The 53,686-nt window shown below is 46.6% G+C and carries 50 protein-coding genes and 1 riboswitch; of the genes, 29 read left to right on the top strand and 21 right to left on the bottom strand.

Annotated elements, in window-relative coordinates:
• Positions 1–387: 387 nt before the first annotated feature.
• Both RB160_RS15000 and RB160_RS14995 read right to left on the bottom strand, forming a co-directional pair.
• Positions 388–735, bottom strand: coding sequence for an ArsR/SmtB family transcription factor (locus RB160_RS15000; RefSeq protein WP_316571233.1), 348 nt, complete (start codon positions 733–735; stop codon positions 388–390).
• A gap of 26 nt (positions 736–761) precedes the next feature.
• Complete coding sequence (locus RB160_RS14995; protein ID WP_316571232.1) at positions 762–2,519, bottom strand: SulP family inorganic anion transporter; 1,758 nt, start codon at positions 2,517–2,519, stop codon at positions 762–764.
• Between the two features lie 156 nt (positions 2,520–2,675).
• On the opposite strand from RB160_RS14995, the gene RB160_RS14990 reads away from it, so the two are divergent.
• From RB160_RS14990 to RB160_RS14960, 7 genes are all read left to right on the top strand, one after another.
• Positions 2,676–3,356 carry a copper homeostasis protein CutC gene (locus RB160_RS14990; RefSeq protein WP_316571231.1) on the top strand — a complete coding sequence of 227 codons (681 nt, stop codon included), beginning with the start codon at positions 2,676–2,678 and terminating at the stop codon, positions 3,354–3,356.
• 117 nt (positions 3,357–3,473) lie between these two features.
• Positions 3,474–3,848 (top strand): ArsR/SmtB family transcription factor, encoded by a 375-nt coding sequence (locus tag RB160_RS14985; RefSeq protein WP_316571230.1) that lies wholly within the window; start codon positions 3,474–3,476, stop codon positions 3,846–3,848.
• Positions 3,817–5,949 carry a heavy metal translocating P-type ATPase gene (locus RB160_RS14980; protein WP_316571240.1) on the top strand — a complete coding sequence of 711 codons (2,133 nt, stop codon included), beginning with the start codon at positions 3,817–3,819 and terminating at the stop codon, positions 5,947–5,949. Before RB160_RS14985 ends, RB160_RS14980 begins: the two co-directional genes overlap by 32 nt.
• 40 nt (positions 5,950–5,989) lie before the next feature.
• Positions 5,990–6,622 carry a class I SAM-dependent methyltransferase gene (locus RB160_RS14975; RefSeq protein ID WP_316571229.1) on the top strand — a complete coding sequence of 211 codons (633 nt, stop codon included), beginning with the start codon at positions 5,990–5,992 and terminating at the stop codon, positions 6,620–6,622.
• A 61-nt stretch (positions 6,623–6,683) separates the two neighbouring features.
• Entirely contained in the window at positions 6,684–7,613 is a 930-nt protein-coding gene (locus tag RB160_RS14970; protein ID WP_316571228.1) for a cation diffusion facilitator family transporter, read from the top strand.
• 369 nt (positions 7,614–7,982) lie between these two features.
• Complete coding sequence (locus tag RB160_RS14965) at positions 7,983–8,594, top strand: alpha/beta hydrolase (protein WP_316571227.1); 612 nt, start codon at positions 7,983–7,985, stop codon at positions 8,592–8,594.
• Between the two features lie 337 nt (positions 8,595–8,931).
• The gene (locus tag RB160_RS14960; RefSeq protein WP_316571226.1) at positions 8,932–9,963 is read left to right on the top strand and encodes an STAS domain-containing protein; all 1,032 of its coding nucleotides are present in this window, start codon (positions 8,932–8,934) and stop codon (positions 9,961–9,963) included.
• A 101-nt stretch (positions 9,964–10,064) separates the two neighbouring features.
• Here RB160_RS14960 and RB160_RS14955 read toward each other — a convergent pair whose 3' ends face one another.
• From RB160_RS14955 to RB160_RS14945, 3 genes are all read right to left on the bottom strand, one after another.
• Complete coding sequence (locus RB160_RS14955) at positions 10,065–10,259, bottom strand: hypothetical protein (protein WP_316571225.1); 195 nt, start codon at positions 10,257–10,259, stop codon at positions 10,065–10,067.
• A gap of 301 nt (positions 10,260–10,560) precedes the next feature.
• Positions 10,561–11,508, bottom strand: coding sequence for an AtpZ/AtpI family protein (locus RB160_RS14950; protein WP_316571224.1), 948 nt, complete (start codon positions 11,506–11,508; stop codon positions 10,561–10,563).
• Between the two features lie 245 nt (positions 11,509–11,753).
• Positions 11,754–12,062: a HesB/YadR/YfhF family protein gene (locus tag RB160_RS14945; protein ID WP_316571223.1), complete on the bottom strand. Its 309-nt coding sequence runs from the start codon at positions 12,060–12,062 to the stop codon at positions 11,754–11,756.
• 217 nt (positions 12,063–12,279) lie between these two features.
• On the opposite strand from RB160_RS14945, the gene RB160_RS14940 reads away from it, so the two are divergent.
• Positions 12,280–12,624 carry a hypothetical protein gene (locus tag RB160_RS14940; protein ID WP_316571222.1) on the top strand — a complete coding sequence of 115 codons (345 nt, stop codon included), beginning with the start codon at positions 12,280–12,282 and terminating at the stop codon, positions 12,622–12,624.
• 119 nt (positions 12,625–12,743) lie between these two features.
• Here the strand turns inward: RB160_RS14940 and RB160_RS14935 are convergent, their stop codons facing one another.
• The 3 genes from RB160_RS14935 to RB160_RS14925 form a co-directional block, all read right to left on the bottom strand.
• The gene (locus RB160_RS14935) at positions 12,744–14,105 is read right to left on the bottom strand and encodes a hemolysin family protein (protein ID WP_316571221.1); all 1,362 of its coding nucleotides are present in this window, start codon (positions 14,103–14,105) and stop codon (positions 12,744–12,746) included.
• Between the two features lie 58 nt (positions 14,106–14,163).
• Positions 14,164–14,598: a MerR family transcriptional regulator gene (locus tag RB160_RS14930; protein ID WP_316571220.1), complete on the bottom strand. Its 435-nt coding sequence runs from the start codon at positions 14,596–14,598 to the stop codon at positions 14,164–14,166.
• A gap of 158 nt (positions 14,599–14,756) precedes the next feature.
• Positions 14,757–15,317, bottom strand: coding sequence for a GNAT family N-acetyltransferase (locus RB160_RS14925; protein WP_316571219.1), 561 nt, complete (start codon positions 15,315–15,317; stop codon positions 14,757–14,759).
• A 375-nt stretch (positions 15,318–15,692) separates the two neighbouring features.
• On the opposite strand from RB160_RS14925, the gene RB160_RS14920 reads away from it, so the two are divergent.
• The gene (locus tag RB160_RS14920; RefSeq protein ID WP_316571218.1) at positions 15,693–16,961 is read left to right on the top strand and encodes a dicarboxylate/amino acid:cation symporter; all 1,269 of its coding nucleotides are present in this window, start codon (positions 15,693–15,695) and stop codon (positions 16,959–16,961) included.
• Positions 16,962–17,037: 76 nt separating this feature from the next.
• On the opposite strand, the gene RB160_RS14915 is transcribed toward RB160_RS14920, so the two are convergent.
• Complete coding sequence (locus tag RB160_RS14915) at positions 17,038–17,922, bottom strand: cation diffusion facilitator family transporter (protein WP_316571217.1); 885 nt, start codon at positions 17,920–17,922, stop codon at positions 17,038–17,040.
• Between the two features lie 208 nt (positions 17,923–18,130).
• Positions 18,131–18,237, top strand: a riboswitch (TPP riboswitch).
• 161 nt (positions 18,238–18,398) lie between these two features.
• Here RB160_RS14915 and thiT point away from each other — a divergent pair.
• Entirely contained in the window at positions 18,399–19,001 is a 603-nt protein-coding gene (gene thiT / locus RB160_RS14910) for an energy-coupled thiamine transporter ThiT (protein ID WP_316571216.1), read from the top strand.
• A 61-nt stretch (positions 19,002–19,062) separates the two neighbouring features.
• On the opposite strand, the gene ald is transcribed toward thiT, so the two are convergent.
• Positions 19,063–20,196, bottom strand: coding sequence for an alanine dehydrogenase (ald, locus tag RB160_RS14905; RefSeq protein WP_316571215.1), 1,134 nt, complete (start codon positions 20,194–20,196; stop codon positions 19,063–19,065).
• 308 nt (positions 20,197–20,504) lie between these two features.
• Between ald and RB160_RS14900 the strand changes: the two genes are divergently transcribed.
• From RB160_RS14900 to RB160_RS14885, 4 genes are all read left to right on the top strand, one after another.
• The gene (locus RB160_RS14900) at positions 20,505–20,729 is read left to right on the top strand and encodes a FeoA family protein (protein ID WP_316571214.1); all 225 of its coding nucleotides are present in this window, start codon (positions 20,505–20,507) and stop codon (positions 20,727–20,729) included.
• The gene (gene feoB, locus RB160_RS14895; RefSeq protein WP_316571213.1) at positions 20,730–22,733 is read left to right on the top strand and encodes a ferrous iron transport protein B; all 2,004 of its coding nucleotides are present in this window, start codon (positions 20,730–20,732) and stop codon (positions 22,731–22,733) included.
• 24 nt (positions 22,734–22,757) lie between these two features.
• Entirely contained in the window at positions 22,758–22,907 is a 150-nt protein-coding gene (locus tag RB160_RS14890) for a FeoB-associated Cys-rich membrane protein (RefSeq protein ID WP_316571212.1), read from the top strand.
• A gap of 216 nt (positions 22,908–23,123) precedes the next feature.
• A complete protein-coding gene (locus tag RB160_RS14885; RefSeq protein WP_316571211.1) occupies positions 23,124–23,579 on the top strand; it encodes a helix-turn-helix transcriptional regulator in 456 nt (151 codons plus the stop codon).
• 19 nt (positions 23,580–23,598) lie between these two features.
• Here the strand turns inward: RB160_RS14885 and RB160_RS14880 are convergent, their stop codons facing one another.
• On the bottom strand, positions 23,599–24,108 hold the full coding sequence (locus RB160_RS14880) for a universal stress protein (RefSeq protein ID WP_316571210.1): 510 nt from the start codon (positions 24,106–24,108) through the stop codon (positions 23,599–23,601).
• A gap of 186 nt (positions 24,109–24,294) precedes the next feature.
• On the opposite strand from RB160_RS14880, the gene RB160_RS14875 reads away from it, so the two are divergent.
• Together RB160_RS14875 and RB160_RS14870 are read left to right on the top strand one after the other, a co-directional pair.
• Entirely contained in the window at positions 24,295–24,462 is a 168-nt protein-coding gene (locus RB160_RS14875) for a hypothetical protein (protein WP_316571209.1), read from the top strand.
• 315 nt (positions 24,463–24,777) lie between these two features.
• The gene (locus tag RB160_RS14870; protein WP_316571208.1) at positions 24,778–26,877 is read left to right on the top strand and encodes a transglycosylase domain-containing protein; all 2,100 of its coding nucleotides are present in this window, start codon (positions 24,778–24,780) and stop codon (positions 26,875–26,877) included.
• Between the two features lie 784 nt (positions 26,878–27,661).
• On the opposite strand, the gene RB160_RS14865 is transcribed toward RB160_RS14870, so the two are convergent.
• Entirely contained in the window at positions 27,662–27,985 is a 324-nt protein-coding gene (locus RB160_RS14865) for an HPr family phosphocarrier protein (protein ID WP_316571207.1), read from the bottom strand.
• A gap of 231 nt (positions 27,986–28,216) precedes the next feature.
• On the opposite strand from RB160_RS14865, the gene iadA reads away from it, so the two are divergent.
• From iadA to RB160_RS14850, 3 genes are all read left to right on the top strand, one after another.
• A complete protein-coding gene (gene iadA / locus RB160_RS14860; RefSeq protein WP_316571206.1) occupies positions 28,217–29,389 on the top strand; it encodes a beta-aspartyl-peptidase in 1,173 nt (390 codons plus the stop codon).
• A 383-nt stretch (positions 29,390–29,772) separates the two neighbouring features.
• Positions 29,773–31,530, top strand: coding sequence for an ABC transporter ATP-binding protein (locus tag RB160_RS14855; RefSeq protein ID WP_316571205.1), 1,758 nt, complete (start codon positions 29,773–29,775; stop codon positions 31,528–31,530).
• Positions 31,527–33,542, top strand: a complete 2,016-nt coding sequence (locus tag RB160_RS14850; protein WP_316571204.1) for an ABC transporter ATP-binding protein — start codon at positions 31,527–31,529, stop codon at positions 33,540–33,542. The genes RB160_RS14855 and RB160_RS14850 overlap by 4 nt, the downstream gene beginning before the upstream one ends.
• 69 nt (positions 33,543–33,611) lie before the next feature.
• Here RB160_RS14850 and RB160_RS14845 read toward each other — a convergent pair whose 3' ends face one another.
• Positions 33,612–34,232 carry an NAD(P)-dependent oxidoreductase gene (locus tag RB160_RS14845; protein ID WP_316571203.1) on the bottom strand — a complete coding sequence of 207 codons (621 nt, stop codon included), beginning with the start codon at positions 34,230–34,232 and terminating at the stop codon, positions 33,612–33,614.
• A gap of 227 nt (positions 34,233–34,459) precedes the next feature.
• Positions 34,460–36,238 (bottom strand): M3 family oligoendopeptidase, encoded by a 1,779-nt coding sequence (locus RB160_RS14840; RefSeq protein ID WP_316571202.1) that lies wholly within the window; start codon positions 36,236–36,238, stop codon positions 34,460–34,462.
• Between the two features lie 121 nt (positions 36,239–36,359).
• Between RB160_RS14840 and RB160_RS14835 the strand changes: the two genes are divergently transcribed.
• The gene (locus RB160_RS14835) at positions 36,360–36,536 is read left to right on the top strand and encodes a hypothetical protein (protein ID WP_316571201.1); all 177 of its coding nucleotides are present in this window, start codon (positions 36,360–36,362) and stop codon (positions 36,534–36,536) included.
• A gap of 118 nt (positions 36,537–36,654) precedes the next feature.
• On the opposite strand, the gene clpP is transcribed toward RB160_RS14835, so the two are convergent.
• Positions 36,655–37,236, bottom strand: coding sequence for an ATP-dependent Clp endopeptidase proteolytic subunit ClpP (clpP, locus tag RB160_RS14830; RefSeq protein WP_053365440.1), 582 nt, complete (start codon positions 37,234–37,236; stop codon positions 36,655–36,657).
• Between the two features lie 51 nt (positions 37,237–37,287).
• Entirely contained in the window at positions 37,288–37,974 is a 687-nt protein-coding gene (locus RB160_RS14825) for a sigma-70 family RNA polymerase sigma factor (protein WP_316571200.1), read from the bottom strand.
• A gap of 277 nt (positions 37,975–38,251) precedes the next feature.
• Between RB160_RS14825 and fumC the strand changes: the two genes are divergently transcribed.
• Positions 38,252–39,628, top strand: a complete 1,377-nt coding sequence (gene fumC / locus RB160_RS14820; RefSeq protein ID WP_316571199.1) for a class II fumarate hydratase — start codon at positions 38,252–38,254, stop codon at positions 39,626–39,628.
• Positions 39,629–40,035: 407 nt separating this feature from the next.
• The gene (locus RB160_RS14815) at positions 40,036–40,278 is read left to right on the top strand and encodes a hypothetical protein (RefSeq protein WP_316571198.1); all 243 of its coding nucleotides are present in this window, start codon (positions 40,036–40,038) and stop codon (positions 40,276–40,278) included.
• 192 nt (positions 40,279–40,470) lie between these two features.
• Here RB160_RS14815 and RB160_RS14810 read toward each other — a convergent pair whose 3' ends face one another.
• The 4 genes from RB160_RS14810 to RB160_RS14795 form a co-directional block, all read right to left on the bottom strand.
• On the bottom strand, positions 40,471–41,583 hold the full coding sequence (locus RB160_RS14810) for an ABC transporter ATP-binding protein (RefSeq protein ID WP_316571197.1): 1,113 nt from the start codon (positions 41,581–41,583) through the stop codon (positions 40,471–40,473).
• Positions 41,584–41,845: 262 nt separating this feature from the next.
• Complete coding sequence (locus tag RB160_RS14805) at positions 41,846–42,754, bottom strand: PucR family transcriptional regulator (RefSeq protein ID WP_316571196.1); 909 nt, start codon at positions 42,752–42,754, stop codon at positions 41,846–41,848.
• Between the two features lie 86 nt (positions 42,755–42,840).
• Positions 42,841–43,053 carry a YheE family protein gene (locus RB160_RS14800; RefSeq protein WP_316571195.1) on the bottom strand — a complete coding sequence of 71 codons (213 nt, stop codon included), beginning with the start codon at positions 43,051–43,053 and terminating at the stop codon, positions 42,841–42,843.
• Positions 43,054–43,138: 85 nt separating this feature from the next.
• Positions 43,139–43,432 (bottom strand): hypothetical protein, encoded by a 294-nt coding sequence (locus tag RB160_RS14795; RefSeq protein ID WP_316571194.1) that lies wholly within the window; start codon positions 43,430–43,432, stop codon positions 43,139–43,141.
• A 141-nt stretch (positions 43,433–43,573) separates the two neighbouring features.
• Here RB160_RS14795 and recQ point away from each other — a divergent pair, with 141 nt between their 5' ends.
• The 3 genes from recQ to RB160_RS14780 all read left to right on the top strand — a co-directional run bounded on the left by recQ (position 43,574) and on the right by RB160_RS14780 (position 48,229).
• Positions 43,574–45,709, top strand: a complete 2,136-nt coding sequence (gene recQ, locus RB160_RS14790) for a DNA helicase RecQ (protein ID WP_316571193.1) — start codon at positions 43,574–43,576, stop codon at positions 45,707–45,709.
• Positions 45,710–45,799: 90 nt separating this feature from the next.
• Positions 45,800–46,588, top strand: a complete 789-nt coding sequence (locus RB160_RS14785) for an ABC transporter ATP-binding protein (protein ID WP_316571239.1) — start codon at positions 45,800–45,802, stop codon at positions 46,586–46,588.
• 3 nt (positions 46,589–46,591) lie between these two features.
• Positions 46,592–48,229 (top strand): hypothetical protein, encoded by a 1,638-nt coding sequence (locus RB160_RS14780; protein ID WP_316571192.1) that lies wholly within the window; start codon positions 46,592–46,594, stop codon positions 48,227–48,229.
• 106 nt (positions 48,230–48,335) lie between these two features.
• Here the strand turns inward: RB160_RS14780 and RB160_RS14775 are convergent, their stop codons facing one another.
• Positions 48,336–49,700: a YheC/YheD family endospore coat-associated protein gene (locus RB160_RS14775; protein ID WP_316571191.1), complete on the bottom strand. Its 1,365-nt coding sequence runs from the start codon at positions 49,698–49,700 to the stop codon at positions 48,336–48,338.
• A 302-nt stretch (positions 49,701–50,002) separates the two neighbouring features.
• Between RB160_RS14775 and RB160_RS14770 the strand changes: the two genes are divergently transcribed.
• From RB160_RS14770 to RB160_RS14755, 4 genes are all read left to right on the top strand, one after another.
• Positions 50,003–51,139 carry a DUF445 domain-containing protein gene (locus RB160_RS14770; RefSeq protein WP_316571190.1) on the top strand — a complete coding sequence of 379 codons (1,137 nt, stop codon included), beginning with the start codon at positions 50,003–50,005 and terminating at the stop codon, positions 51,137–51,139.
• A 97-nt stretch (positions 51,140–51,236) separates the two neighbouring features.
• Complete coding sequence (locus RB160_RS14765; protein WP_316571189.1) at positions 51,237–51,590, top strand: YlbF/YmcA family competence regulator; 354 nt, start codon at positions 51,237–51,239, stop codon at positions 51,588–51,590.
• 509 nt (positions 51,591–52,099) lie between these two features.
• Positions 52,100–52,612, top strand: a complete 513-nt coding sequence (locus RB160_RS14760) for a DUF2179 domain-containing protein (RefSeq protein WP_316571188.1) — start codon at positions 52,100–52,102, stop codon at positions 52,610–52,612.
• Positions 52,613–52,747: 135 nt separating this feature from the next.
• Positions 52,748–53,617, top strand: a complete 870-nt coding sequence (locus RB160_RS14755) for a Cof-type HAD-IIB family hydrolase (RefSeq protein ID WP_316571187.1) — start codon at positions 52,748–52,750, stop codon at positions 53,615–53,617.
• The last annotated feature ends 69 nt before the right edge of the window (positions 53,618–53,686 follow it).

Raw genomic sequence — 53,686 nt, 5'->3', positions numbered from 1 at the left:
CGCCGCCGTACGACAGGTCGCCGCCGTACAACAGGCCGCCGCCGTACGACAGGCCGCCGCCGCACGACAGGCCGCCGCCGTACGACAGGTCGCCGCCGCACGACAGGTCGCCGCCGCACGACAGGCCGCCGCCGCACACATGGAATATGTCGTTCGAAGGCTAAATTTACCCGCGAAGAACGGTTCTGGCATAATGGCAATATGGTAGAGTTACGATTAAAAAAATAGATTTATAGGTATAGATAGAGAATGACCTGAATAAATAACCACTCCCAATCTCCTAAAACATCTGAATCATAGATTTCTCTCTATCCTCAAATGGAAAAAACCTCCTGAAAAGGGAGGTTTTTTGTATCGGCCCATCTTGGTTCTCGTCTATTGATAATTTTAAAGCTCTTCTGTCTTATCTCCGTCCTCACTGAATCTGTCCAGCATCGTAATCGTATCGACAAGATGGTTATTAAAAATTTGACGCGCCACAGCTAGCAATTCAATGATCAGTGGATCCCGTAGCGAATAAATGACACGGTTGCCATCCTTTGTCCCCGTAACAATATTTTTGGTCCTCAAGATCATTAACTGCTGGGAAACAGCAGAGCCTTCGCTTCCCGCCAGGCTTTGTATTTCATTTACACTTTTGTCTCCCTCCCCAAGCAGTTCAAGGATTCTAATCCTTAGGGGATGAGCCAATGCTTTAAAAAAGTCCGCTTTAAATTTCTGCATTTCCAAATCCAATACGTTTCCTCCCTTTTTACCCCCCGCTATTGTATAAGGGCCTTTCTTTGTTCGCCCGCCTTCTGTTTAATGGCTGATAATGTTGCGCATTCCCTGAAAGCGAAATGTTTGCAACCCAGACATTCGCTTTTATTTACATGATTAAGCGCGAAATTAATCGCGTCTCCAGTATGACTGAAAAAGTGCTCTTGGCCAATGAAATCATACAACCCCGTTTTCTTCAGCAGTTCGAGCGGACCTGGTTGAATCCCGGTGATCAAAACCTGCCCGTGGGCACAGAAGTCTTTAACGATGCTAGAAAAATGCGATTCTCCGGTCGTGTCCATAAATGGGACTTTGCCAAGCCTTAAAATAAGTACCTTCGGTTTATAGTTTATTGTATTTAGTATAGTTTGTTCAAATGTTTGCGCCGCCCCGAAGAAAAGAGGGCCTTCAACCGTGTACATGCTGATTTGCGGACAGTCGTGTGATTCTGCCGCGGCCTGCGGAAGCACGGCCCGCAACTTCTGATTGTCATTAGGCAGAACCTTTGCCGTCACAAGGGACTCGCTCATCCGTTTTGTGAAAATAATGACAGCGAGCAGAAGCCCGGCCTGAACAGCTACTGTTAGATTGACAAATACGGTAAGAAGGAACGTGACAACCAGAATCAGGGAATCAAGTGTTTTTGTTTTAAGGACATTGTAAAAAACGGTTTTCTCACTCATGTTCCAGGCGACCACCATCAAAATAGGCGCCATGCTTGCCAATGGTATTTTCGAAGCATGAGGCGCGAACAGGACAAGGATAACGAGGACAACGAAGCCATGGATGATTCCCGACATTGGGGATACCGCTCCATTCTTGATGTTGGTGGCGGTCCTTGCAATCGCTCCCGTCGCGGGAATCCCGCCGAATAATGGTGCGATCATGTTGGCTGCGCCCTGGCCCATCAATTCCCGGTTACTATTATGCCTGCCGCCGCTCATTCCATCCGCCACAACCGCGGATAATAAAGATTCAATCGCGCCAAGGATCGCGATAATGAATGCTGGTTTTATTAGAAGGCGAATTTTTTCCAAAGTGATTTCGGGAAATTGGAAATCCGGCAGCCTAGCAGGTATTTCTCCATAGGTGGAACCGATAGTCGCCACGTGGCCTGGATAAAGATAGGTGGCCACCAGCGTTGAAACGACCAGCCCGATTAGGGGGCCAGGCACCTTTGGAAAAAGTTTAGGAGTGAATAGGACGGTCACAAGGCAAAGCGCCGCGGTAGCGATGCTATACACGTTCAGGGTTTCAATATGGACAATGATTTCTCTACTATTATCGAAAAAATATTCGTGCCGTTCAATTCCCGAAAGCCCGAGGAAATTCGGAATTTGTCCGAAAAAAATAATGACGGCGATTCCAGCAGTGAACCCTATTGTCACGGGACGGGGAATGAATTTTATCAATGCGCCCATACGGAAGACACCCATTAAAAAGAGAATGATTCCAGCAAGAAATCCGGCAATCAGGAGATTTTCGAATCCGTAGGACATGACAATCCCGAAAAGGATTGGGATAAATGCACCGGTAGGGCCGCCAATCTGATACTTTGAGCCGCCCAGCAAAGAAATTAGTATTCCCGCGATGATCGTTGTGTAAATTCCGTATTCAGGCTTCACTCCCGAGGCTATCGCAAACGCCATTCCAAGCGGAATCGCGATAATCCCAACAACAATTCCTGAGATAATGTCTTTTTGCAAGGAGTGAAGGGAGTAATTCTTAAATCTTTCGTCAAATACCAACTTCTGCAGCACACTTACACTTCCTTAATTAATATATTTATATATTTGATTATTTGAATATACAATAAGTAATTTTACGCCATTTAGCAGGCAAGTCAATGGTTTTGTTTATAAAAAATTTATTTTTTTATACTTGAAGTGGTATCCTGCAGCTAGGAGGGATAAATAATGCTGATTGAGTATATTGCGACAACTGTGGATGATGCGATTTTGATCGAGGAGTCCGGGGCCGATAGGATTGAGCTTGTATCTGCCTTGACAGAAGGCGGATTGACGCCAAGCTACGGCCTGATTGAAGCGGTGGCCAGGCGTGTTGGAATACCTGTAAATGTCATGGTCAGGCCGCACAGCCAGTCGTTTGTCTATTCCGGGTATGACCTCGAGATCATGAAAAATGATATTAAAGCCATTAGGTCATTGGGAGCAAATGGTGTAGTACTTGGGGTACTCAACGACCAAAATGAAATCGACACTGCCGCCATGGAAAGTCTTCTTCTGGAATGCACTGGCATGGAGGTAACTTTTCACCGCGCGATTGAAGGAACATCAAACCCCATACAATCAGCCAAAATCCTGTCCGATTACAAGGAAATAACAAGCATTTTAACTTCGGGTGGGACTGGCGATCTTGACAGCCGTTTGGCTACAATGCTCGAAATGAAAGAGGAAGCAGGGCATATTGCCATCTTGGCAGGCGGCGGTCTGACGAAGCAAAATATTAACCATGTCCATTCTAAGGTAAATACAGGCCATTATCATTTCGGGACTGCGATCAGGAAAAACAATAGCCCTGTAGAAGGAATCGACCTAAAAAGAGCAAAAGAAATTGTAAAGCTTTTAAAAGGATGACAATGAAGCCGGGCGAACCGGCTTCTTTTCCTTTCAGAAAAATTATAAAAAGTTTGACAATCAAACGACCGTTTGAATATTATATACTCAAATGATTGTTTGAATGAGGTGGAGAAGTTGTCCAGACACGATATATGTGAAGTGGCTTCTATCAATAAAGAAAAAGTCGAAAAGGTTAAGAAAAAGCTCCAACACCAAAGCGCTGGTGGGGTAGCGAAAATTTTCAAAGCGCTATCCGATGAAACAAGGGTGAAAATCGCTTACGCCCTGGCAATTGAGGAGGAGCTATGCGTATGCGATGTCGCGACTATCGCCGGCTCGTCCGTTGCAACCGCCTCCCACCATTTACGGACCCTTCGGAATCTAGGCATTGCAAAATTCAGGAAGGAAGGCAAGCTTGTCTATTATTCGCTGGATGATGACCATGTGAAGCAGCTCATCGAGATTGCATTTGAACATCATGAGGAGGTGGCGGGACGTGGCCGAGACTAAGCAGATTTTTCGGATCGAGGGGCTTTCCTGAGCAAGCTGCGCGGCGAAGTTCGAAAAGAACGTCAAACACCTGGATGGTGTTTCTCACGCGGCTGTCAATTTTGGCGCTTCAAAAATAACCGTTTACGGGAAGGCCACAATAGAGGAAATTGAAGAAGCAGGCGCATTCGATCGGCTAAAAATTTTACCGGAGAAAGCGGTTGCTTCAGAAATAGCAGAAGAGCCTTTTTTAAAAAAATACGCCAGAGTAATTCTATCACTGGCTTTCGTCCTGATTGGATACGCTTCGCACTGGCTGAACGGGGAGGATGCTACTGCCGCGGCCTTGCCGTTCCTGGCCGCGATTTTGATTGGCGGGTATCCATTATTTAAAACCGGCCTTAAAAATCTGTTCAGGCTTGAATTCGACATGAGGACCCTGATGACAATTGCAATCATTGGAGCGGCGATTATAGGAGAGTGGAGCGAGGGAGCGGTTGTCGTCATCTTATTCGCGATAAGCGAAGAACTCGAGAAATTTTCAATGGATAAAGCGAGGGCCTCCATTCGGTCGCTTATGGATATCGCCCCTAAAGAAGCTATGATCCGCCGGAATGGCGATACAATGGTGATTCCGGCGGATGAGATTGTAATCGGAGACATCATGATTGTGAAGCCAGGACAGAAACTGGCGATGGATGGGATTGTCATGAGAGGGCATTCGACAATTAACCAGGCTGCCATCACCGGTGAATCTGTTCCGGTGGAAAAAAAGGAACACGATGAAGTGTACGCGGGTACTTTAAATGAAGAAGGAATCCTAGAAGTAAGGGTGACGAAGCTTGTTGCTGACACGACAATCGCAAAAATTATCCACCTGGTCGAGGAAGCCCAAGCGGAAAAAGCGCCCGCACAAGCATTCGTTGACCGATTCGCCAAGTATTATACACCGGTGATTATGGCAATCGCAGCGCTTGTCGCGATTGTCCCGCCGCTTCTATTCGGAGCGGGCTGGAATGAATGGATATACCAGGGGCTTTCGGTATTGGTTGTTGGCTGTCCATGTGCATTGGTGATTTCAACCCCGGTTGCCATAGTGACGGCAATTGGAAATGCAGCCCGGAATGGGGTTCTCATTAAAGGCGGCATCCACTTGGAGGAAACAGGAACCCTCAATGCGATTGCCTTTGATAAAACCGGCACGCTGACAAAAGGTGCCCCGGCTGTAACTGACTTCATTGCCTTAAAGGGTAATGATGAAAGGGAGACACTTTCCGTTTTGGCTGCACTGGAATCCGGGTCCCAGCACCCTCTCGGCTCGGCAATTTTAAAAAAGGCTGAAGATCTTTCCGTATCCTTTAAGGATATATTGGTAGAACATGCATCTTCCGTAACAGGTAAGGGGATAAAAGGCAGGATTAACGGAACAGCCTATTTCGCCGGAAGCCCGGCCTTTATGGCGGACATGTGCCGGGAAAAAGCGGATTGCCAGCTTCAGGCACAAATCGAGTTGCTTCAACATGAAGGAAAGACGGTTATGGCCCTTTTTACCGAAAAAGAGATTCTTGCCATTGTTGGCGTTGCGGATGAAGTGCGGGAAAGCAGCCGAGAAGTCATTGACAGGCTTCATGGCATGGGCATTAAAAGAACGGTAATGCTGACTGGGGACAATGCGGGAACGGCACGGGCAATCGGGGTACAAACAGGAGTGAACGATATCCGGCCAGAGCTTCTGCCAGAAGATAAACTGTCAATTATCAAGGAACTTAGGAAGGAGTACGGGAAAGTGGCCATGGTCGGGGATGGAATCAATGATGCCCCGGCACTTGCCGCCGCTACGGTCGGAATCGCGATGGGTGGCGCGGGAACGGATACAGCCCTAGAAACCGCGGATATTGCCCTGATGGGCGACGATCTCAGAAAGCTGCCATTCGCAATAAAGCTGAGCAGGAAAGCACTGGCGATTATTATGCAGAACATCACTTTCTCGCTTGCGCTGAAGCTTGTGGCACTCCTTTTGGTCATCCCTGGGTGGCTGACATTATGGATCGCGATTTTTGCCGATATGGGAGCGACCCTGCTCGTCACGCTCAACGGGCTCAGATTATTAAAGGTAAAGTGAAAAGTGGCGCCACTTTGAGGTTTCTTTTGGGGGGCTTGGGATGAATAGCAGCTGGAACAGATTCATTTATAAACTTTGGTCGCCGGTGTATGATGTGTTTTTTAACAAAGGGCCATTTTTAAAAGCCCGGAAGGAACTATTTTCATCCCTCCCTTTTTCTAAAGGCGACCGGGTCTTATTTGTCGGAGTTGGGACAGGGGCAGACCTTAAGCAGATTTCCCTGTCCGAACTCAACGTAACAGCAATTGATTTTTCAAGAGAAATGCTTGAAAAATCAAAGGAGAAGGCGGACGGGGAAAAGGTAGTGTTTCTCGTTATGGATGCTCAGGAATTGTCTTTTCCGGATGAGTCATTTGATTGGGTCATCGGCAGCCTGATTCTTTCGGTCGTCCCTGACGGGGAAAAGGCGTTTAAAGAGATGGCCAGGGTTGTGGAAAAGGGTGGCGGCATTGTGATATTTGACAAATTCACTCCTTCAGGGAAGGATTTAAGCCTGTTGAAAAAGCTAATCAGGCCGCTCATCCGCCTTCTCGGCACGGATATCGGAATTTCTTTTGAAAAAATCATTAGCAGTTCCGAAAGCAGGGTAAGGATAAAGGAAGACAGGGGTATTCTGTTAAAAGGGATGTACCGGAAGATTGTCCTGGAAAGGGCAGACGGCGGGAAAATATAACTACTTCGGGAACGGCTCAATTTCTGTCCGGTCCGGAAACGTAATTTGGGAGGATTTTAACATGGGGCATCATCATCATTCCCATTCACATGATCATGGCCATGGCCACCATCACCATACAGGAAACAAACAGGCGTTGCTTTGGGCATTTGTGCTAATCGCCTCGTTTATGTTTGTGGAAGTGGCGGGGGGGCTGATCACGAATAGCCTGGCGTTGCTGTCGGATGCCGGCCACATGCTTAGCGACGCTGCCGCCTTGGGGCTAAGCTATTTCGCGATTAAGCTGGGGGAACGGAAATCCACGCCAGGGAAAACATTTGGCTACAAGCGTTTTGAAATTATCGCGGCCGCCTTGAATGGCCTTACACTAATTGCAATATCAATCTATATTTTTATTGAGGCTTTTGAGCGGTTCAGGAATCCTCCGGAGGTACAGAGCCTTGGGATGCTCACAATTTCGGTCATCGGTCTCCTTGTGAATATCGCGGCCGCCTCTATCCTTATGAGGGGAGATAAGGATGAGAACCTAAATGTAAGGAGCGCGTTCCTGCATGTCCTCGGCGACATGCTTGGCTCGGCTGGGGCCATCGTTGCCGCTCTATTGATCTACTTCTTCGATTGGGGCGTGGCGGACCCGATTGCGAGTGTGGCCGTCGCAATATTGATTATCATATCCGGCTGGAGGGTGACGAAGGATTCCTTCCATATCCTGATGGAGGGAGCACCCGTCCATATTGATACGGGTAAGCTGCGCGCTACTTTATCGAATATTCCATGTGTAAAAGATGTCCATGACCTCCATATTTGGTCAGTGACGAGCGGGATGCCGATGCTGAGCTGCCATATCTCGATCTCCAGCGAGGGGGTTCATGATACTGTGCTTCACGAAGCCCAAACCCTTCTTCATGACAAGTTTGGCATCGACCACAGTACCATTCAGGTGGAAAGGGAAGCCGAGGGTTGTCCGAGCAGCCACGGGGTCTGCAATTAATTTCAGTTCGAAAACGCTGTGTTTTTTAAAACACGGCGTTTTTTTATGAAGGACATTTTTTTGTTCCTTCAAGGTAAATGTATTGGGGAAAAGTGTGGTCATCTCCTTTTATGGTGTGTCCGTACGTTGGAATGGTTATTATATAGAAGGGATATCGGCAATTTTTTATTTTTTTCGAAAAATTTTACCAGGATATCGAAAAAATAAGTGATATATCGAAAATTTCAACCCACTTATCGAAAACTGTCAAATTTCGGACATAATTACAGAGGGTAACTACCTGCGATTTCACCTCATTGACATCCAGACGGCTGGGGACTACCATTGCCTTAAGTGAAAAGAGTGAACTTGTAAAGTGGAGGGAAAACAATGAGACATATATTTAAGCCAGGGAAGGATGAATCGAAGCCCGTATTGCTTTTGCTTCACGGGACTGGCGGGAATGAACAGGACCTTATCCCGCTGGCAGACATAATCGACCCGGAAGCTCCGGTCTTAAGTGTTCGCGGCAATGTCCTGGAGCATGGGATGCCGCGTTTTTTCAGGAGGCTGGCGGAAGGGGTTTTTGACGAAGAGGATCTTGTTTTCCGGACGAGGGAGCTTGATGATTTTCTTGATGAGGCTGCGGAAAAGTACGGCTTCCAGAGGGGGAATATTGTAGCGGTCGGCTACTCTAACGGTGCCAATATTGCCGGCAGCCTGTTGTTTCATTTCGGCAAAGCATTAAAAGGTGCGATTCTCCATCATCCAATGGTCCCGAGGAGGGGGATTGACCTGGCTGACCTTCATGGCTTAAATATCTTCATAGGGGCCGGTACGAATGATCCAATCTGCCCGCCAATGGAATCGGAGGATCTGAAAGCACTTTTGGAGGGAGTAGGGGCTGAAGTCCATCTTCATTGGGAAGAAAACGGCCACCAGTTGACCTACAGTGAGGTGGAACGGGCAGCCGAATGGTACAAAGCGACATTCCGTAATTAAATTCCTAAACTGTGAATAAAAAAGACAGCCGCGCGGACTTTCGGCGCGCAGCTTTCACTAATTTTAGCAGCGGGAACAATAAGCGTTTAGTTAGACAAGGGATAAAGAAAGAGGTACAGTATTTACAGATTATAAGGAAAGAACAAGGATAAACACTTAATCATGAGACCTTCCAACAGTAGGGGCTGTACATCCCTACTTATGTTTGTTTGGTCAACCAATCGAACCATTACGGACAGTGTTGATTCCCTACCTAATTTCTATGATGCAGCTGAATCCCGGGGTGGGGGGCTTAATGCCTGTTAAAAGTGGATAAAGAGGGGAGCAATCTAAAGTTATGGAAAAGCTTACTGCCAAACAGGAAATTAATGTTGGCGGCCTTGACTTCGAATGGAATCTTGGGAATGGCCGATTTTTATTTGAAGGAGAAGATGCTGTCCTTTTTTGGATTACTTCTGCGATGAGAACATTTTTTGATACGATTGAAGAAGTTTCCGGTGAAGAAGCTGGTGCTCTTGTGCTTGAGACAACCGGATATCGGCAGGGACTTATTGTTAGTGAGTATTTTGTGAAAAATGGGGTTTCTCCTGAGGAAGCTTCGAAAAGAATTCCCTATACATATGCTTCCGCTGGCTGGGGGAAGGCTGAAATTAAGCATCTTAATCTGGATGAAAAAACACTTTCAATTGAAATTAAGGATAGCTGGGAATATAAAGTCAACAAGGAACAAGGGAAAAACGCTAGTGGAAAATATTTGCCAGCGCATTATGCGGGGATTTTTACAGGGTTATTGGGGACGAATATTTGGTACAGGGTCGTCAAGGACCAATTGACTGGCGACGACTGTACAGTTGTCGAGTATTTTCCGTCAGAAATCACGGTCTCAAGCAATATCCATCAGCTTGCTAGGAAAAAGGAGTCCGAAAAAATCCGGGAGCTTGAACTGCTCGTGGAGGAGAAAACGAAGGACCTTCAGGAACTGGTGAAGCAAATTTCGTCCCCGATCATTCCTGTCCTCGAAGACATCGTTGTCGTTCCGCTTATTGGTAAATACGATGAAAGCCGCTCCGAAGACCTTCTTGTGAAAACTTTATTCAACCTGCCAAAATACAATGCGTCTTATCTGATTCTCGATTTGACGGGGCTTGATCATGACAAGGATATGGGGCAATACGGTTTCGAGTTTATCCAGAAGCTTGGTTTCGCCGCCTCTTTGATTGGAATTGAAACAATCCTCGTGGGCATTTCTGCGGAACTTGGGGCATCGGTTACCCAGTCGCAAATAAACCTGTCCAAATTCCAGTGCTATCAAACATTGCAACACGGCATTTATTATGCCCTGTCGCAGAGCGGCAAAAAAATCATATAGGCGCACTGAAAGCAATGCCATTTTGAATGGTGTTGCTTTTTCTTTTGATAAACAAAAAAGGCCGTTTCCGGCCCTTAATTGCGGTATGAAATATCTACGTTTTATTTCAACCTCAAAGTCGAGGTGTCTGTTAAGTTTAGCCGATATACTAATTCACTTAATGCGATGGTAACCAGGTCACGCTCTGTATAGTCAAATGTATCCAGAGGAGAGATATGGTTTCGTTCAGCCAGCTTCTCTTTAATCTGCTGGCACATCCAAAGATGATAATCTGAAAGTTCTACCTGCTTAAACAATAATCAATCCCTCCTTTTCTGATACTTCCAGGGCAAATACCAGATTGGACTCCCAGGTTTCTGTTTCTGCGACTAATTAAAATCCCCTATGGATTAACCTATTTTCCAGCAAAGGAAAATGGTTCAATTTCTCCCACCCTCATGGAAGTTTTTATTTTATTTATCCCCGTTATAAAAGTCCAACAAACATCACGGAGCCATATACAACGTATTTTTTACCAGGAAATAAAAGGGAATCTCTTTCCTTTATGTCGATATCCCTGATAAGAAAGAGGCAAACTGCTTCGCTCATCAGCAAACTTTAACCTTGGACTTTGGCAGGTTTCTTATGCGTGACCAGCCCATCGCAATCGGTTATATAAAACTCGATTTTGGGAGGTTCCTTTAAATAATGGTCCTTAAGTAGCTGATAATAATTGACACGCCTGCTTGGGTCGAAAGGAAGCATTGGGTACTCACGCTTTTCCTTTACATAAAGATCGACCGCTCTTTGAACTTTATCCATTTCGGCGGGAATGTCCTTTTCCGCTTCTTCAAATAAGTCGTATGTTTCCCTTGACATGTAATACTTTTTTGAAGGTATTCCTCCAAGGATGTGTACAAGCTGGCTAAAATCAATGCTGTTGTCTTCGTTTACGAGGATGGTCCTGTAAACACCTTTCGGAAGCTCATCTGAAAATTTCCTGACAGCCTTCCTTACCTCCACCATATCCACGTCGATAGCAGGCCATTCCTTAGCGGCCTCGGCTCCGTTTACCCGTGGTTTCTCGCGCTTTCCGCTGTACGGCCTGAAATGCTTCAATGCCATTGTATAGGCTGAAAACCCTCCAAGCGCAAGGCCAGCTCCCAATCCGAGCAGGGTGAAGACTGGATAAAGGCCAAAATAGCTGTCTAAAAAACCCCCTGTTTTATAGCCAATGAATACGGAAATAGCGATTACCAGTGCAAGAACAACATGGAGAGATAGCGCTTTCAAAAGAAAGCTTGTGGAATCGGCCCATTCCTTTCCTTTTTGGCCGCCGGCTTCGTCAAGATAAACGGCAACTTCCGCCTTCAACTCGTCCGACACATTGTTTTCGGCAAGGAACGATGCCAGGCTATTCTTCAGCGGTTTTGTTTCGGTTTTTAAAAGGCGCGCGGATTTCTCATATTCCCCTTTTTTATAGTGGACAATTATCATGTTTTCTTCCAGGCCCAGCTCAAGGTCTTCCGCCACTCTTCCAACATTTTTTGAGAAGGTCCTTTTCATGAAATCATGCCCCCTTGTTATGGTTTTGGCCGATACGGGTTCTATTAGCCTTGTCCTTTGCTGCTAGCATGTATCATTTTTTGCTAAAATATGTATTATTCGATTTAATTATAACACTATTCAAAAAATTAAAACATCCGTTCCACAACATTAAGCTTTCTTGAAAATGCAAGTTGGCCGAACCTTTTTCCAAAAATAAAAACCCGAATGGCATCTTTTGCCTTCCGGGTGCTTTTAATATTGGGTTAATTTCTTAATTTGGTTTCCTCTTCATATCTTACAGCGAGTTCCTTAAGTGCCTCATCGTAGAAAAGGAATGTCTTTGTATCCTCGAAAAACCATTGGTCGCTTGCTTCAATGTAAAAGGTCAAACCGTTCAATTTTGCTGCGTAACTTGGATGGGATGCTGGTTCGGCAGAGAACGCCAGGCTGTACCCTTTGTGTTGAATGCCAAATCCATTATATTGCGGGAAAAGCCTGATGCTGATTGGTGATGTGAGTTCAAATTCATCGGTAAACCAGGAGAGTGCCTTATCGTCGATAGATAGATGCATGATAACCACCAGCCTTTACAGGAGTATTTTTAATAGAATCATTGTCTTTCTTATTAAATCTTACTCCGGATATGGCTTTTGCAACTATGATATAGTTCACACCGCCTTGGCCAAAACACCACAGTTCAAGAATCGTTCATGATTTTCTCCTTTTTGTAACATCCTTATAGTGGATATGATGATAAAATAGAAAAAAAGCAAAAGGAGCTTACAAAATATGGACGAAAACACCAACCAGTTAAATGAAATAAAAAAGATGATTGATTCATTCGGCACCACGTTGGCAAATATCGAAAAACGCCTTGCAAGGCTTGAAAAAATGGACAGCATTGAACACCGTGTGGCCGTCAACCAAATTGACCTGTCGGATATTAAGGAATCGCTGCAGCGGATCGAGGAAAGGCAGACGGATGAAATCCTTAAGGCGGTAAAGGAAATCAAGGAAACGGCGGGGGTCCAAGCCCGTGACGAAATCAGGCATATAAACCGGAGGCTTGATTCGCATTTAGTCAAGCTTGCCAGAGCAGAAGAAGAACTCATCATTTTAAAAAATAACAGGTAGTACAGCCTTTCCCATGGAAAGGGGTCCGTTTCCGTCCCTATCTTCAACGCCACGGCTTCTTTAACATAGCGAAATAAAATTAAAGGCACTTCCCTTATATTGGGAGGTGCCTTTGTTCATTAGTTTGGAAAGGATGCCTGAATTTGCGAGTCGATTGGTACCTGCGTTACGGCAGGTTCAGCTTCTTCGGCCAGCTTTGTTACTTCGATATAACGGATGTGGTGCTCTTCCATTTCAATGATTTTAAATGCATAGGAATCGCGGGTAATAATGTCACCCTCGCGCGCTTCGAAGTTTTCTGTCAGAATCCAGCCGCCAATCGTATCAACGTCCTCTTCCTGGATTTCCAAGCCAAGCAGGTCGTTGACTTCGCTGACGAGTACCTTGGAATCGAAAATGTATTGCCTGTCATTCACTTTCCTGATCATTGGGACTTCATCCATGTCAAATTCATCACGAATATCACCGACAATTTCCTCGAGTATGTCTTCAGCCGTCACAAGCCCGGAAGTACCCCCATATTCATCCATCAGGATGGCCAAGTGAATCCGGTCCTTCTGCATTTTGACAAGCAGGTCATGGATGGGAATCGTATCAATGACACGAATGATCGGCCTTGTGTAGCTTTCGATTGTCCGATTCGGTATGTTTCCCTTGCCAATCAGGTCTGTCAAAATTTCCTTAATATTGATTTGGCCAATAATATGGTCCTTATCCCCATCAATTACTGGGTAGCGTGTGAATTTCTCCTCCTTTATTACAGCAAGGATGCTTTCTAGCGTGTCATCCTTGGAAAGGGAAACAATTTCTGTCCTAGGAACCATGATCTCTTTCGCGATCCGGTTGTCGAATTCAAAAATCTTATTCACATACTTAAACTCTGATTGGTTAATTTCACCACTTTTATAGCTCTCGGATAGGATAATCCGAAGTTCCTCTTCCGTATGGGCTAGTTCGTTATCCGCAGCGGGTTTTAAGCCGAAAAACCTAACAATCACCTGTGCGGACCCATTTAAAGCCCAAATGAATGGATACATCAGCTTGTAAAAGAAGATAAGCGGCCTTGCTGTAAAAAGTGCGATTGTCTCCGCCTTTTGGATGGCTAATGTTTTGGGGGCAAGTTCACCAACTACCACGTGCAGGAAGGTAATTACCGCAAAGGCAATCGTGAACGTAAGAATACTTGAAACACCTGTCGAAACATTCATTCCATGCAAAATTGGTTCGAGAATCCTTTCCATTGTCGGCTCGGCAATCCATCCAAGTGCTAGCGCCGTTATCGTTATGCCAAGCTGGCATGCAGAAAGATATTCATCAAGATTATTAATCACTTTTTTAGCTGCGGCTGCGCTGGAACTTCCTTCTTCAATTAACTGGTCAATCCTTGAACTCCTAACCCTGATGATCGCAAATTCTGATGCGACAAAAAAGGCTGTCAAAGCAATAAAAATGGCTATTAAAACCAAGTTTAATATGTCCAATAAATTTCCTTATCCCGCATTTGCGGTTAAAGGAGTCACCTCCTGGTAATGTAGAAACTCAACTTGTCAATTCCTTAAGGGACTGAAGCAGGGCAATACCCTCATCGTTCAGGTTCTTTGAAACCACATCCCTCTTGTGGTTATCCAGTTTTTGAATAAGCGGCAGCAGGGCAGTTAAATCATCCTGAAGCTGCTTCATTTGCTGGGCAACTGAATAAGCCTGATCCTCAACTTCCGATTCACAAATCTTTCCGGCTTTCCTGATTTCCAGCTTTCTCTTAATCTCTTCAAGCGGGAAATGCATATTTTTGCATTCTTCGATATATTTAAGGTCTCCGAGTGCTTCCTCGTCATAAAGCCGGTAGTTGGATCGGGTCCGGTCTGCGTTCAGGAGTCCGATGGAAGTATAGTAATCAATCGTTCTCTTGGAAACGCCGGCCCGGTTTGCTAGTTCGCCAATACGATAGATAACCCCATCATACCACCTCGACATTTAAAATTAAGAATAATTATAAATGAAAACAAACTGTACAGTCAAACGTTCCAGTTGGACTGTACTCCGGGCAATGAAGCCGGGGTAGTGTGAATCCCAATTCCCTAACAGTTTATTGCTTGGAAGCGGCCAGTATGAGCGAAAGCATTTACAATCTCTTAAAAAGGTGAATGGCCGCGGCTTTTCCAGTCTCTGGCCAGCATGCCATAGATGATTAAGTCATGGAATTCATTATACAGCATTTCTCCGTCCCTGACTTTTCCTTCGATTGTAAATCCAAGGCGTTCTGGAATCGCCCTGCTTTTTAAATTGTATTCGCCGCACCGGATTTCAACACGGTTCAAACCTAAATCATAGAAGGCATGATTCAGAAGAGCCTGTACGGAACGGGTCATAATGCCTCTTCCTTCTGCATTATGTGCAAGGTAATAGCCGATAGTCGTATGGCTGTTCCTCCAGTCAATATAATGGAAACCGATGGAGCCGACCAGTTCGCCCTTGTAGCGTATGCCAGCATTGAAACCATTATTATCAGCGAATTGCTTAAGCCACATCGGTATAATTGTTTCATACTGATAAGGGCTCGTCATATCGTCCACCCATCCAAGCCATCTTCTTAAATGGCTGCGGTTCCGATCGATCATTCTGTATAATTCCTTGCAATCCTTTAATTGGAATAGCTGTAATTCTATTTCTTCATCCACCTTAAGTGTAAACATTTACATTCCCCCTAGTTTTATTTTTGTGGTATTATTTCTTTTGTGTTTTAATGCACCTAGAGGACACCCTTTTCCAGGATGTCTGTATGGCTTGCCATGCCACCTTATCCAGCTCTCCTAGCGCCCTTTCCCCCTTTCTAATCAACTTTTTAAACCAATTCGCTCACAATCAAACAGGAGTATACATTAAACGGAAGAATCCTAAAATATACCTGTTTATTCCCCTTCAGGGACGGGTATTAATCCTTAAATTATTTTTGTGAAAAAACAAGATGCTATAAACCCTTGTACAAAACTGCAAGATATAGAGACAAAGCAGTAGGCATCTGTTGCTCACAAACCGTAATTGCAATTATATTCATTGGAGGTTTAGGTATGAAGCTGACAACGAAAATTATTATCGGCCTTCTTGCAGGGGCGATAACAGGACTTTTATTAAACCTATTCGCACCGGATGCTTTTGGCATCCTCAACAAGTACGTGTTTACCCCCGCAGGAAGGATTTTTATTAGTTTAATTACAATGCTTGTCGTCCCAATCGTCCTGTTTTCCATCATTCTTGGTGTTGCGGGATTGGGAGACCCTAAAAAGCTTGGCAGGATGGGAGTCAAGACCATTGTTTATTTCCTGGTGACAACTGCAATTGCAATTGTAATTGGCCTTATTCTGGCCCTGACCATACAACCGGGCAAGATGGGTAAATTTGATACTACATCCGCTGAATTCAGTGCCGAAAAGGCGCCGCCAATCAGTGATACGCTGCTGAATATCATTCCGACGAATCCAATCGATGCGCTTGCAAGCGGGAATATGCTTCAGGTTATCGTATTTGCGATTTTTATCGGACTTGCGCTAACAGCACTGGGGGAGAAGACAAAAGTATTTTATCGGTTTGTTGAGCAGGGCAATGATATAATGATGTACCTTGTTAATATTGTAATGAAATTTGCCCCATATGGCACGTTTGGCTTGATTGCTTCTGCGATTGGAAGCCAAGGATTAAGCGCGATCAAGTCGATGGGCGTCTACATGATTGTCGTTCTGCTTGGCTTGGTCATTCATGCTCTTGTTACCTATGGAAGTTCGGTATATTTCTTGGGAAACATGAGTCCAATTACATTTTTCAAAGGTTTCGCGCCGGCGATGGGCGTTGCTTTCAGTACATCAAGCAGTAATGCAACTTTGCCGATTTCCATGGAAACAGCACGAAAAAACCTAAAAGTTCCTGAAAACATCTCCAGTTTTGTCCAGCCGCTTGGAGCTACGATCAATATGGACGGAACTGCGATCATGCAGGGCGTTGCGACAATCTTCATTGCACAGGTATATAATGTCGATTTAAGTATGACCCAGCTACTGACCGTCATTTTAACCGCAGTTTTGGCCAGCATTGGGACAGCGGGAGTACCGGGAGTGGGCCTGATCATGCTGGCGATGGTCCTTCAATCGGTCAATCTCCCTGTTGAAGGAATCGGCCTAATCCTTGGGATAGACAGGCTCCTTGATATGGTTAGGACGGCTGTGAACATTACAGGTGATGCTTCGTGCGCGGTTGTTGTCGCGGAGGGGGAACGCCGCCGCCAGGAAAAGGAAGAACGTGATGGACTCGCAAAACAAAGGCCTTCCTTCATACAGGACAAGTAAATGAGGGCTTTCCAAATCAAAAACCCGTACTTCACAAAGAAGTGCGGGTTTGGCTTTGTTTAGAGCCGGCCGTATGTCACTCTTTCTTTTCAAATGCAAAATATGGTTCCACATGTATAATCGCATAGCCGACTCCATGTTTGGTTTTCAGCCCTTTTTCTATTTCTTCGGTTATGGCATGTCCCTCAATGATTGTAAGGCTTGGGTCAACAAGGATTGTTGACTCTATCAATGTCTGGTTTCCATGGGTGCGCGCCTTGATTTCCGTTACCCCTTTTACACCAGGCGTCCCGTTAATCGTTTGTCTCAGTCCGGGGACCTTGCTTACATCGAAACCGTCTGTAAGCGCGTGGGATGCTTCCCTGAAAATTTCCCAGGCGGTTTTGCAAATGATTAGCCCGACAATAACCGCTGCCAGCATATCAAGCCATACAATGCCGATTCTTGAACCGATGATTCCAGCGAGTGCTCCAATGCTGACGAAGGCATCCGAACGGTTGTCCTGGGCGACTGCACGGATTGCAGCGCTATTGATTTTTTTTGCCAGGCGTTTATTGTATGAGTAAACCCCAAGCATGACGGCCGCCGACCCGAGTGCCGTCCAAGCTGCAAGCCAATCCGGTACCGCCTTATTATCCTCAAAGAACGACTGGATTCCATTTACCAAAACCTCTATGCCTACTCCAAGCATGATAAATGCCGCCACAAGCGAAGCAATCGTTTCCGCGCGGTAGTGGCCATAATGATGGTCCTTGTCAGGCGGTTTTCTTGATATTTTTAAGCCAATCAATACTGCGATGGAGGCAACCACATCAGTCATATTATTCAGGCCGTCCGCCATTAACCCTTCCGAATTTCCGAATTTCCCTGCCGCGAGTTTGCAGGATGAAAGCAATATATAGGCGAAGATGCTAACCCAGGCGCCTGTTTCTCCTGCCTTTAATCGGCTGTTTCTTTCCATTGGCTGTCCTCCCGTAAAATGATACGCGTTTCCATTAGCAAAAAAGAATTACCGTTCAACTATGTACCCATTAAAAAGCGTTTTTTGATTTTAAGAGCCTTTTTATAATCCCCATACCCCATACCATAGCTATTAACCTTATACCGACAGTGATTAGTGTTGTCAAAACTGGCCCGGAATAGTATAGTAAAGATGGATATCAATTGAATACTTCCACAAGGGGAGCTGCCCGGGCGGCTGAGAGTGAACAGTTTGAGTTCTGACCCTTTGAACCTGTTAGTTAACGCTAGCGTAGGGATGTGGCATGCCAATAAACAGGCAATACAAAACCCTTTTAAAGCGTCTTTGTATTGCTTTTTTATTTGTGCAAAAAGCCTCCAAGGCACACCCATATCGAAAAGGAAGGTTTCAAACGGATACCCGGAAAATAAGGATGAAACATGGTTTTCATCCTGAAAAACGAGGGGGAAACGTTAATGGAACAAAAGAGGAAAACATTATTTTTGGTAGAGGTGGCAGTATTTACTGCACTCGCATTTTTGCTGGACATGGCGGCGAATTTTATATCGCTGAAAATTTGGCCGCAGGGAGGATCGCTGTCGATTGCCATGGTCCCAATCTTTTTAATGGCATACCGCTGGGGACTGAAAGGCGGATTGCTTAGCGGCTTTTTGCTTGGCCTACTGCAAATTGTCCTTGGCCAGGCGTATATTATCCATCCGGTACAGGGGGCGCTTGATTATTTGGTAGCCTTTACAGTTGTGGGAACGGCGGGTATTTTTGCAGCTTCTGTAAGAAAAGCGAAAGCCGAGAACAAAAATACAAAATGGCTCACATACATGAGCATGGGCGTCCTTCTTGGCAGTATGTTAAGATTCATGGCGCATTTCATTGGCGGCATTGTCTTTTTTGCCGATTCCGCTCCAGCGGGGACTCCGGCGGCATTGTTCTCGTTTTTATATAACGGCTCATATATGCTTCCGAACGCAATTTTCTGCGCAATTATCGTTGGCCTTGTGTTTGGGGCCTCACCGCGGCTCATTGCGGGACCAGGAAAATCAATTAATACTATGCAATAGAAGAAGGAAGGGGAGCCCCTTCCTTCTTAACGTTTTATATGCTTAATAACTGCGGGCGCATTTAAATCAAAGAGAATTCTTTTTCAAGAGCTGTTTCCACTGGAACGTATACGTATCCAAGGTCTTTGGCGACCGCTTCATACGTAACCTCTCCATTGGCAGTGTTGACGCCAAGTTTCAAATGCGGGTTTTCAGTAATGGCTTTTATTAACCCTTTATTTGCAATTTGAAGCGCGTAGGGGACCGTTACGTTTGTCAGCGCGATGGTTGAAGTCCTCGGCACCGCGCCAGGCATATTGGCTACCGAATAATGGACAACTCCGTGTTTTTCATAGACAGGGTTGTCATGGGTTGTGACATGGTCGATCGTTTCGACGATACCCCCCTGGTCAATGGCGACATCGACTATGACCGAACCAGGTTTCATCCTCTTTACCATTTCCTCTGTTACAAGTTTTGGCGCCTTTGCCCCCGGAATAAGAACGGCACCAATCAAAAGGTCTGCTTCAGCGACCGCTTCGGCGATATTGAATGGATTGGACATAAGTGTTTTAATCTGTGGACCGAAGATATCATCAAGCTGGCGCAAACGGTCGGCGTTCAAGTCAATGATTGTCACATCGGCGCCAAGGCCGATCGCCATTTTTGCCGCGTTCGTACCGACAATGCCGCCGCCGATAATTGTTACCTTTCCGCGGTTTACCCCTGGAACTCCGGATAACAGTATCCCCATCCCGCCATTCGTTTTTTGTAAAAATTGGGCGCCAATTTGCGCGGCCATCCTGCCTGCAACTTCACTCATTGGAGTAAGAAGAGGGAGTGTCCGATTTACCTCTACTGTTTCATAGGCAATGGAGATGACCTTTTTTTCAGTCAGCGCTTTTGCAAGCGATGGCTCTGCTGCAAGATGGAGATAGGTAAACAGGATAAGCCCTGGCCTGAAAAAGCGATATTCGCTTTCAAGCGGCTCTTTTACTTTCATAATCATTTCGGCATCGGCCCAAACGGAGGAAGCGCTTTCAATTATTTCTGCGCCAGCTTCCACGTAAGCTTCATCCGTAAATCCACTTCCAAGCCCGGCACCTTTTTCGATAAGCACCTTATGGCCTGCAACAACAAATGAAACAACACCCGCCGGAGTTAGCGCTACCCGGTTTTCATTGTTTTTAATTTCCTTTGGAACTCCAATAATCATTGTTGTTACCTCCCCTTCGTTAACCATGCAATATGGTCTTGAATCAGTATACAATGTTTCAACTATAATTTTATGGTACAAGACAGAAAAAGAAAAGACTGCCTTTTGTAGAATTTCACAAAAGAGCATAAATAGAATAAAACCCTCGAAAATAAAGTGTGTTTTTTGCTTCCCCAAAACGTTTCGCACAACCTTTACTTTTAACACAATATTCACAAACGGTATGCCAATTACTGCCATAGAGGATGATAAAATAAAAATATAAGAAAGAGAATCATTCTCATTTAAAATTGTTAGGGTGATACTGCATGCTTGCACAATTGAAAGCAGGAGAAAAGGCGACAATAAAGGATATTTCCACAGTCGACAAGCTTGTCCGGAGAAGGCTGCTAGACCTTGGTATAACAGAAGGAAGCGAAGTGTGCATAAAGTGTGTGCTGCCTTTTGGCGGGCCGATAATGATTGAATCATGCGGCCAATGTATTGGAATAAGGCGCAGGGAAGCGAAACGTATCGAATTGGAGAGGGTTTAAATGGAAATCGCGTTGATTGGCAATCCCAATACCGGTAAAACTTCATTATTTAATAATCTCACCGGTTCTTACGAATACGTAGGAAACTGGAGCGGTGTTACGGTTGAGAAGAAGGTCGGAGTTTTCCGGAACAAAAGGGACCGCCTGATCGATTTGCCTGGAATATATACGCTGAATCCCTTATCCAGGGATGAAGGGGTTGTCACTAATTTTTTCCTCGACGGGCCTGTGGATCGCCTCCTGAACATTCTGGATGCCTCGCAAATTGAACGAAATCTGCATTTAACCCTCCAGTTGATTGAATTCGGGAAGCCGATTGTCATTGGACTTAATATGATAGATGTTGCCACTAATAGGGGAATCCACGTTGATGCCGACAAGCTTTCCTCACTTCTTGGAATACCGGCAGTTCCTGTGGTAGCCCGAAACGGAAAAGGGTGTGACAGGCTTCAGGCAGTAGCGGCAGGAGGGAATGCACTCCCTCCAACAAAGAACCTTGTCTATTATGGCCAGGAAATAGAGGAAGCGATAGTGGAAGTCACGTCAGAGGTCCTCGGAAAAACGGAGCATTCTCCGCGGTGGCTTGCCCTCCAGCTTTTTGAAGGAAACAGGTATGTTGCCGAGTATTTATCAGATATTGCGGATCGAAACCGTATTTATGCCATTATGGAAAGGCTTCAGGAAAAAATGGTCCAAAATCGCGGAAAGGATTCGATTGCCCAAACTATCTATGAAAAACGGAAACTGGTGATCTCAAAAATCGCCGGGGAGGCAGTCAGGAGAAAGGGCGCGGCAGTTCCACTGACAGAACGGATTGACGCCATCGTTACAAATAAGTTCCTTGGCATGCCGATGTTTCTGTTACTAATGTACCTGATGTTCATGCTGACGTTTGATTGGCTCGGATTGCCCCTTTCTGATTTGCTTGATGGCTTTATTACCGGGCCGCTTGCATCCTGGGCTGACCAGGCGTTGACAGCTGCGGGAGCATCCGCGTTCCTCCATGCGCTTGTCAGTCAGGGGTTAATTGCCGGTGTTGGCGGTGTGCTCGTTTTTGTCCCACAGATTTTCATTTTGTTTTTCTTTATATCGCTCCTTGAGGATTCTGGATACATGGCCCGGGTGGCACTTGTCATGGACAGGATTATGGAATCCGTCGGCCTGAATGGAAAAGCGTTCATCCCGATGATGATCGGCTTTGGGTGCAATGTTCCGGGCATTATGGCTGCGAGGACGATTGAAACACCGAGGGAACGGCTTTTGACCATCCTGCTGACACCATTAATGTCCTGCTCGGCACGGCTGCCTGTGTACGCATTGTTTGTGGGAGCTTTTTTTGCGAAGAATGGGGCAGCGGTCGTGCTAAGCCTTTATATTATTGGCATATTAATTACCCTCATATTGGCAAAATTGTTTTCTCGTACGGTACTAAAATCAGAAGCTTCGCTGTTTGTCATTGAACTCCCCCCATATCGGCTGCCGCAATTCATGGCCCTGTGGAGAAGTACTTGGGACAAGGGAAAAGGATTTGTCCGTAAAGCGGGAACATTCATTTTTGCAGGCTCGGTGTTTGTCTGGCTTTTATCATATGCAGGGCCTGGCGGACTCAATGTCGAAATGGATCACAGCTTCCTAGCTTCGATTGGCGGGCTTCTCGCTCCGCTTTTAGAGCCGATCGGCTTTGGAACTTGGCAGGCTGGAGCATCCCTTTTAACCGGCTTCTTGGCAAAAGAAGCCATCGTTTCAACAATGAACATTATTTATTTCGCGCCGACCGAAGCAAAGCTACAGGGGTTGATGGCAGGCTATTTTACACCGCTTTCAGCATATAGTTTCATGGCCTTTATTTTGCTTTATATACCATGCCTGGCGACTACCGCCACAATCTATAAAGAAACCGGCTCTAGGAAATGGACAGCTTTTTCCATCGGTTACGCATTGGCAATTGCCTATATTCTATGCCTGGTCATTTACCAAGGCGGAAAATTAATTGGCCTGGCTTAAATACCAGGAAGGAGATGAGCATAGATGGTCATAAACTTTGTCATCGGAGGAGCTATTTTTGGCTATGCGGGCTGGGCGCTTGTCCGGTTCATTAACCGTTCAAAAAAAGGGAAATGCGCGGCCTGTTCAATCCAGGACTCTTGTGCAAGCGGTTGCGAGCCTTCACAAAAATAAGTTTTCTTACGTCTGTTTGGAGCGTTTATATTTGTGTGTAAAAAAACTGCTGTTTTCCGACAGCAGTTTTTAAATTGGATATACTAAGGGGAACGTCTGCCATGGCTGAAATTAACGGCTAAATGGTACCAAAGGTTAAATTTAAGAACTGTAGCTTTTAATTTGCTGTTTTGTTGTGTAAAATTACACTTAAGAATGATGAAGGAAGGTTTTTTTGTGACAAGGGATGACATTATCGAAATGGTTTCCGAAAAGCTTCGCCTTATTCGGACTGAAGCGGGATATACCCAGGACAAAATGGCTGATATCATCGGAGTTTCCAAAAAGACACTTGTCCAAATCGAAAAAGGGAGAGTTCTTGCAGGCTGGTCAACAGTTGTGGCGGTTTGCGCATTGTTCCGCGAAACAGAAACCGTCCAATTCCTGTTTGGAAACGAACCCCTTGAAGTGCTTGAAACTGTCGCCAGAGAAGGGGTTGACTACCGCCGCGGGAAAACATTCGGCGGAAAAATCTGGTGGCGGGAAATAGTCAGGAAAAATGGATTCATCTTGCAGCAGAATATTTTAAGCAAGCATTTCCGTATTCTAGATGAGCAACATTACCGGATTTACAGTTCATTTGACGAAGAAAACGCCAAGCACCGCTTCAGGGAGCTTGCTGAAGGGAAATAAGCCGGGAGGCCCGGCTTATTTATTTTGCGATTAGCACATTGCACGGGGCGAGCCTGGAAACCTTTTCGGTTATATTCCCGATCAGCAGCCCGGTAATGCCACCCTTACACGAGCTTCCGACAATGAGTATATCCGCTCCTATTTCCTCGGCAAACGCGCAGATGCTTTCGGCAGGGTTACCTTCTAGGACTTGAAACTTCGCGTTTACATGGCCGAGCCTCCTTTTTGCTTCAAAAATAATCTGGTCGACACTGTTGCTGATGATTGTCTGGGTAGAAGCTTGCGATTGGCTGTACCCGAGGGAAGAAGGTGGAGCCGGGATTCCTTCGAGCAGATAGCCATGGAGTGCGAGGCGTGATTCCCCCGCTCTATCAACTCTCCTCGTTTCAATTTTTTCATCATAGACAGTTACAACCGATAATTCGATATCCGTATCGCCTTTAGCCAAAGCTGAGGCGAGGTCCAAAGCTTTATCACTGCCATCGCTGCCATCGTACGCCAACATTATTTTTCGAAACTGAGCTGGCATGGGAATCCTCCTTTTAAGATGGTGCTTATTTTCAGAAGCTTCTGTCTATTTTTGTTTACCCTTTTGGAGTCCAACTTATGCCAATTCGAAAATTTTCGTCAAACACTATCGATTCCCATTTTTTACCCCCACAAAACACTCAAACCCATCGAACCTTCTGGCAAAAGGGGAATGAGGTGATTTGCAATGGGAACACAGGTCCATCCAACCATTAGGAAATGCCTACAGCATTTAGATATAATCGAAGCAGATGATAAAGTAAAACAAATTGTGTATATGTATATGCAATCCCTTTATAAAGAGTTGAACACCCAAAATCAGGAGAACGTACCGAAAACAGGGCTTTTCGGGTAAAAAGCAGACGAGAAATCGGATGCTTTATTTTTTTGCCTTTCACTTAAGAAGTATGATAGGTTAATTGAAGCGAAAGGCACCGACGCCAACAGAATGGAGCAAAGGATGAAGTACCACACAGTCGGTTTTTTCGCCGAGAAGGTTCACTTACGTCCAGAGGAAAGCGTGTGCCTGTAGTGAAACCAAGAATGTTGATAAGTGTAGAGTACTCGCGGCATGGGTAAAAGATACTAAGAAAGATCTTGCTAGCTGCCTAAGTACAACACTATGATTCTTGGATAAACAACCAGAAGGTTTTCATACAGGAGGACATTTATGAGAAGGCTTTTGTTCAGCGGACTATATGAAAATTGGAAAAAGTGGCACATGAACCAAATTATCGCCCTATCATTTTTAACGATAGTGCTTGGATTATTGGGTTCTTTTCTCTTTTTCTCAAAAAATGCCGATATATCCGGATTGAAAAATGAATTAAACCAGGCGACCGTCATATATGATGTACATGAAAAGGTAGCCAGCAAGGTGACCGCTAATAAAAGTGAAGGGATTCCGATTAAGGATGTTCCGGAGCATATGAAAAACGCGGTTATCGCAATCGAAGACCACCGTTTTTACAAGCATAATGGGGTTGACCTGATTGGAATAACAAGGGCATTTTTCAAAAACTTGATGGCTGGAAGCGTCGTTGAAGGCGGAAGTACCATCACCCAGCAACTGACCAAAAACGCAATCCTCGATTCTGAGAAGACATATAGCCGGAAACTAAAGGAAGCGTTTCTTGCCAGGGAAATCGAAAACGAGTATACAAAAGATGAAATACTCCAAATGTATCTGAATACAATTTATTTTGGCGACGGTGCATGGGGCATTAACCGCGCGGCCAAGAAATATTTTGGAAAAGAAGCAAAGGATCTGACACTTGGGGAATCGGCTATGCTTGCCGGGCTTATAAAGGCTCCATCGGCGCTCAATCCTTACAAGCATTTGGAAAAAGCGATTGACCGCCGCAACGTTGTCCTTGGAATGATGGCAAAGCACGGATATATAACGAATGAAGAGGCAGAAAAGGCAAAACAGGAAAAGGTAACGCTCGAAGATAAGAGTGTCGATCCTTTTAACGGAAAGTACCCATATTATGTAGATGCCGTTTTTGAAGAAGCGATCAATACGTATGGTTTTACACAGGATGACCTCCTGACAGGCGGCTACAAAATTTACACGGAAATGGATCCGAAAATGCAAAGTGCGGTAGAAAATACCTATAACGATGATTCCCTGTTTCCAGGCGGAAAGGAACAGCTTGTCCAAAGTGGAGCCGTGCTCGTCGACGCGAAAACCGGAGGTATCAGGGCACTCGTTGGCGGTCGCGGCAAGCACGTATTCAGGGGTTACAACCGCGCAACCCAGCTAAAAAGGCAGCCAGGATCCACAATCAAGCCGATTGTTCCGTATACCACGGCTCTTGAGGAAGGCTGGAAAATAACCGATCTCGTCAAAGATGAAAAGATGAAGTTTGGCGATTATGAACCGAACAATTACAACGGTAGGTTTGACGGTGATATCCCGATGTATGAGGCGGTAAAGGATTCAAAAAATGTCCCAACGGTTTGGCTTCTGAACGAGGTGGGCATCGAGAAAGGGTTGGAGACTGTTAAAAAATTTGGCCTCCCGCTTGAAAAGGAGGACCGTAACCTTGCCATCGCGCTAGGCGGGCTTCATACCGGGGTATCGCCGAAAAATATGGCAGAGGCGTTTTCAGTTTTTGCCAATCGGGGAGAAAAGGCCGAGGCTCATACCATTCTCAGGATTGTTGATGCAACCGGGAAAGTTGTGGCGGAACGAAAGGAAAAGAAAACAAAGGTTACGACCCCAAAAGTGGCTGACCAAATAAATACGATGCTTCTTGGAGTTGTGGATCGCGGAACCGGAAAAGCCGCGCAAATTGAAGGCCGGGAAATTGCCGGCAAAACAGGCTCGACCCAGGTCGACATTCCTGGAATTAAAGGCGTAAAGGATCAATGGTTTGTCGGATATACCCCAGATTTGGTCGGGGCTGTATGGGTCGGCTATGACAAGACTGATAAGGACCATTATTTGACTACAACAAGCAGTGAAGGCGCGGCAGTTATATTCAGAAAGTTTATGTCCATCGCGCTTGAAGGAACAGAGCCTTCCAGCTTCAACGTTCCGCATATCGATGAATTGATTGCCCAAAGAAAACGTGCCGAAGAGGAGAAAAAACGGAATGATTTCTGGAACGAAATCAACAGCGGCGCGAAAAAGTGGGAAGAACGAGTAAAGAAAGAACGAGAAAAATGGGAAAAGAAAATGAAGAACAATGGAAAAGGCAAGGGCAAAGACAAGGATAAAGAAAAGGATAAAGGGAAGGACAAAGGGAAAAAAGATGACGATTGACATAAGGCGGGGGGAACCCCGTCTTTCTTTTATTTGGTCATGGTAGGAGGTCCGTGTGGAATTAATGTGGATTGGAGGATGGTTTAAGGGCTTGAGAATCTCGAGAGGTGGTGAATCGGGACACAGAATTCATTTGGACACAGAATTGAATTTTTGGAGGTTGTGAGTCCAGAGGTGCCTTATGTTTGGACACAGAACTGAAATTTCAAAGGTTACATGTCCAAAGATGGCGTATGTTTGGACATACAACAGCATTTTCGCAGCATTTGTGTCCGAATGAGGCGTGGATTCGGACAGCATCCGCAGCATTCGCAGCATCTTTGTCCGAATGTGGAGTGGATTCGGACAGCATCCGCAGCATTCGCAGCTTCTGTGTCCGAATAAGGGGTTGATTCGGACAGCATCCGCAGCATTCGCAGCATCTGTGTCCGAATGAGGAATGGATTCGGACAGCTTTTCTGTAAAATGTTTCGTAGTGTTGTAAAGAGAGGAACACCCCAAATTAAAAAACAGGGCCCACGCCCTGTTTTAAAACATCGGTAGTATATAGTTAATCAAAAACCAGAGGACCCCGAAAAAGATGATTAGGTATGCCGCATACTTGATGAAGGTGCTTCCCACGCGGGATCTATCGGAATGTTCCTCTTTCCTTACTTCAACGTTGCGCCGTTCTTCCACCTCGAACACCTCTTTCCGCTGGTCAGCCCAGCCAGTTTATTAGTAGGTAAATTACAACAATTGCGCCAATCAGTGTAAGGATAGTCCTAATCATATATCCACCGGCCTAAATTTGGAACGTTTCGCTTGAATTTAGGAAACGTTTCTCGCTTTTTTGTAAAATTGAAATCTCGGACGTGCAGATTTTCTGGATGCCGTCCAGATGCTCCTGAACGTTTTCACCTTCCGCAATAATCTTCACCGCAGTACCCGGTTCAATCGTTAATAGGAAAGAAACGAGTTTTGGAAGATTCGCCGCATCGACGGTACGGTTCCTGCTATACAAGTAAGTGGACCCGTTGAATTGCTTCGCAGCCTGGAAAATATCCAGCATCTTCTTCATCATGAATCTATTGAGGATAATAACATTCGCTGACATGATTTCTTTCATCGTTCTTTTCTCCTTTGTCTTTTGTCCTATAAGTACGTTGTGGTATTTATTTACCCACCCCCGTGTTAACTAAAACCTTTCTCCGTTCCAAAGCAGAGCCCATCTTTTAAAGACCGTTTTACCCGATTGCGTGGCCGGGTATCTTTTAGGTATAGTAAGGAAAGCGGAGCCACCTCTTCTGCATAGGCGGGAGAGCTATGGCGATCACGTTCTCGAGAGGAGAGATACAAAGTGTTAACCCTCATTAAAAACGGGGAAATTTATGCCCCCCATTATCTTGGCAAAAAAGACCTCCTAATCATTGACAGGAGGATTGGCTGCATTGCTGACCACATCGATGTTCCTGAAAACTTCGCGCATGTTAAGGTTGTTGATGCTGAAGGAAAATACATTGTACCCGGGTTTATTGACGCGCATGTACATATTACCGGCGGCGGCGGTGAGGGAAGCTATCGTACCCGCACCCCCGAATTGCAGCTGACCGATGCGACCCTTGCCGGGGTAACGACAATCGTCGGGGTCCTCGGAACCGATGGGACAACGCGGACGATGACAAATTTGATCGCCAAGGCGAGGGCCCTTGAGGAAGAAGGCATTACCTGTTATGTCCATACAGGCTCCTATCAGGTTCCATTAAAGACCCTTACTGGTAAAATCGAAGACGACATCATCTTGATTGACAAGGTAATTGGCGCAGGGGAAGTGGCAATTGCCGATCACCGTTCCTCACAGCCAACAGCAGAGGAAATAGCAAAAATTGCTTCCGCGGCAAGGATTGGCGGATTATTATCGGGAAAATGTGGAATCGTGAATGTTCATGTCGGCGACAGCTATAACCACCTTAAGGTAATAGAAGAAGTAGTCGAGAAAACCGATATTCCAATCAGGCAGTTCTATCCCACCCATATTAACCGGAACCACCACTTGTTCGAAGAGGGCATCCGCTTTGCGAAAAAGGGCGGGTATGTAGACTTCACGACCAGCTCGATTCCAAAGTTTTTCGAAGAGGGAGAAGTAAAGCCTTCCATCGGCTTGAGAAGGATGCTTGACCAGCACATCGATATTTCCCAGATTACGTTCACGTCCGACGCCCAGGGCAGCCTTCCGGATTTCGATGAATTCGGCGAATTGCTCGGCTTGAAAATCGGCAAGGTTTCAACTCTGTATGATGAAGTCAGGGATGCCATTGTCCAGGAGGGAATTCCTATGGAAATTGCGCTCAGGGTCATCACGCAGAACCCTGCTGCAATACTGAAACTTTCCTGCAAAGGCATGGTCGCGGAAGGAAAAGATGCCGACCTTGTTATGCTTGATAAAGAAACGCTCGCTGTTAAAGATGTCTTTGCGATGGGGAGAATGATGGTCCAGGATGGGACTGCGATTGTTAAAGGAACGTTTTCTTAACAAGTAATTTTCTTCGCGGAAAATAAACCCTTTTTTGGGAATTTTGTTTGACAAACAGCAAGTCCCAGTGTTAACCTAACAAGTATTAAAAAGGAAAAGGAGGGGCGCGACATGCTCAGAATTGTTGATAACCGTTACACAGCTGAATATGGATGGAATTGCACCCTGCCCCTGTTTCCGCCCTTTGCCGCCATTTAATAGAAGGAGGCAAAGCTGTTCAGGCAGGCTTGGCTGCGTTCCGATAGAACGCAACATGGTTTGTCTCGCAAAGTATATGATTGTTCAGGGACATATCGCAGTGCTGCGGTATGTCCTTTTTGGTGTCTTCCGAATAAATCATTGAAATGGGTGGGGGACGGTTAACAAAGAGGAGTTGGTTTTACATGTTTTCTGTTTTGAAAAAATTGAGCTGGTTTTTTAAAGAAAACTGGAAAAGGTACGCGGTATCCATAATCCTGCTTGTCATTGCGGGGCTGATTGATATCTTGCCGCCAAAATTAATCGGGATGGCAATCGACGACATTCAAACTGGGGCGATGGCAAAGGAGGTTATCCTTCGCTACGTCGGGATTCTTTTGCTTGTTACAGTCCTTTCGTATTCAATCACGTATATTTGGCACTACAAGCTGTTTGGTGGCGCATTCCTTGTCGAGAGGAAGCTAAGGAGCAATTTTATGCGCCATCTTCTAAGGATGGCACCGCCATTTTACGAAAAAAACCGGACAGGTGATTTGATGGCAAGGGCGACGAATGACATTAAGGCGATTTCCACGACCGCCGGATTCGGAATCCTGACTCTAGTCGATTCTACTGTATGGATGCTGACAATCCTTTTAACAATGGGGTTTACAATCAGCTGGAAATTGACGCTTATGTCCATCATTCCGCTTCCAATCATGGCAATCCTGATGAATATGTACGGAAAGAAGATTCATGGAAGCTTTATGAAGGCGCAAAATGCGTTCGGAGAGCTGAATGACAGGGTGCTTGAGTCGATAGCCGGGATACGCGTTATCCGCGCATATGTCCAGGAAAAGGAAGAGCAAAAGACGTTCCACAGCCTGACAGAAAGCCTGTTTGAAAAAAACATCGCCGTCGCAAGAATCGACTCGCTCTTTAATCCCACGATTAAAATCCTAGTCGGTGTCAGCTATATGATTGGCCTTGGGTACGGCGCGAAGTTGGTTTTCAGCCAGCAAATTACCTTGGGTGACCTTGTTTCGTTCAATGTTTACCTCGGGATGCTGATTTGGCCGATGTTTGCTGTCGGCGAGCTGATAAACATTATGCAGCGTGGCAACGCTTCACTCGATCGCGTCCAAGAAGTCCTCGCCTACAAGGAGGATGTGAGAGACAAGGCTAACCCAGTACCTGTCGAATCGCCAGACAGTATCCATTATGATGAAGTCACATTCCGTTACCCAAGCTCAAGCCAAGACAATCTTGCCCAAATAAATGTCCGGCTGAACCGGGGTGAGACGCTCGGCATTGTCGGAAAAACGGGCAGCGGGAAAACAACGTTCATTAAGCAGCTTTTGCGAGAGTATCCTGCAGGAGAAGGAAGGCTTGCGATTTCGGATGTGCCAATAGAAGATCAGCCGCTTGAGGAAGTCCGCAGCTGGATTGGCTATGTTCCTCAGGACCATGTGCTTTTTTCAAGGTCAATCCGGGAAAACATATTGTTTGGGAACCGAGAAGCAAGCGAAAGTGAGCTTCAGCAGGCAATTGACTCAGCCGATTTCCGGAAGGACCTGGCCAATTTGCCGGAAGGGCTCGAAACGCTTGTCGGTGAAAAGGGCGTTTCCTTATCCGGCGGTCAAAAGCAACGGATTTCAATTGCCCGAGCGATGATTAAGAATCCGGAAATCCTGATCCTTGATGATTCGCTTTCAGCGGTCGACGCGAAAACGGAGCAGCAAATCATAGAAAATATCCGGAGGGACCGCGCAGGAAAAACAACTATCATTACGACTCATAGGATGTCCGCAGTCCAGCATGCCGACCGGATTGTCGTGCTTGATGACGGACAGATCATTGAAGAAGGCACACACAAAGAACTAATGGAAAACGGAGGCTGGTACAAGGAGCAGTACGAACGCCAGCTTGCTGAAACGGCAGCGGAGGAGGGAGTATCACTATGACCACGGGAAAAAGATTATACAAATACGCGCTTCAATTCAAAATGATCATTTTCGCGGCCCTGGCGATGCTCACCATATCCGCGGCTGCGGACCTTGCCGGGCCGTTCATCGCCAAGAGGGTCATCGATAACCATATTCTCGGTATTGAATCCACCTGGCACGAAACCTCGAAGGGAAACGGAGCGGTCGAGTTTGAAGGCCGCTTTTACAAAAGGGATGCTTATTTTAAAAGAGGCGAAGAAAAAGGGCGGCCCGCCCAAATTCTCCAGGCCGGCACCAAATTTGTCCTCGTTAACGAGGAGGTAAATGGGGATGGAAAACGGCGCTTTAAAGATGGCGTCCTTGAAATTGAAAAGGACGGCCGGACGGAAAGCTATCCGGCAAAGCAGCTTACAGCGAAGGACGTAATGAAATTTTCGGCGCCCGAATTGCCACATATCATCCGCCTGCTTGCAATCTATTTCGGCCTTCTGCTCGTATCGGCGTTCTTCCAATATTGGCAAAGGTACACACTGCAAAAATCGGCCAACCGGATCATCCAGAAAATGCGCGAGGACGTATTCGCGCATATCCAAAAGCTTCCTGTCCGCTTCTTCGATAATTTGCCGGCAGGAAAAGTTGTCGCGAGGATCACCAACGATACGGAGGCGGTACGAGAACTTTATGTGACCGTCCTGTCGACTTTCTTTACTAGCGCGATTTATATCGGGGGCATCTATATCGCCCTGTTCATCCTGAGCCCGAAGCTCGCGGCTGTCTGCCTATTACTTCTGCCAATCCTGTATGCGTGGATTCTTGTGTACCGGAAGTTCGCTTCGAAATACAACCATATCATCCGGTCGCGAAACAGTGAAATCAACGCGACGGTAAACGAATCCATTCAGGGTATGAACATTATCCAGGCGTTCGGCAGGGAAAAAGAAACCGAGGCCGATTTTGAAAAATTGAACAATGACCATTTCAGGAACCAGAATAAGCTGCTGAACCTGAATTCCCTAACTTCCCATAATCTTGTCAATGTGTTAAGGAACCTGGTTTTCGTCGTGTTCATCTGGTATTTTGGCGGGGAAGCGCTAAACGCGGAGGCGGCTATCTCGCTCGGTATGCTGTATGCGTTCGTTGATTACATCAACCGCCTGTTCGAGCCGATCGTCGGCGTCGTCAACCAGCTGGCGAACCTGGAACAAGCATTGGTCGCCGGTGAGAGGGTATTTACGCTGCTAGATGAATCCGAAGAGGAGGACAATGGAGCCGACCTTCCAAATTACAAAGGGAATGTCCGGTTTGACAATGTGTCTTTTGCCTACAAGGAAAACGAGTGGGTGCTGAAGAACATCGATTTCGAGGCGCGCCCTGGAGAAACGGTCGCGCTTGTCGGCCACACAGGCTCTGGAAAAAGCTCGATCATGAACCTGCTTTTCAGGTTTTATGACTGCCAAAAAGGCGCTATTACGATTGACGGCGTCGATGTTAAAACGGTAACCCGAAACGCGCTGCGCCGCCATATGGGCATTGTTCTGCAGGATCCGTACCTGTTCACTGGCACAATCGCTTCAAACGTCAGCCTGAGCGACCCTTCAATTTCAAGGGAGCGTGTTGAAAAAGCGCTTCGCGATGTCGGTGCCGAGGAAATCTTCAAGCACCTTGAAAAAGGCTATGACGAACCGGTCACCGAAAAAGGCGCTACTTTTTCAAGCGGCCAGCGCCAATTGATTTCTTTTGCAAGGGCGCTCGCGTTCGACCCGGCCATCCTGATTCTTGACGAAGCGACTTCCAGCATCGACAGCGAGACAGAAGCCGTCATCCAGGAAGCAATGGAGGTCCTGAAGAAAGGGCGGACCACGTTCATCATCGCCCACAGGCTCTCGACCATTCGCAATGCCGACCAGATACTCGTCCTCGATAAAGGCGAAATCGTCGAAAAAGGCAATCATGATGAATTGATGGAACAAAAAGGCCGATACTACCAGATGTACCAGCTCCAGTTTGGGAAAGGGAACCTGGCGGGATAAGTATTTAGGACAAAAAAAGGATTCACGGCGCGGAGGCGCTGTGAATCCTTTTTCAATGGCGATAAATCATTAGTAAGTCAGCGCAGCCCGACAGTGGAGATAGTCATTGCTCCCCAGCTGGTTGAACGCGAAGTCACCTGTGTCATAAATCGAAATCGAGGTCGGGTTTTCGGGCAGAACATCACGGCCGACCCGGTATGTGCCCTGCCGTTCTCCGACTGGTAAATACATCGGGCAGACAGCGGTCCAATCCAGTCCCGATTCCTTCAGGATAAGCCAGGCACTCAAATGTTCTTCCGCATCCTTCGTGCTTGTCCTCCGTGACTCATGCGATTGGAACCGGTACAGCTCTGGCGCTGTCCTCGCCTGGGTGATGCCGGCTGTGCTAACCATGATAATCCGCCTTATCTCGTTCTCCTTCATGGAGGAAACAATATGCGGCATGGAATCTGAAAGGACGGTAGAGCCGCCTGTGTTCAGCGAGCTGATTACCGCGCTGCAGCCCTTCATTGCGGTTCGCACATCGTCCAAGTTTGTGGCATCGCCATTGAAAATTTTCAGCCCGGGGCTGGTATGCTTCAGTTTTCCTGGATCCCGTACGAGCGCATGGACTCCGTAGCCGGCATTCAGACAGTTTTCAAGGATGACCGAGCCGACTCTTCCGGTTGCCCCAAACAGGCAAATGTTCATGAAAAATTCACCTTTCTGTCACTGGATTGTGATATTGCCCCTCTCCATTCATGGTATTTTTAAAATGGAAGAAACTATATAAAACAGGGGTGCTGTAAAATGTTTTCGGTAACGCTTACGATTGGCAGTCTAATGATTCTTGTCTATTATATCGGATATATGATTGCAAAACCCTGATTCTGCAGACGGCTGTCTGCAGTTTTTTTTTCGCCCCGGCTGAGCCCTTTTTATAACCCATTGTCCAAGCCCAGAAATTCTTCTGCCTCCCTCGCACATAACTGGAGCCCTTTCTCCCAGAAGCCGGGCGTGGTGATATCCCCGCCCAAATGCTGCATCACCAATTCTTCTACTGTCATTTTCCCGGAATCCCGTAACAGATTGATATAGCTTTTCTCGAATTCAGGGCCCTTCGTTTTAGCGGAGGCATAGATGCTTTGAGAGAATAAATATCCAAACGTGTAAGGGAAATTGTAGAAGGGCGATTTAGTCAGATAGAAATGCGGCGTCCAGATCCATGAACGGGCGGAAGGACTGCCGAACGAATCCATATATGCTTCATCCATTGCTTCCCGCATCAGCTTATTCAACCGTTCCGCCGGTACATAACCGCTTTGACGTTCCTTGTAAAAACGTTCTTCAAATAAGAAACGCGCGTGAATGTTCATGAAGTTCATAACACTCCGCTTTAACTTTTCATCGAGGATAAATCGTTTGTCTTCCCAGCTATCGGCCTTTTCGTAAGCCGCATTTAGTATTGCCAATTCCGAAAACGTTGAAGCCGTTTCGGCCAGGCTCATTGGATAATACCGATTCAGCCCGCCGACAGGTTTCATGGTATGGTTATGGAAAGCATGTCCCAGTTCGTGGGCTAGGGTCAAAACATTTGATATACTTCGGCCGTAAGTCATGGATATTCGGGACTCGCCCGAAAGTGGAAAGCCCGCGCAAAAGGCGGAGCCTGCTTTTCCGGAACGGTCCTCCGCTTCGACCCAGCGATTTTCAAAAGCGTGGCGTGCAAAGTCCTTCATTTCCGTACCAAGAGCTCCGAAATGTTCAATAATGAATTCCGCTGCCTCATCAAAGGGAATTTCTTGAGGTGTGGAAGTGGCGGGAGCCCAAAAATCATAGGATTGCAGTTTATCATTGCCAAACAGCTTTGCTTTGTGGTCAAGATATCCTGCGAATACAGCCTTATATTTCGTAACGGCGTTCCACATGGTGACGAGGGTTTCTTTTGTGATGCGGTTTTCCTGCAATGGAACCTCCAATACGTTATCAATGCCCCGTCTTTTATACATCTCGAGCCGGAAGCCGGCAATGTGGTTAAGGACTTTCGCGAAAAGCTCCTCTTTTTCCTTCAAGGCACCTTCCAGGGCATCATGCGCCCTTTTTCTCACAGTCCGGTCCGGATGGGAGCGCAAATTGATCGCCTGGCCAACAGACATCTCCTTTTCAGTTCCATCGAGTTGAATTGAAATTTTAATGCTGCTCATTAACGTCTGATAAAACTGTCCCCATGCATGGTAGCCGTCAACACTTAAATCCGCGAGAAGCTTTTCTTCTTTTTCGGAGAGCTGCCATTTAGCCTTTTTCCGCCATTCATTTAAAAGGAATCTGTAATCATCCAACTCTTCTGCGGCCAGCAACTGTTCCCAGGCATCGCTGGTTAAGGTTGTCATCTTGCTCTGGACAAGTTTTTCCGATTTATCGTATCGGCTATTCAAGGCAGCGGTTTTGCCCTGAAGGGATAGGGCATCCGGGTCTCTAGAATTTTGCGCGATAAGGCACGCAGTAAAGGAAGATGCCTGCGAGAGGTGGATGCGGATGTCGCCCAGGGAATCCAACAGCTTTTTAGTTTCATAGGGATTATGTATATTTGCCGTTTCTGCTTCAGCTACTAAATTATCAACCATGTGTTCTGTAAGGGCGATGTGTTGGGCGAGTTCACCTAGTGTTTTAAAAAGGCTGTCCAAATCCCATTTTTGCGGATACTTGTGTTTTTGCATATACTTTCCTCCGTGTTGGTTTTTGCGAACGTATATTCTTGTTTTAATCATCTCGTATTTAGAAGTTTTTTGCAAAAAATAAGAGGTGGTAAGATGGAATTGTAGAAGGGAGAAGGTAAATATGGACATTTCAATCAGGCAGGAAAAAGGAGCGGATTATCAAGCTGTGGAAGAAGTAATCAAGAGGGCATTCGCTGATGTGGCTATCAGTGACAAGACAGAGCATCAACTTGTTAAAAGGCTGAGGAGCTGCGAGGCGTTTATCCCGGAACTCTCGCTTGTCGCGGTTCATGAATGACTGGAGAATTGGTTGGACAGACCTTTTTACTTGATGAAAAAACCCTTTCCACAGTTCGGAAAGGGTTCTTCTGTCTTTAGGCGGAATAGAAATCGCCTAAGCCGTCGAAATTAACAATTCACTTTTTGCTGATGATTTTGTCGATAATCCCGTACTCCAAAGCCTCCTGTGCGCTCATGAAGAAATCGCGGTCAGTGTCCTTGGCGACTTTTTCAACCGGCTGGCCGGTACGTTCGGAAATGATGCCGTTGACATGCTCGCGCAGCTTCAGGATGCGCCGCGCTGAAATTTCGATTTCGGTTGCCTGGCCTCGGGCACCGCCGAGCGGCTGATGGATCATGATTTCGCTGTTCGGCAGGGCATATCGTTTACCTTTCGTTCCCGCAAGGAGCAGCATCGCTCCAAATGAAGCAGCCATACCGATGCAAATCGTGCTGATTTCCGGCTTGATGAGCTCCATTGTGTCAAAAATCGCAAACCCCGCGGTTGTCGAACCGCCCGGACTATTGATGTAAATAGAGATATCCTTTTCGGGATTATCCGCCTCTAGGAACAGCAGCTGCGCAATCACGCTGTTCGCAACCTGGTCGTTGATTTCGTCCCCGATAATGACAATCCGGTCCTTCAGAAGGCGTGAATAAATGTCATAGGACCGCTCCCCGCGGCTCGATTGTTCAATAACATATGGAATTGCTGCCAAATGAAATCCTCCCTCATTGCGCGGCCAGCCGGAACCCATTTTCTAGAGGGGTTACGCAGCCACACAGTAAAATTCGAGAGATGAACGGGAGTGCTTTTGCGGTGCCGGTTTACGGACTTCCACCAGCGAAGCGATTTTAGGGAGATTTTTTAATAAAATGGCTGGATCGCCCTGTATGAGCGCTTCGGAAAATAATTGCGCCATTAGTTCCTTGTCCTCATCGGTCTGCAGGGGGGCGACTGTATGGAGTTGCCGTTCTTTTTCCAGCCGACTTTTTGCCCGGTGAAGAAGCGACTTTACCGCCATTTCGGTCGTACCGAGCAAATCCGCGATTTCGCTGACCTGGTAGTGGAAGCCTTCTTTCAAAAAGAACATCACCGCTTGCTTTGGGGTAAGCTTTTCAATCAAAAGCTTTACGGCGTCCAGCCGGTCATTCGGCTCGCTCTCCTTTTCAGCAGCATCCCCGGGAACCCCGACAACCTCATGCGTCCCTTTCCTGGCAACGTCAATCCAATGGTGGTAAGCGATTTTTTTCAAAAGGGGGCCGGAAAGCCGGCTAGTCGTGTAATGCTCGATTCCTTTTAGGACTGCCGTCTGAAAAAGATCATCGGCTTCCCATTGATTCCTGGCCAGAAAGCGACAATACTTTTGCAGGGAATCGCACAGCTCTTCAAGCCGTTCTTCTTCAATCTCCGCAATGATTTTTTCCTCCGCTGGCGTGTTCTTGCTGGCAACCATTCAACGTCACTCCTTTTTGCCTCTCTGCCCTCTATAACGGTGGAAGCATTCAAAAAGATACGGGCAAGGAAAGTTTATTTTAAATTATTTTACCACTTGCTCCTTTGATACCCGAAATCTCACTAAATGTTTCGTTTTATAAAAAGAAAACCCCTTATTTGGCTTTTAAAAAGAAAAAAGGGGAAAATGGAATAAGGGAATGTAAAAGCATTTTGGCAATGGTAAGAGTCTTGTGAAAAAAGCCCGCATACAGCGCGGCGAGAATTGGGAGGAGAAAATGGACTACCGTATTGAAAAAGATACGCTCGGCGAAGTAAAGGTACCGGCTGACAAGCATTGGGGCGCTCAAACGCAAAGAAGCTTGGAAAATTTTAAAATCAGCACGGAAAAAATGCCACTCGACCTCGTTTACAGCTTGGCAACCGTCAAGTTGGCGGCGGCAGTCGTGAACAACGCGGCGGGAAAACTTTCGGATGAAAAGAAGGACGCCATTGTCCATGTATGTGCGGAAATCCTTGAAGGGAAATATGACAGCCATTTTCCGCTTGCGGTTTGGCAGACAGGCAGCGGGACCCAAACGAATATGAACGTCAACGAGGTCATTGCAAACAGGGCAAACGCGCTGCTTGAGAGTGAAGGCAGCGAAATCAGAATCCATCCGAATGACGATGTGAACATGTCACAAAGTTCGAATGACACCTTCCCGACGGCGATGCACATCGCTGGGTATGGAAAAGTTGTTTCGTCGCTGCTTCCGGCCATTGAAAGGCTTGCCGAAACCTTCCGCCAAAAAGAAAAGGATTACGAAGGCTTGATTAAAATTGGGCGCACCCATCTCCAGGATGCAACACCACTAACATTGGGACAGGAAATCAGCGGCTGGCGGACGATGCTTGAAAAAAGCGCTGCAATGATAAAAGAAGCGAGCAAGAGCCTGCTTGATTTGGCGATTGGCGGGACAGCGGTCGGGACAGGCATCAATGCGGCACCTGACTTTGGGGATCAAGTCGCCGAGGTCATTTCCGGGGTTACCGGCCATCCGTTCCGTTCATCCGCGAACAAGTTCCATGCGCTCACAAGCCATGATGAACTAGTTTACGTCCATGGCGCGATGAAGGGGCTGGCTGCTGATTTGATGAAAATCGCCAACGACATCAGGTGGCTTGCGAGCGGCCCTCGGAGCGGTATCGGTGAAATCACCATCCCGGCGAATGAACCGGGCAGTTCCATTATGCCCGGAAAGGTGAATCCGACCCAAAGCGAGGCGCTGACGATGGCGATCTGCCAAGTATTCGGGAATGACACAGCGATCGGCTTTGCCGCCAGCCAGGGGAATTTCGAGCTGAATGTATTCAAACCGGTCATCATTCATAACTTCCTTCAATCCGTCCGGCTCCTCGCCGATGGAATGGACTCATTCAATAAAAATTGCGCGATGGGCATCACAGCGAATGAAACAGCCATCAAGGCCCAAATGGAGCGCTCGCTCATGCTTGTCACGGCACTCAATCCGCACATCGGCTACGAAAAAGCCGCCCATATAGCCAAGCTTGCCTTCAATGAAAACCTGAGTTTGAAGGAAGCAGCGATTAAAACAGGCTACTTGACCGAAAAGGAATTTGGCGAATGGGTACGCCCGGAGAACATGGTGTAAACAAGGGACGGGTGAAGGGTTTTGAAGATGATTGTTCAACAGAATCATTTTAAAAACTTTTAAATGCAAAATGCCCCCCAGTATAAGGAGGCATCCTGCTATTGGCTGGGCTGGCCGGAATCGCACCGGCTCGCCGAGGCAAGCGTGTTGCCCGGCACTGGAACCCAACAGTAATATTCGAACAGTGCCTGGCACCACCCGAAAAATCTTGTTTCACAGGATGTTTCACAGGCGGTAATAAGCATGAATTCCACCCACCCAACTTGGAATCCCGTTGAAAGTGGATGGAATCCTGCCGCACTAACTAGTTTGGACAATAACGGCGCCATTATTCCGAGGCAAGAAGGGAAATTTTGCATAGAAACAACAGCACTGAAAACACTAAACAAAAAGGGAGGGGATTGGAAATGGGAGTATGCCCGGTCTGCAACGGACTGAAAAAAGTGGATGTGAACTGCGAAAACTGCTCAAACTTAATGGAAGAAAAGGGGCGTTACATGGATTACTTCGACGATTACAGCCCCTATATGCCAATCGACCAAATGAAACTTGAGGACGGCATACCGGACGACCTAAAAAACCGCCAATGCCCCCACCTCTACCGTTGCCCGGCGTGCGGGACTGATAGTGTGATTCTGATAGGAGAATAAAAAGTCCTTTCACTCCCGAAATGCGAACAGTGCCTGTCACTAACCGAATTTTCATGTTTCACAGGAGTGTTTCACGTAAAGAAATTCCCAAACCAAATGGTACCATGTACTATAATTTTACTTAATAAATAGACAGCTATGAACGCAAAGAGAGCGCCATCCCGCGGGACGGTGCTCTCTTTTGCATATCTTTTATTGTTCGCCTGCAGGACGGATGCGCAACTCGGTTTCAACATCGAAGAAGTGGACTTTGTTCATGTCGAAGGCAAGGTCAATTTTATCGTTCGGATGGATATCGGAGCGGGAGTCAACCCTTGCAACGAAATCCTGGCCGCCAAGGCTTGAATAAATCATTGTCTCCGCGCCTGTCAGTTCGGAAACTTCAACGGTAGCGGTAATTTTTGAGCCCTCGGACGCGTCTATGAACACAGGCTCATCATGGATGTCCTCAGGGCGGACGCCGAGTACAATTGGCTTCCCAGCGTAGCCTTGCTCCCGAAGGTATTTCATTTTTCCTTCCGGAACGGCTATCTTTACATCGCCAATAACGAACTTGCCATCTTCAAGTGTTCCGCTGAAAAAGTTCATCGCCGGTGATCCGATAAACCCGCCAACGAACACATTCGCAGGCTTTTCGTAAACCTCTTTTGGAGAACCGACCTGCTGGATGACGCCATCCTTCATAACAACAAGGCGGGTCGCCATTGTCATCGCTTCCGTTTGGTCGTGCGTTACGTAAATCGTCGTTGTGTTCAGGCGGCGGTGAAGCTTGGCGATTTCCGCGCGCATCTGGACACGTAGCTTTGCATCAAGGTTGGAGAGAGGCTCGTCCATTAGGAATACTTTCGCATCCCGGACAATCGCTCGGCCAAGGGCGACACGCTGGCGCTGACCGCCGGAAAGAGCTTTCGGTTTACGGGTCAGGTAGGTTTCGAGGCCAAGGATTTTCGCGGCCTCCTTAACCTTTTTATCAATTTCAGCTTTCGGGATCTTACGGAGCTTAAGGCCGAATGCCATGTTATCGTAGACTGTCATATGCGGGTAAAGGGCGTAGTTTTGGAAAACCATTGCGATATCGCGGTCTTTCGGGGCAACATCGTTGACCCGTTTTCCATCGATATAGAAATCGCCTTTCGTAATTTCCTCAAGGCCGGCAATCATCCTCAATGTCGTTGACTTTCCACATCCGGACGGGCCGACAAACACAATGAATTCCTTATCCTTGATGTGAAGGTTAAAATCTTCAACAGCTGTAACTTTGTTGTCGTACACTTTATAAATGTGATCGAGAATTAATTCTGCCATGTTTTAAATCCTCCTATAATAAATAAATAATCTCTTACATTAAGTGTACGTGAAACGCTTTCAAAACCATATGGACAGGCTGCACAAAGATAAGCCGCCCGTTTTTGGGCAAAGTGCCTGGGCTGTTGAAAGCAGACTTTTCATTAAATGAAAACAATGAAGCAGCAACATTTTTCCTATTTAATTGAAAAACATAGTAGCGAGGGGGCAGAGGACTGGTCCATTAAAAATCAAAAAAGACCGCCAAATGGGTTGGCGGCCCTTAGTTCGTTCCCCGGTCTCTGTCGTATAGAAGGCAGGCGAGGTATACGGTGAATGCGGAGTTGAAATCCTTTAGGCTTACTCCTGTCTTATCCGTAAATTTATCGACCCGGTATTGGAGCGTGTTCCGATGGATGTACAATTTTTTTGCGGCAAGGCTCGCATTCGACCCGTTTTCGAGAAATCCCTTTACCGTCGTGAACATCTCGTCGTCACTCCTGAACGCCTCCGCGAAAACAGCGTTCAACGCTTCGGCAAGCGGCCTGGGCAGCAGTGACGAGACATAGGCAGGGAAAACTTTTTCAAAAGTATAATACCCTTCCGAAGAAATATTCTTTTTCGCAAAATCAAAATAGTTCTGCTCCTCCCTGAACTGGCTAGGCAGCGCATCGGAAACTGGTAGCCGCCTCCCGATATAAATCCTCGTTTTTATGTAAAAATCGCTTTCGAAAGCGTCGGCCATTGAAGCAAGGTCCCGCTCGTCCAGGGAATATTCCCCGCGTTCCACCACTAAAGCCCTTCCTGACCCTTCCCACAGAACAAGAATATCTTCAGAGAAAAAACCCTTTATTGCCATTTCGAGCTCCTCATGGTCATGATTTTCTCCTAGGAATTCAAACTGGATGAGACGTACAGCTTCCTCTTCAAGACCTGCGGGTACCTTCCCGCCATAAAAAAGATATTCCTTCCATTGCTGAAGCAGAGGCGGCAGTTTTTCAGACGGCACCTCTGCCTGAACATAAATCGCCCTAAGAAGGTCCACCTCTTTTTGGCTGATAGATTTCTCAGGAATGGAAATCCACTTTCTTTCGGCTTCATTATGAAAAATATGAAATTTTTCTTGTCCCGGTATAGGCGGGCGGTCCGTAATAAAGGCTCCAGGGTATAAGGCGAGCAATTTTTCTAACATAACACTTCTCCTATTTTGCAAAAAAGTCAGTTAACTCAATTATAACAATGAAGCCAAGAATGCGAAAATGCCGGGCTCACCCGGCATTAACGATCGTACACATGGAACAGCATCAGCTCATGAATTTGTTTCTCCAATCCGGTCCGTTCGTCTCCATGTGGAGCATTCAAGCCCCACTCGATTTTGCCGTCCTGGAGGTAGCGGCCTGTGCGCTTAAGCTTTTGGTAAAAGAACGAAAACTCCCAGCCGGGAATATCCGTGTTTTTGTACAGTGGTTTGAATTGAAAATGTGTCAGCAATGCAATCCCCCCACTTCAATTGTACCGTACAGCCTCAAAAGGAGCGAGGAGGAAGCTAGCAAGTAAATCGGGCATTGTGGCCATGCTATCCAAACAGCCGGTTGAAAAAACCAAGAACCCATACAAGAATCGCCGTCAAGGAAACCGCCAAAAGAAGCATTTTCACCGGGGCTTCCTTCCATCCCGAACGCAACGGAGGAAGGGCATGCAGCGCGAAGGTTGCCAAAAATACTGCCAGTGGAATCCAATCAAGAATTGACTCTCGGTGCGACCCATCCAGTGCATTGGAAATCGTCTGGGCGAAAAAGTAAAAAAACGAACCCGCATGGGCTGCGCAAGCAACAAGGAATAGCGGCAGTGACCGCTTATTTTTAAACATGAAAACCGGCTCCTTCGAAAAACAGCATTTTTTCTATAGTATGTAATGAATTATACGCCGTACCTGGGAAAACAGTCTGCTTTTTCGGTATAATGAAAGAAAAATCGTAGGTTTTTGCGACCAGGAAAGAAGGGGTCGGCTTTGTTGCAAAAAGCAAATGAACTGTTAAAAACGTATTTCGGTTATCCGGCATTCAGGGAAGGGCAGGAGCGGGCCATCGCTTCGGTGCTAGAAAGCAGGAACACTCTTTGTGTTATGCCGACCGGAGGAGGGAAATCTGTTTGTTACCAAATACCGGCCCTGATGCTCCAGGGAACAACGGTTGTCATTTCCCCGCTTATTTCCTTGATGAAGGACCAGGTCGATGCGCTTGTCCAGCTTGGTGTCGATGCAGCTTACATCAACAGTTCGCTTTCAAGCCAGGAAGCGGCGGAACGGATGGAGGAAGCTCTGGCGGGAAGGTACAAGCTATTGTACATCGCTCCAGAGCGGCTGGAATCACCTTATTTTACCGATCAGCTTGGAAAAATGGACATCCCGCTCATAGCCGTCGATGAAGCGCATTGCATTTCCCAATGGGGCCACGATTTTCGGCCAAGCTACCGCCATATTGCGAAAATGGCGCAGGGACTTCGCAATCGGCCGGTGATGCTTGCGCTGACCGCTACGGCGACTCCGATAGTCCGTGATGATATTTGTTCCTCGCTCGGCATTGAAATAGGGAACGAGATCATAACCGGCTTTGAAAGGGAAAATCTTTCGTTTTCCGTTATAAAAGGCCAGGACCGTGGCAAGTTTCTGAAGCACTTTTTACAACAGAATGAAAAGGAAATAGGGATTATTTATGCCGCAACCCGCAAGACGGTCGACCAGCTGTATGAAAGCCTGAAAAGGGGCGGGATTTCGGTTTCCCGTTACCATGCCGGGATGAGCGACATGGACAGATTCGGAGAGCAGGAGCGTTTCCTCCACGATGAAGCGTCCGTGATGGTGGCCACTTCCGCATTCGGGATGGGCATCGATAAGAGCAACATTCGCTATGTTATCCATTATCAGCTCCCACGGAATATGGAGAGCTATTACCAGGAAGCGGGGCGCGCCGGCCGGGATGGCCTTCCGAGCTCGTGCATCGTCCTTTATTCGCCACAGGATATCCAGGTCCAGCGTTTTCTCATTGAACAATCAGTCGAGCGGAACCGGGCTGCATCTGAATTGGAAAAGCTTCAGGGCATGGCGGATTATTGCCACACCGAAAGCTGCCTCCAGGAATACATTCTCCGCTATTTCGGGGAAACTGACACAGAACCGTGCGGCCGCTGCGGCAATTGCACCGATTCGCGGGAAAGCGAAGATGTTACGACCGAAGCGCAAATGGCCCTCTCCTGCATCATCCGGATGGGGCAACGCTTCGGCAAGGCGCTCACCGCCCAGGTTTTGACCGGTTCGCAAAACAAAAAGATCGCTGAATTTGGCTTTGATAAACTCTCAACATACGGAATTATGAAGGAGTGGACCGCGAAGGATGCGGCCAGTTTTATCGAGTTTTTGATTTCCGAGGACTTTATCGGGGTGGAACACGGTACCTATCCGACTATTTATGTTTCGCCCAAGGGGAAGGAAGTTTTGCAGGGAAGGCTGCGGGTTACACGGAAGGCAGCCGTCCGGTCCGTGGAAATTTCGGTTGAAGACCCGCTTTTCGAAGAACTGAGGGTTATAAGGAAGCAGCTTGCGGAAGCCGCGAATGTCCCGCCGTTCGTCGTCTTCTCTGATGCCTCACTGAAAGATATGTGCCTAAAGCTCCCACAATCGGAGGAAGATTTCCTTGAGGTAAGCGGAGTGGGCGCGAGTAAGCTCGAAAAGTACGGCGAACCGTTCATATCGGCGATTCAGAAGTTTCTGGCTGAGCATCCCGACCGTCAGCCTGTTTTTGAAGAGGCAAAGCCAGTGAAAAAACGCCCCGCGGCGAAACCGACAAGCGACTCCCATCTCGAAACACACCGGCTGCACCTTGAAGGCCAATCGGCTGAAGCTATCGCCGCCAGCCGGGGGCTTGCCGTGAGCACCGTTGAAAACCATCTATTAACCTGCCACCAGAAGGGGATGCCGGTTCACTTTGAGAACCTGATTCCTGAGGAGTTTTTGCCGCTACTGGAAAAAGCGGTCGCCGAAGCCGGGCGGGAACGGCTGAAGCCAATTAAGGAACTTCTTCCCGAAGAGGTATCTTATTTTATGATTAAAGCATTTTTAATAATCGAAAAGAGCCGCATGCTATCCTAGCTGCGGCTTTCGTTTTCTGTAGTATTTTTTCCAAAAATAACTATTCGTTATGTTAAACTATTCCTAGATTAACAGAAATGGGTGATCCTTATTTTACATAATGAAGAAGTGGTCCTGGCACTTAGGAACCTACGGAAAAATTATGGTGCTAAGCCGGTGCTGCAGGGAATCGACCTTACCGTTACCCGCGGGCAAATCATTGGATATATCGGGCCGAACGGAGCGGGAAAAAGTACGACAATCAAGCTGCTCCTCGGCCTTGAGGAAAACTATCAGGGAGAAATAGAAATCTTCGGGCAAAAGCTCAAATCCGGAGATTATGAGTATAAACGAAAAATAGGCTATGTACCGGAAATTGCTGAGCTTTATGACAACCTGACGGCAATCGAGTACCTAACCTTTACGGGTGAACTGTACGGGATGGACCCTGAAAAAGCGGAAGTGAAGGCAAAAAAGCTGATGCGTGCATTTGGCCTCGATAACGTGTTCTATAGCCGGATTTCGTCTTTTTCAAAAGGGATGAAGCAAAAGGTGATGATTATCTCGAGCCTCCTCCACGATCCTGAACTGCTGTTCCTCGATGAGCCGCTAAGCGGGCTTGATGCGAATTCGGTTATGATTTTCAAGGAAATCCTCTCCCAGCTTGCAGCCAGCGGGAAAACGATTTTCTATTCCTCGCATATCATGGATGTGGTTGAAAAAATCAGCAACAGGATCATACTGCTTTATGGCGGAAAAATTGTCGCGGACGGAAGTTTTGAACAATTGAAGGAACAAAGCGCGGAGGGATCCCTGGAACAAATTTTCAACCAGCTGACAGGCTTTGATGAATTCAGGGATTTGGCGGGCGAATTTGTTTCAATCGTCCGGGAGGTGTGATTCTTGGAGGATTTAAGGACGTTGAGGGTGCTCGACAAGTTCAGATGGATGTTTGAGCAGCTCGGTGCCGACTATCCGGTTATGAGGAATATCCTTGCTATGAAGCTGACGATGGACCAAAGAAGGGCGCCGACCATCCTTGGCGGGGCTAGGAAAAAGATCGATCACAAGGATGAAGAAGAGAATCGCTTTATGAAGTCGCTTTGGGTCTATTCGATTTTTGGGCTCCTTCTGCTGCCGCTGATACTGATGGGGGACCATTTTTTCTTTCAAATGACAACCTTTTTCGGTATTTTGATGTTTCTAATCATGACGTCGCTCATTTCGGATTTTTCGGCGGTCCTCCTGGATTTGAGGGACCGGAATATTCTTTTGGCCGGACCTGTTGGCAGAAAGACGATCAGCCTTGCCCGCGCAGTACACATTTCAGTTTATTTGTTTTTCCTGACTGGCTCTTTGGCGGCAGCGCCATTGCTTGCGGGGCTATTCAGGCACGGCCCGGCCTTTTTCCTAATTTTCGCGGCAGCGCTTATTTTCGTCGATTTGCTGATCATGGCGGCAACAGCTTTGGTGTATTATTTCATTCTCCGCTTTTTTGATGGGGAGAAGCTCCGGGACATTATTAACTATGTACAAATTTTCCTGTCTGTTTCACTCGCACTAGGGTATCAGCTTGTTGGGAGAACATTCGAACTGATCGAAATGGAAAGGGCAATTGATCCGGCATGGTGGCATGCGCTCCTTCCGCCGGTTTGGTTCGGCTCCCTGTTCGAACTCGGCATGAATGGAGCCACCTCGCCCCAGCTAGCTTTGTTCGCGATTTTAGCCGTTTTGGGGCCGGCAGGAGCGTGGGTTTTGTATGTAAAAAAGATGCCTGCATTCGAAAGCGGAATCCAAAAACTTTCATCGGGAAGTGGGCCGAGCCGGGTAAAGGTGCCTCCTTTAAATACGGTGGCATCAAGGCTGCTGTGCCGGGATCGGGAAGAGCGGGCCTTTTACAGGTTCGCGGTCGCAATGATGAAAACCGAACGCGATTTCCGGCTCAAAGTATATCCGTCAATCGGCCTGTCGCTTGTTGTCCCACTTATTCTCCTTTTAAACCAAATCAGGTGGGAGTCTTTCGAAAGCCTTGTCCATAGCAAGTATTATTTAGCCATTTACATGGCTGCGATTGTCATTCCGACATCGATCATGATGCTAAAATACTCGGGGCGTTATAAAGGCTCATGGCTGTTCGGGGCGGCGCCTTTAAAAACATTTGCCCCATTTTACAGTGGAACATTAAAAGCCTTTCTAAGCAGGCTGTTTTTTCCGGTATACGCCATAGCCGGCTTGATTTTTTGTTCAATTTTCGGGTTTGGGGTGCTGCCAGATATTATAGGGGCTTTTCTAGCCGCAATCGTCTATACCGTGTTTTGTACGTATTTGTTGAAAGGGTCTTTGCCGTTTTCGGAATCCTTCGAGGCAAGCCAGGAAAGCGAAGGCTGGAAAATCATTCTCTACCTCATACCAATGTTCGCCTTTATGGGTGTCCATTATGTATTTACTTTCCTCCCATATGGCAGTTATCTTTACATCCTCATCATGCTTGTCACAGCCTCGGTCTCCTGGAGACATGCTGCACGCAGGATTTGGGTCTGAAAAGTAGGGCAGGGACGTTTTATTCTTAATTTCAATCTGGCTTTATTAAAAATGGGAACGTTCCCTTCGCCTCACAATAAGGCAATGGATTCGTTCCCTATTCTTATTATCTATAGATTTCCTCGGGTGCCTTGACTGATTTTTCTGAGAGGTGAATGGCGAAGTCGATTGGCAGTTTTCTTGTTAAATATTCGTATTTGCGCATTCCGCGGTGGTGGAAAATTGACCTGCCTGGTTTGGAATTGACCTCGAACAGCCAGACAATGCCGTCCCGATCAATCCCGAAGTCAAAGCCGAATTCAGCGGTTATTCCATCGAGCCGCTCCTCGAGTATTTCGCTTAGCTCCAAAGCTGCCCTCGTTAATTTCCGTTCATATTCAGTTGCACCTTTTTCCCCGAATAGCTCCTTTAGAGTATGGACGTCACCGCCGTTTCTGACATGGGTCGTGATGCTTCCGAACCCCGCCTGTTTTCCGGCGATGGCTGTTACCTGCCACTTCCCTTTCCCGTCCTTATTCGTATGGACCCTGAAATCGACAGGCCTGCCGTCCACTTTTAAAAGCAGGATCCTTTGCTGAATCAACAAATTTTTAAGGCCGCGCTTGCCAAACATCTTGGAAGTGAGCGCGTGCAGACTAGAGAACTTCAATAGTTTATTTTTCCCATTTTGATCCCTGAAGCGGCAATAACAGGTTGAGCCGGGAAATTCGGCGATTACTTGGCGGATTCCAAGGCCCAGCGTCCCGTGAATAGGCTTTAAGTAGATGGAGCCATGCTTATCGAGCAAGCGCCTGGTCTCGGCGATTGAAGTGAACAAGTGGGTCTCCGGCAAGTATTTTTGCGCATCCTGGCTATCCTTAAGCCGTTCGAAAATATCCAATTTGTTGAAGAACCCTGGATTGAACCATGGAATTAAATAGTCCTGTTGAAGCCTTTCTTTTGCTAATTTGCTTTCGGGTCTCGTCTCACTTCTTCTAGTCGGCATTCGGTCATAAACCACATTTGGAAATGGAACAAGCCCCGTCTCCCAATGTCCTTCGTTAAAAAAATAGCCTTTGATTAAATTTTTCTCCCAATCGATTGCCTGCCCGGTAAAAAGGAAACCTGAAGCACCTGAGGAGCTGCATGTCTCCAACAATTTTGAAAACGAATTGGTCCTGTCACCCGCCGGATTTTCGCTTGATTCAATGAGCCCGGATGTAAAAATGCCGATCAAAGGACCTAAAAACAAGGTATCTTCGTTTGAAAAGATGCCAAGCTTTACGGCATTTTCAGGAATACGAAGTTCTTCAATGACCGCCTTGCTGATTCCGAGACTTTCCTCACCATCGGGATGGGGCAAGATAGCAGCATCCATGGATGCTGAGCCGAATGCCGCTTTTCGAACAGACGGCATAGGCCCGAGCCGGGAAGGATAATAAACAATGGGCTTGTCATGCTCGATTGTTTCAACAGGATAAAACTTTACCATTTGACTCACGTCCTTTTCGCTTTAAAAGGATGGAAGATTTTTAAATAAAATTGAATGGAACCTTCTTCCCCCGGTATCGTATGAATGTCAGTAGCGCGTGTACCTCGAGGTGTAAACAATCGGCCTTTCTTGCAATGTTTAGCAAAGGGAGCTTTTCTCGTAATAAAGAAATCAACGCCCAAAGTAAATAAAAAGGGTAAGCCTTTATGATTTTTGGGTAAAGATGGGCAAAAACTGTTATAGTATCGTATGTACAGGACAAACAAAACGTTCGTGTTATTTTTCGGAAAGGTTGATCCATAATGAATGTATTTATAACAATCTTGTTTATGGTGGTTATTGGCGCGTTTATCAACGGATTGACGAACCATCTGGCTATTAAAATGTTATTCAGGCCGTACAACCCCATCTATATTGGAAAATGGCGCGTCCCTTTTACTCCCGGGCTGATTCCGAAAAGGCGGGACGAGATGGCGGTTCAAATGGGAAAGATGGTCGTTGAGCATCTGGTTACACCGGAAATTATCCGCTCCAAATTTATGAATAAAGATTTTCAGCATGATATGACCGAGCTCGTCAAAAAGGAGCTCCGGACACTTATGGAATCCGATATGACAATAAATAGCCTGCTAGAAAAGGCGGGAATCGAGGACGGAACAGAGCGGATTGAAAAAAGGATTGGGCGGTTTGTCGAAGGGGTTTATGAAAAAGCGATGGGCAAATACCGCGGCCAGCCGATTGCGGCCGTCCTTCCTCAGCCGCTCCTGGAAGGGGCCGAGCGGAAGATCCCGGAAATCACCGCCTATATCCTTGGAAAAGGCGAGGATTACTTCTCCAGCTTTGAAGGCAAGGTGCGGATCCAGGTGATGTTTGACGAGTTTTTCAAGGATAAGGGAATGATAGGCAGTATGATACAGAGGGTTCTTGGTAATGTAAGCTTTGCTGATCGAATCCAGCCTGAAATCATCAAGTTTTTCAAAAGCGATGGTGCCCATCTCCTAATTACGAACATCCTACAAAAAGAGTTGGAAAAACTTCTTGAGCGTGATGCGGCTGAACTGGAAGAGATGGCCGGCAGGGAAAAGATTGTTTCTGCCCTAAAGGATTATGCAGTCAATCTTGCCGGGACGGAGAAGCTTTTGGGAACGCCTGCATCCGAGCTGCTTGCTTCTTATAAAGAAACGATTCTTGAGCGCATGGCCCCGAATATTGTTGTTATGCTAGGAGATTGGCTTACATCAAGAATTGAAATGATGATGGAGAAGCTTCATTTACAGGAACTTGTCCGCGCCCAGGTGGAGACCTTTTCGCTTGATCGGCTTGAGGATATGGTTATCGGGATTACAAGTAGAGAGTTGAAAATGATCACGTATCTTGGTGCGCTGCTCGGAGGCATTATAGGCATTTTTCAAGGTATATTTGCGGTACTGTTTTCATAGGATATACCGTTATGGCGTTTTTCGCGGGGCATTTCCTTCACGCGCCCTGTTTTGGTATAGTGGACAGGAATGCCACATTAACTAAGGGAGTGTTACCATGGCAGTAAATTTATATGACGCCGCCTACGAGCTTGAAAAGGCAATCAGGCAGAGCGATGAATTCAAACGGTTGAAGCAGGTATATGATGAGGTCAATGCCGATCAATCGGCGAAGAGGATGTTTGAAAACTTCCGCAATATCCAATTGAACCTGCAGCAAAAGCAGATGATGGGACAGGAAATCAGCCATGAAGAAGTTGACCAGGCGCAGAAATCGGTTGCTCTTGTCCAGCAGCATCCCGTCATTTCCAGGCTTATGGAGGCGGAGCAAAGGATGGGCATGGTCATCGGTGAATTGAACCAGCTTATTATGAAGCCGCTTGAAGAATTGTACGGAAATCCGAATAGGTAATGAAACAGATATTGGCTGCTTCGGACTCGCATCGGCAGTAGAAACAAAGCCTGTTCGATACGAAGCTGCTTAAGGGCTCGTTCTATTGTTGAAACCAATGAAACATCCCGGCAAGTAAGGTTTGCCGGGATGTTTTTTTTTAGGATGCCCATGAATTTCCGATAGCCCTTGTACCAGGAGGAAAGTATAATGTAAGGGTTAACTGAAAACGTTATTCTACGGTTTCCCACCAATGGCTGTTGGCTCGTTATATGCTGTCAACTTACTGGCCCCACCACTAGTCCTTCTCCCATGAATATGGGAGCAAGAGCCCATTTGGAAACCTGAATGAACAGGAATTTTGTTTAACAAGGCCGTTTTGTGTTATAAAACTAAGAACTGCAGGTTTCCATAATCGGCGGTACCGGCCGTCGAAGAATTTCCACCCAATTGGATTCTACGGACCCTTGATAGGGAATCCTGAAGGACAAAGGAAACATTGCTTTTAACTAATAATCGGGGTGAACACAATGCCGTCTATTATTCTCACCATCATTGTAATTAACATTTTGTATGTTTCCTTGTTTACATTAAGGATGATGATTGTTATCAAAGGATACAGGACCCTTGCATCCATTTTGTCGATGGGCGAGGTTTTTGTTTACCTGATGGGCCTGACGATTGTCCTTGATAACCTTGACAAGCCGCTTAATATTGCCGCCTACTGTTTTGGCTGGGGCCTTGGAGTATTTATCGGCAGTAAAATTGAAGGTTATCTGGCACTTGGCTATGTTGTAATGGAAGTGATCGTGGATTCGTCGGATTTAACCGTTCCTACAAAAATTCGCGAGAAAGGGTATGGCGTCACTTCATGGGTAGCCGACGGGAAGGATGGCAGACGCCTGGTAATGAAGGTGCTCGCAAAGCGGAAGAACGAGCAAAAGCTAAAAAAACTGATTCTCTCGTTATACCCAAAAGCCTTTATGATTTCATACGAACCTACCCACTTTAATGGTGGATTCATGCTGGGTCGGCTTCGTTAACGTTATTGCAGATTTACATTGGAGCGCTGGCCAAATAGGGCCGGTGCTTTATTTTTCGCCATGCCTGTTCTATTAAAATCCTTTCATACATACAAGTGAAATAAGGATGATTCCATGAGGACAGGGGGCACCACCATGATTTACCGAATGCTTGCTCTGAATATCGACGGAACGCTTCTCGAAAGCAGCGGAAAACTTCATAAAACAACAAAGGAAGCAATCCGGTATGCGCAGGAAAAGGGGGTATGTATCACCCTCCTAACGTCACGCAACTTTGCATCAGCGAAAAAGGTTGCGCGTGCATTGAAGTTGAAAGGGCTATTCGCCTCCCATCACGGAGCTTATATATCAACCGCCAATGACAAACCGGAATTTGTTAAAAGGATCAGTGAGGACGTCACTTATGAGATTGTCCGGTTCCTTGAAAGTTTCCAATGCCAAATCCGGCTTGTGCACGAGAAGTTTTCGCTCGGTAACAAGCTCCATTTGAATAATAATCTATTGGCCAAAGCCATTTTCACTTCTGGGGACCCGCTTGCGTATTCGCACCAGTTTGTTGCCGATTTAAGTGACGCGCTTGTCGATACGCCAGTTGCTCCGCCTAAAATTGAAGCGTATTTCGAAGCCGAGCAGGACTTGGAAGATGCGCGCAAGGCGTTGGGAAAGATGTTTAGCGAGGTTGAGGCGGCATGCAGTGCCCCGGGAAAGCTGGATATTGTTCCGGCGGGCGTTTCCAAACTGTCAGGCCTGATTTACATCTGTGACCGTCTTGGAATTAGCTTGAAGGAAGTAGTGGCAATTGGCAATGGTACGGACGATATCCCATTTATCCAGGCTGCTGGACTAGGGGTGGCCATGGGCAATGCCCCGTACGAAGTAAAACGTGCCGCTGACTGGATAACCCGTTCGGAAAACGAGCACGGCGTCGCCTATATGGTAAGGGAACATTTCAGGAGACAGCATCCAATCGCTTTTTTACAGAAAATGAACATTATAAAGAAGTAGCACTACGGCGGCAAAGGCGGGGAACCCAGTCTTTGCCGCTTTTTACTATTGGCCATTAAAATTGGGCGC

Source organism: Neobacillus sp. YIM B06451, assembly GCF_032667185.1.
Taxonomy (GTDB): domain Bacteria; phylum Bacillota; class Bacilli; order Bacillales; family Cytobacillaceae; genus Bacillus_D.
This window is presented reverse-complemented; position numbering and strand designations above follow the sequence as displayed.

What these genes read in the sequence shown, in the direction of transcription:
- RB160_RS14990 (WP_316571231.1), top strand. Translation starts at nt 2,676, where the DNA reads ATGCTGATTGAGTATATTGCGACAACTGTGGATGATGCGATTTTGATC.
- RB160_RS14975 (WP_316571229.1), top strand. Translation starts at nt 5,990, where the DNA reads ATGAATAGCAGCTGGAACAGATTCATTTATAAACTTTGGTCGCCGGTG.
- RB160_RS14970 (WP_316571228.1), top strand. Translation starts at nt 6,684, where the DNA reads ATGGGGCATCATCATCATTCCCATTCACATGATCATGGCCATGGCCAC.
- RB160_RS14965 (WP_316571227.1), top strand. Translation starts at nt 7,983, where the DNA reads ATGAGACATATATTTAAGCCAGGGAAGGATGAATCGAAGCCCGTATTG.
- RB160_RS14960 (WP_316571226.1), top strand. Translation starts at nt 8,932, where the DNA reads ATGGAAAAGCTTACTGCCAAACAGGAAATTAATGTTGGCGGCCTTGAC.
- RB160_RS14950 (WP_316571224.1), bottom strand. Translation starts at nt 11,508, where the DNA reads ATGAAAAGGACCTTCTCAAAAAATGTTGGAAGAGTGGCGGAAGACCTT.
- RB160_RS14945 (WP_316571223.1), bottom strand. Translation starts at nt 12,062, where the DNA reads ATGCATCTATCTATCGACGATAAGGCACTCTCCTGGTTTACCGATGAA.
- RB160_RS14940 (WP_316571222.1), top strand. Translation starts at nt 12,280, where the DNA reads ATGGACGAAAACACCAACCAGTTAAATGAAATAAAAAAGATGATTGAT.
- RB160_RS14930 (WP_316571220.1), bottom strand. Translation starts at nt 14,598, where the DNA reads ATGTCGAGGTGGTATGATGGGGTTATCTATCGTATTGGCGAACTAGCA.
- RB160_RS14925 (WP_316571219.1), bottom strand. Translation starts at nt 15,317, where the DNA reads ATGTTTACACTTAAGGTGGATGAAGAAATAGAATTACAGCTATTCCAA.
- RB160_RS14920 (WP_316571218.1), top strand. Translation starts at nt 15,693, where the DNA reads ATGAAGCTGACAACGAAAATTATTATCGGCCTTCTTGCAGGGGCGATA.
- RB160_RS14915 (WP_316571217.1), bottom strand. Translation starts at nt 17,922, where the DNA reads ATGGAAAGAAACAGCCGATTAAAGGCAGGAGAAACAGGCGCCTGGGTT.
- thiT (WP_316571216.1), top strand. Translation starts at nt 18,399, where the DNA reads ATGGAACAAAAGAGGAAAACATTATTTTTGGTAGAGGTGGCAGTATTT.
- ald (WP_316571215.1), bottom strand. Translation starts at nt 20,196, where the DNA reads ATGATTATTGGAGTTCCAAAGGAAATTAAAAACAATGAAAACCGGGTA.
- RB160_RS14900 (WP_316571214.1), top strand. Translation starts at nt 20,505, where the DNA reads ATGCTTGCACAATTGAAAGCAGGAGAAAAGGCGACAATAAAGGATATT.
- feoB (WP_316571213.1), top strand. Translation starts at nt 20,730, where the DNA reads ATGGAAATCGCGTTGATTGGCAATCCCAATACCGGTAAAACTTCATTA.
- RB160_RS14890 (WP_316571212.1), top strand. Translation starts at nt 22,758, where the DNA reads ATGGTCATAAACTTTGTCATCGGAGGAGCTATTTTTGGCTATGCGGGC.
- RB160_RS14880 (WP_316571210.1), bottom strand. Translation starts at nt 24,108, where the DNA reads ATGCCAGCTCAGTTTCGAAAAATAATGTTGGCGTACGATGGCAGCGAT.
- RB160_RS14875 (WP_316571209.1), top strand. Translation starts at nt 24,295, where the DNA reads ATGGGAACACAGGTCCATCCAACCATTAGGAAATGCCTACAGCATTTA.
- RB160_RS14870 (WP_316571208.1), top strand. Translation starts at nt 24,778, where the DNA reads ATGAGAAGGCTTTTGTTCAGCGGACTATATGAAAATTGGAAAAAGTGG.
- RB160_RS14865 (WP_316571207.1), bottom strand. Translation starts at nt 27,985, where the DNA reads ATGAAAGAAATCATGTCAGCGAATGTTATTATCCTCAATAGATTCATG.
- RB160_RS14855 (WP_316571205.1), top strand. Translation starts at nt 29,773, where the DNA reads ATGTTTTCTGTTTTGAAAAAATTGAGCTGGTTTTTTAAAGAAAACTGG.
- RB160_RS14850 (WP_316571204.1), top strand. Translation starts at nt 31,527, where the DNA reads ATGACCACGGGAAAAAGATTATACAAATACGCGCTTCAATTCAAAATG.
- RB160_RS14845 (WP_316571203.1), bottom strand. Translation starts at nt 34,232, where the DNA reads ATGAACATTTGCCTGTTTGGGGCAACCGGAAGAGTCGGCTCGGTCATC.
- RB160_RS14840 (WP_316571202.1), bottom strand. Translation starts at nt 36,238, where the DNA reads ATGCAAAAACACAAGTATCCGCAAAAATGGGATTTGGACAGCCTTTTT.
- RB160_RS14835 (WP_316571201.1), top strand. Translation starts at nt 36,360, where the DNA reads ATGGACATTTCAATCAGGCAGGAAAAAGGAGCGGATTATCAAGCTGTG.
- RB160_RS14825 (WP_316571200.1), bottom strand. Translation starts at nt 37,974, where the DNA reads ATGGTTGCCAGCAAGAACACGCCAGCGGAGGAAAAAATCATTGCGGAG.
- fumC (WP_316571199.1), top strand. Translation starts at nt 38,252, where the DNA reads ATGGACTACCGTATTGAAAAAGATACGCTCGGCGAAGTAAAGGTACCG.
- RB160_RS14815 (WP_316571198.1), top strand. Translation starts at nt 40,036, where the DNA reads ATGGGAGTATGCCCGGTCTGCAACGGACTGAAAAAAGTGGATGTGAAC.
- RB160_RS14810 (WP_316571197.1), bottom strand. Translation starts at nt 41,583, where the DNA reads ATGGCAGAATTAATTCTCGATCACATTTATAAAGTGTACGACAACAAA.
- RB160_RS14805 (WP_316571196.1), bottom strand. Translation starts at nt 42,754, where the DNA reads ATGTTAGAAAAATTGCTCGCCTTATACCCTGGAGCCTTTATTACGGAC.
- RB160_RS14795 (WP_316571194.1), bottom strand. Translation starts at nt 43,432, where the DNA reads ATGTTTAAAAATAAGCGGTCACTGCCGCTATTCCTTGTTGCTTGCGCA.
- RB160_RS14775 (WP_316571191.1), bottom strand. Translation starts at nt 49,700, where the DNA reads ATGGTAAAGTTTTATCCTGTTGAAACAATCGAGCATGACAAGCCCATT.
- RB160_RS14770 (WP_316571190.1), top strand. Translation starts at nt 50,003, where the DNA reads ATGAATGTATTTATAACAATCTTGTTTATGGTGGTTATTGGCGCGTTT.
- RB160_RS14765 (WP_316571189.1), top strand. Translation starts at nt 51,237, where the DNA reads ATGGCAGTAAATTTATATGACGCCGCCTACGAGCTTGAAAAGGCAATC.
- RB160_RS14760 (WP_316571188.1), top strand. Translation starts at nt 52,100, where the DNA reads ATGCCGTCTATTATTCTCACCATCATTGTAATTAACATTTTGTATGTT.
- RB160_RS14755 (WP_316571187.1), top strand. Translation starts at nt 52,748, where the DNA reads ATGATTTACCGAATGCTTGCTCTGAATATCGACGGAACGCTTCTCGAA.